This is a genomic window from Pseudomonas farris (genome assembly GCF_019145235.1).
Lineage (GTDB): Bacteria > Pseudomonadota > Gammaproteobacteria > Pseudomonadales > Pseudomonadaceae > Aquipseudomonas > Aquipseudomonas farris.
Window position 1 is genome coordinate 223,393 of the sequence record NZ_JAHSTV010000002.1, and the last position, 57,671, is coordinate 281,063.

50 protein-coding genes (1 of these 50 running past the window's edge) are annotated in these 57,671 nt (G+C 60.2%); 25 read left to right on the forward strand and 25 right to left on the reverse strand.

What is annotated here, in order from left to right; translation table 11 throughout:
- The 6 genes from KVG95_RS04330 to nahK form a co-directional block, all read left to right on the forward strand.
- On the forward strand, positions 1-265 hold the 3' portion of the coding sequence (locus KVG95_RS04330) for an ArsR/SmtB family transcription factor (RefSeq protein WP_032830345.1). It extends 71 nt beyond the left edge of the window; only the last 265 of its 336 coding nucleotides appear in the window; the start codon falls outside the window, past its left edge; the stop codon is at positions 263-265.
- Between the two features lie 189 nt (positions 266-454).
- A complete protein-coding gene (locus KVG95_RS04335; RefSeq protein ID WP_217854654.1) occupies positions 455-1,699 on the forward strand; it encodes an NAD(P)/FAD-dependent oxidoreductase in 1,245 nt (414 codons plus the stop codon).
- Positions 1,700-1,708: 9 nt separating this feature from the next.
- On the forward strand, positions 1,709-2,515 hold the full coding sequence (locus KVG95_RS04340) for a sulfite exporter TauE/SafE family protein (protein ID WP_217854655.1): 807 nt from the start codon (positions 1,709-1,711) through the stop codon (positions 2,513-2,515).
- Positions 2,516-2,724: 209 nt separating this feature from the next.
- Positions 2,725-3,909, forward strand: a complete 1,185-nt coding sequence (locus KVG95_RS04345; protein WP_217854656.1) for a porin — start codon at positions 2,725-2,727, stop codon at positions 3,907-3,909.
- A gap of 256 nt (positions 3,910-4,165) precedes the next feature.
- Positions 4,166-5,329, forward strand: coding sequence for a nitric oxide-sensing protein NosP (gene nosP, locus KVG95_RS04350; protein ID WP_217854657.1), 1,164 nt, complete (start codon positions 4,166-4,168; stop codon positions 5,327-5,329).
- Positions 5,259-7,892 carry a hybrid sensor histidine kinase/response regulator NahK/ErcS' gene (nahK, locus tag KVG95_RS04355; RefSeq protein ID WP_437180782.1) on the forward strand — a complete coding sequence of 878 codons (2,634 nt, stop codon included), beginning with the start codon at positions 5,259-5,261 and terminating at the stop codon, positions 7,890-7,892. Before nosP ends, nahK begins: the two co-directional genes overlap by 71 nt.
- 142 nt (positions 7,893-8,034) lie before the next feature.
- On the opposite strand, the gene KVG95_RS04360 is transcribed toward nahK, so the two are convergent.
- The 6 genes from KVG95_RS04360 to KVG95_RS04385 all read right to left on the reverse strand — a co-directional run bounded on the left by KVG95_RS04360 (position 8,035) and on the right by KVG95_RS04385 (position 13,285).
- Positions 8,035-8,700, reverse strand: a complete 666-nt coding sequence (locus KVG95_RS04360; protein WP_008005351.1) for a response regulator transcription factor — start codon at positions 8,698-8,700, stop codon at positions 8,035-8,037.
- Positions 8,701-8,759: 59 nt separating this feature from the next.
- Positions 8,760-9,317, reverse strand: a complete 558-nt coding sequence (locus KVG95_RS04365) for a PQQ-dependent catabolism-associated CXXCW motif protein (protein ID WP_217854658.1) — start codon at positions 9,315-9,317, stop codon at positions 8,760-8,762.
- A gap of 259 nt (positions 9,318-9,576) precedes the next feature.
- Positions 9,577-10,368: an ABC transporter permease gene (locus tag KVG95_RS04370; RefSeq protein WP_217854659.1), complete on the reverse strand. Its 792-nt coding sequence runs from the start codon at positions 10,366-10,368 to the stop codon at positions 9,577-9,579.
- On the reverse strand, positions 10,365-11,108 hold the full coding sequence (locus KVG95_RS04375) for an ATP-binding cassette domain-containing protein (RefSeq protein WP_217854660.1): 744 nt from the start codon (positions 11,106-11,108) through the stop codon (positions 10,365-10,367). Before KVG95_RS04375 ends, KVG95_RS04370 begins: the two co-directional genes overlap by 4 nt.
- Complete coding sequence (locus KVG95_RS04380; protein ID WP_217854661.1) at positions 11,105-12,064, reverse strand: YVTN family beta-propeller repeat protein; 960 nt, start codon at positions 12,062-12,064, stop codon at positions 11,105-11,107. The genes KVG95_RS04375 and KVG95_RS04380 overlap by 4 nt, the downstream gene beginning before the upstream one ends.
- 36 nt (positions 12,065-12,100) lie before the next feature.
- Positions 12,101-13,285 carry an ABC transporter substrate-binding protein gene (locus KVG95_RS04385; protein WP_217854662.1) on the reverse strand — a complete coding sequence of 395 codons (1,185 nt, stop codon included), beginning with the start codon at positions 13,283-13,285 and terminating at the stop codon, positions 12,101-12,103.
- A 159-nt stretch (positions 13,286-13,444) separates the two neighbouring features.
- Between KVG95_RS04385 and KVG95_RS30000 the strand changes: the two genes are divergently transcribed.
- The 13 genes from KVG95_RS30000 to KVG95_RS04445 all read left to right on the forward strand — a co-directional run bounded on the left by KVG95_RS30000 (position 13,445) and on the right by KVG95_RS04445 (position 27,184).
- Entirely contained in the window at positions 13,445-13,573 is a 129-nt protein-coding gene (locus KVG95_RS30000; protein WP_256585116.1) for a hypothetical protein, read from the forward strand.
- A 103-nt stretch (positions 13,574-13,676) separates the two neighbouring features.
- Positions 13,677-14,138: a cytochrome c-550 PedF gene (pedF, locus tag KVG95_RS04390; RefSeq protein WP_052963467.1), complete on the forward strand. Its 462-nt coding sequence runs from the start codon at positions 13,677-13,679 to the stop codon at positions 14,136-14,138.
- A 3-nt stretch (positions 14,139-14,141) separates the two neighbouring features.
- Positions 14,142-15,017 carry a substrate-binding periplasmic protein gene (locus KVG95_RS04395; RefSeq protein ID WP_217854663.1) on the forward strand — a complete coding sequence of 292 codons (876 nt, stop codon included), beginning with the start codon at positions 14,142-14,144 and terminating at the stop codon, positions 15,015-15,017.
- Positions 15,017-15,778: a quinoprotein dehydrogenase-associated SoxYZ-like carrier gene (locus KVG95_RS04400; RefSeq protein ID WP_217854664.1), complete on the forward strand. Its 762-nt coding sequence runs from the start codon at positions 15,017-15,019 to the stop codon at positions 15,776-15,778. Before KVG95_RS04395 ends, KVG95_RS04400 begins: the two co-directional genes overlap by 1 nt.
- Before the next feature lie 15 nt (positions 15,779-15,793).
- The gene (locus tag KVG95_RS04405; RefSeq protein ID WP_217854665.1) at positions 15,794-16,729 is read left to right on the forward strand and encodes a quinoprotein relay system zinc metallohydrolase 1; all 936 of its coding nucleotides are present in this window, start codon (positions 15,794-15,796) and stop codon (positions 16,727-16,729) included.
- Between the two features lie 479 nt (positions 16,730-17,208).
- Positions 17,209-18,984, forward strand: coding sequence for a PQQ-dependent methanol/ethanol family dehydrogenase (locus KVG95_RS04410; RefSeq protein WP_217854666.1), 1,776 nt, complete (start codon positions 17,209-17,211; stop codon positions 18,982-18,984).
- A 250-nt stretch (positions 18,985-19,234) separates the two neighbouring features.
- Entirely contained in the window at positions 19,235-20,755 is a 1,521-nt protein-coding gene (gene exaC / locus KVG95_RS04415) for an acetaldehyde dehydrogenase ExaC (RefSeq protein ID WP_038984180.1), read from the forward strand.
- 261 nt (positions 20,756-21,016) lie between these two features.
- Positions 21,017-21,088 (forward strand): pyrroloquinoline quinone precursor peptide PqqA, encoded by a 72-nt coding sequence (gene pqqA / locus KVG95_RS04420; RefSeq protein ID WP_010455123.1) that lies wholly within the window; start codon positions 21,017-21,019, stop codon positions 21,086-21,088.
- Positions 21,089-21,142: 54 nt separating this feature from the next.
- Entirely contained in the window at positions 21,143-22,057 is a 915-nt protein-coding gene (pqqB, locus tag KVG95_RS04425) for a pyrroloquinoline quinone biosynthesis protein PqqB (RefSeq protein ID WP_217854667.1), read from the forward strand.
- Between the two features lie 141 nt (positions 22,058-22,198).
- Entirely contained in the window at positions 22,199-22,951 is a 753-nt protein-coding gene (gene pqqC / locus KVG95_RS04430) for a pyrroloquinoline-quinone synthase PqqC (RefSeq protein ID WP_217854668.1), read from the forward strand.
- A complete protein-coding gene (pqqE, locus tag KVG95_RS04435; protein WP_217854669.1) occupies positions 22,948-24,081 on the forward strand; it encodes a pyrroloquinoline quinone biosynthesis protein PqqE in 1,134 nt (377 codons plus the stop codon). The genes pqqC and pqqE overlap by 4 nt, the downstream gene beginning before the upstream one ends.
- A 228-nt stretch (positions 24,082-24,309) precedes the next feature.
- Positions 24,310-25,473 carry an alcohol dehydrogenase-like regulatory protein ErcA gene (gene ercA, locus KVG95_RS04440; RefSeq protein WP_217854670.1) on the forward strand — a complete coding sequence of 388 codons (1,164 nt, stop codon included), beginning with the start codon at positions 24,310-24,312 and terminating at the stop codon, positions 25,471-25,473.
- The gene (locus KVG95_RS04445; protein WP_217854671.1) at positions 25,457-27,184 is read left to right on the forward strand and encodes a hybrid sensor histidine kinase/response regulator; all 1,728 of its coding nucleotides are present in this window, start codon (positions 25,457-25,459) and stop codon (positions 27,182-27,184) included. Before ercA ends, KVG95_RS04445 begins: the two co-directional genes overlap by 17 nt.
- Here the strand turns inward: KVG95_RS04445 and KVG95_RS04450 are convergent.
- The 9 genes from KVG95_RS04450 to copC form a co-directional block, all read right to left on the reverse strand.
- On the reverse strand, positions 27,169-28,044 hold the full coding sequence (locus tag KVG95_RS04450; protein WP_217854672.1) for an aldose 1-epimerase: 876 nt from the start codon (positions 28,042-28,044) through the stop codon (positions 27,169-27,171). The genes KVG95_RS04445 and KVG95_RS04450 overlap by 16 nt on opposite strands.
- 219 nt (positions 28,045-28,263) lie before the next feature.
- A complete protein-coding gene (locus KVG95_RS04455; protein ID WP_217854673.1) occupies positions 28,264-29,544 on the reverse strand; it encodes a TRAP transporter large permease in 1,281 nt (426 codons plus the stop codon).
- Entirely contained in the window at positions 29,545-30,072 is a 528-nt protein-coding gene (locus KVG95_RS04460) for a TRAP transporter small permease (RefSeq protein WP_038984172.1), read from the reverse strand.
- 76 nt (positions 30,073-30,148) lie between these two features.
- Positions 30,149-31,132, reverse strand: coding sequence for a TRAP transporter substrate-binding protein (locus KVG95_RS04465; protein ID WP_201060253.1), 984 nt, complete (start codon positions 31,130-31,132; stop codon positions 30,149-30,151).
- A gap of 60 nt (positions 31,133-31,192) precedes the next feature.
- Complete coding sequence (locus KVG95_RS04470; protein WP_217854674.1) at positions 31,193-32,086, reverse strand: SMP-30/gluconolactonase/LRE family protein; 894 nt, start codon at positions 32,084-32,086, stop codon at positions 31,193-31,195.
- 45 nt (positions 32,087-32,131) lie between these two features.
- A complete protein-coding gene (locus KVG95_RS04475; RefSeq protein ID WP_048394631.1) occupies positions 32,132-32,944 on the reverse strand; it encodes an NAD-dependent epimerase/dehydratase family protein in 813 nt (270 codons plus the stop codon).
- 278 nt (positions 32,945-33,222) lie between these two features.
- Positions 33,223-34,518: an OprD family porin gene (locus KVG95_RS04480; RefSeq protein ID WP_217854675.1), complete on the reverse strand. Its 1,296-nt coding sequence runs from the start codon at positions 34,516-34,518 to the stop codon at positions 33,223-33,225.
- A gap of 224 nt (positions 34,519-34,742) precedes the next feature.
- Positions 34,743-35,603 (reverse strand): copper homeostasis membrane protein CopD, encoded by an 861-nt coding sequence (gene copD / locus KVG95_RS04485; protein ID WP_217854676.1) that lies wholly within the window; start codon positions 35,601-35,603, stop codon positions 34,743-34,745.
- A 3-nt stretch (positions 35,604-35,606) separates the two neighbouring features.
- Positions 35,607-35,972, reverse strand: a complete 366-nt coding sequence (gene copC, locus KVG95_RS04490; protein ID WP_217854677.1) for a copper homeostasis periplasmic binding protein CopC — start codon at positions 35,970-35,972, stop codon at positions 35,607-35,609.
- 139 nt (positions 35,973-36,111) lie between these two features.
- On the opposite strand from copC, the gene KVG95_RS04495 reads away from it, so the two are divergent.
- The gene (locus tag KVG95_RS04495; RefSeq protein ID WP_007899508.1) at positions 36,112-36,732 is read left to right on the forward strand and encodes a TetR/AcrR family transcriptional regulator; all 621 of its coding nucleotides are present in this window, start codon (positions 36,112-36,114) and stop codon (positions 36,730-36,732) included.
- Between the two features lie 143 nt (positions 36,733-36,875).
- Here KVG95_RS04495 and preA read toward each other — a convergent pair whose 3' ends face one another.
- The 3 genes from preA to hydA form a co-directional block, all read right to left on the reverse strand.
- On the reverse strand, positions 36,876-38,150 hold the full coding sequence (gene preA, locus KVG95_RS04500; RefSeq protein WP_217854678.1) for an NAD-dependent dihydropyrimidine dehydrogenase subunit PreA: 1,275 nt from the start codon (positions 38,148-38,150) through the stop codon (positions 36,876-36,878).
- Entirely contained in the window at positions 38,151-39,518 is a 1,368-nt protein-coding gene (locus KVG95_RS04505) for an NAD(P)-dependent oxidoreductase (protein WP_217854679.1), read from the reverse strand.
- Positions 39,519-39,673: 155 nt separating this feature from the next.
- Positions 39,674-41,113, reverse strand: a complete 1,440-nt coding sequence (gene hydA, locus KVG95_RS04510) for a dihydropyrimidinase (protein ID WP_217854680.1) — start codon at positions 41,111-41,113, stop codon at positions 39,674-39,676.
- A gap of 621 nt (positions 41,114-41,734) precedes the next feature.
- On the opposite strand from hydA, the gene KVG95_RS04515 reads away from it, so the two are divergent.
- Both KVG95_RS04515 and KVG95_RS04520 read left to right on the forward strand, forming a co-directional pair.
- A complete protein-coding gene (locus KVG95_RS04515; RefSeq protein WP_217854681.1) occupies positions 41,735-43,219 on the forward strand; it encodes an NCS1 family nucleobase:cation symporter-1 in 1,485 nt (494 codons plus the stop codon).
- 151 nt (positions 43,220-43,370) lie between these two features.
- Positions 43,371-44,654 carry a Zn-dependent hydrolase gene (locus KVG95_RS04520; RefSeq protein ID WP_217854682.1) on the forward strand — a complete coding sequence of 428 codons (1,284 nt, stop codon included), beginning with the start codon at positions 43,371-43,373 and terminating at the stop codon, positions 44,652-44,654.
- 41 nt (positions 44,655-44,695) lie between these two features.
- On the opposite strand, the gene KVG95_RS04525 is transcribed toward KVG95_RS04520, so the two are convergent.
- On the reverse strand, positions 44,696-45,109 hold the full coding sequence (locus KVG95_RS04525; protein WP_052964169.1) for a DUF6691 family protein: 414 nt from the start codon (positions 45,107-45,109) through the stop codon (positions 44,696-44,698).
- Positions 45,110-45,111: 2 nt separating this feature from the next.
- A complete protein-coding gene (locus KVG95_RS04530; RefSeq protein ID WP_217854683.1) occupies positions 45,112-45,546 on the reverse strand; it encodes a YeeE/YedE family protein in 435 nt (144 codons plus the stop codon).
- Positions 45,547-45,875: 329 nt separating this feature from the next.
- Between KVG95_RS04530 and KVG95_RS04535 the strand changes: the two genes are divergently transcribed.
- Both KVG95_RS04535 and KVG95_RS04540 read left to right on the forward strand, forming a co-directional pair.
- A complete protein-coding gene (locus KVG95_RS04535) occupies positions 45,876-47,372 on the forward strand; it encodes a helix-turn-helix transcriptional regulator (protein WP_217854684.1) in 1,497 nt (498 codons plus the stop codon).
- A 193-nt stretch (positions 47,373-47,565) separates the two neighbouring features.
- Complete coding sequence (locus KVG95_RS04540; RefSeq protein WP_217854685.1) at positions 47,566-47,814, forward strand: DUF1652 domain-containing protein; 249 nt, start codon at positions 47,566-47,568, stop codon at positions 47,812-47,814.
- Positions 47,815-48,441: 627 nt separating this feature from the next.
- On the opposite strand, the gene KVG95_RS04545 is transcribed toward KVG95_RS04540, so the two are convergent.
- The 4 genes from KVG95_RS04545 to KVG95_RS04560 form a co-directional block, all read right to left on the reverse strand.
- Complete coding sequence (locus KVG95_RS04545; RefSeq protein WP_217854686.1) at positions 48,442-49,557, reverse strand: Gfo/Idh/MocA family protein; 1,116 nt, start codon at positions 49,555-49,557, stop codon at positions 48,442-48,444.
- Between the two features lie 211 nt (positions 49,558-49,768).
- Positions 49,769-50,536 (reverse strand): SDR family oxidoreductase, encoded by a 768-nt coding sequence (locus tag KVG95_RS04550; protein WP_052964181.1) that lies wholly within the window; start codon positions 50,534-50,536, stop codon positions 49,769-49,771.
- A gap of 38 nt (positions 50,537-50,574) precedes the next feature.
- Positions 50,575-51,642 carry a phosphotransferase family protein gene (locus KVG95_RS04555; RefSeq protein ID WP_192343638.1) on the reverse strand — a complete coding sequence of 356 codons (1,068 nt, stop codon included), beginning with the start codon at positions 51,640-51,642 and terminating at the stop codon, positions 50,575-50,577.
- A gap of 282 nt (positions 51,643-51,924) precedes the next feature.
- Positions 51,925-52,896, reverse strand: coding sequence for a 2-hydroxyacid dehydrogenase (locus KVG95_RS04560; protein WP_217854687.1), 972 nt, complete (start codon positions 52,894-52,896; stop codon positions 51,925-51,927).
- Positions 52,897-53,360: 464 nt separating this feature from the next.
- On the opposite strand from KVG95_RS04560, the gene KVG95_RS04565 reads away from it, so the two are divergent.
- Entirely contained in the window at positions 53,361-54,641 is a 1,281-nt protein-coding gene (locus KVG95_RS04565; RefSeq protein WP_217854688.1) for a serine/threonine transporter, read from the forward strand.
- 229 nt (positions 54,642-54,870) lie between these two features.
- Here KVG95_RS04565 and acnB read toward each other — a convergent pair whose 3' ends face one another.
- Complete coding sequence (acnB, locus tag KVG95_RS04570; protein WP_032835413.1) at positions 54,871-57,471, reverse strand: bifunctional aconitate hydratase 2/2-methylisocitrate dehydratase; 2,601 nt, start codon at positions 57,469-57,471, stop codon at positions 54,871-54,873.
- Positions 57,472-57,671 lie beyond the last annotated feature (200 nt).

The window sequence follows — 57,671 nt, forward strand, 5'->3', positions numbered from 1 at the left end:
CAAGGCTTTGGCCAACGAGGACCGCTTGCTGATTCTCTGCCAATTGACCCAGGGCGAGCGGAACGTCGGCGAACTGGAAAAAATGACCGGCGTGCGCCAGCCCACACTGTCCCAACAGCTGGGCATCCTGCGCGACGAGGGATTGGTAGTCACCCGTCGTGAAGGCAAGTACATATTCTATGGTTTAGCCAGTCACGAAGTGATTCAGGTGATGAAGACGCTGTCCGGCCTGTATTGCGGAGCGGTGCTGAAAAGCTGGGGCTGAACCTGATGCCGGTCAGTTAAGCGCAATCCATGTGGGAGCGGCGGTGCGACGATTCGACTTGCTCGCGAAGACGGCGGCACAGTCAATATTGATGTTGCCTGATACACCGCTTTCGCGAGCAAGCCCGCTCCCACAGGTTCCGTGACTTAATGAACCCGGCGCCATGCGTGCAATAACAAGGAATGAATGATGAACGATCAACACTGGGGCCCATCCATCAGTGCCGACATCGTGGTAATAGGCGGCGGGACCGCCGGCATTGGTTTGGTTGCCAGCCTGCTGAAACGCGATCCGGGTTTAAAAATTACCGTCATCGAACCCGACAGCCAGCATTACTACCAACCGGCGTGGACACTGGTGGGCGGCGGTGCTTACGCGGTGAAAAACACCGCGCGCCCGATGTCTTCGGTGATGCCGCGTCAGGCCACCTGGTTGCAGGCGTCCGTGACTGACATCGCCCCCGACAGCAACCAGCTGACCCTCGACGATGGCCGCACCGTTAGTTACCAGAACCTCGTTGTCTGCCCCGGTTTGCGCCTGGCCTGGGAGAAAATCGAAGGCTTGCAGGACACCCTCGGCCAGAACGGCGTGACCTCCAATTACAGCTATCGATACGCGGCCTACACTTGGGAACTGGTCCAGGGATTGCGCGGCGGCAAAGCGATCTTCACCCAGCCAGCGCTACCGATCAAATGCGCTGGTGCGCCGCAGAAAGCCTTGTACTTGTCCTGCGATCACTGGCGTAAAACTGGCGTTCTGAACAAATTCGACGTCGAGTTCAATCTGGCCGGCGCTGCGTTATTCGGCGTGGCGACATTCGTGCCGCCGCTCATGAAATACATCGAAAAGTACAACGCCCGGCTGGCCTTCAATTCCAATCTGGTCAAGGTTGACGGGCCGTCGAAAACCGCGTGGTTTGAGGTCAAGGACGCTGCAGGTGTCGTGACCGTAGAAGAAAAAACCTTCGACCTGCTGCACGTCGTGCCGCCTCAGGTCTCGCCTGATTTCATCCGCCAAAGCCCGTTGGCCGACGCCGCTGGCTGGTGCGAAGTGAACCCGCACAGCCTGCAACACGTACGCTATACCGACGTCTTTGCCTTGGGCGATGTCTGCTCCACCAGCAACGCGAAAACTGCCGCCGCCGCGCGCAAGCAGATCGTGGTGGTGGCGCAAAACCTGCTGGCCCTGCGCAAGCAACAGCCGTTGCCACTCAAGTACGACGGCTATGGTTCCTGCCCGCTAACGGTGGAGAAGGGCAAGGTGATCCTCGCCGAGTTCGGTTACGCCGGTAAATTGCTGCCGACCTTTCCCCTCGACCCGATCGTGCCGCGCCGTTCGGCCTGGTTTCTCAAGGCGACCTTGCTGCCGTGGTTCTACTGGAATGGCTTGCTCAAGGGCCGTGAATGGCTGACCCATCTGTCCAAGGTTGACTGAGAGAACCCTATGTTGCTGGCCAGTTTTTTCGGTGTGGTCATGGGCCTGGTGCTCGGTTTGACCGGCGCTGGTGGCGGAATTCTTGCGGTGCCGGCCCTGGTGCTGGGACTGGGTTTGACCATGACCCAAGCGGCGCCCGTCGCCTTGTTCGCGGTGGGCAGTGCGGCGGCGATCGGTGCAATTGACGGTTTGCGCCATGGCCTGGTGCGCTATCGCGCGGCGTTATTGATTGCACTGCTCGGCGTGGTGTTTTCGCCGGTAGGTATCTATTTCGCCCATCAGTTGCCGGAAAAGATCCTGATGGTCCTGTTCAGTCTGCTGATGGTCATGGTGGCCTGGCGGATGTTGCGCCGGGAAAAGCACGACGATGGTCCGAGCGATCACGGGCATGCCAACTGGGGCCAGAAGAATTGCATGCTCGATCAGCAGACCGGGCGTTTTTCCTGGACTGCCAAATGCACCGCGACCCTGGCGGCACTCGGCGCGGTGACCGGTGTGGTCTCGGGGCTGCTCGGTGTTGGCGGCGGCTTTCTGATAGTCCCTGCGTTCAAGCAACTGACCGATGTGCAGATGCGCGGCATCGTCGCTACGTCGTTGATGGTGATCAGCCTGATCTCGGTGATTGGCGTGGTCGGTGCGTTTCATGCCGGGGTGCGGATCAATGGTTTGGGCGTGTCGTTCATTGTCGCCAGCATCGTCGGGATGATTGTTGGTCGAAAACTCTGCGCCCGGGTGCCGGCCCGAGGGCTGCAGATCGGCTTCGCCAGCGTCTGCGTGGTAATCGCCGTTTACATGCTGTTTAGAGCGCTCGCCTAGCGGGCACCGGCTCCTGTGGACGCCAGTCGGGTCCACAGGCTTACACCCTAAGTTCCGGGCCTGTCCTGCGGGCGGTCTTACACCGAATTTGCCGCGCGCTACCCGCCAATCCAAAGCAGCTGACAACCGCACCCAAGGCAGCGTATGACGCCGCCGGTCCACTTTCGATAATCGCCTCCGACATTAAGTCCCCCGTTGCGGAGCGCGTCATGCACAACAATAAGAACTTCAAGCATCGTTTCTTGCCGGCCTTCATCGCCAGCCTGTCGTCCCTTGGCCTGAGCTCGATGGCCGAGGCCGAGATCATGCTGTACGACAAGGACCAGACCACGTTTTCCACGGATGGCTACATCAACGCTTTCTACGTGAACAGCGACGTGGACCGGGCCGGCGAGCAGTACGACCGGCGTCAGGCGCGGGTGAAGATGGGGTTTCTGCCCAACTACCTGGGCTTCAACATGGGCAAGCAGGTCGATGACCTCAAGCTCGGTGCCCGCGCCTCGTTCTGGGTGACCATCAACGACAGCGAAACCAACGGCACCGACACCGCCATCGACGTGCGGCAGTTCTACGGCACGGTGGCCAATCCGGAGTGGGGCGAGGTATTGATCGGAAAGGACTTCGGCCTGTTTGCCCGTTCCAACATCCTGCTCGACGAATTGCTCGCCGGTTATGGTCAGGTCAGCGATACGTTGGGCCTGGTGGACGGTGGCGGGGTGTCGTTCGGCAACATCGGCAGCGGTTATCCGTACCCGTTCCCGACGTCGCAGATCACCTATCGCACCCCGGTGATGGACGGTTTGCGGGTGGCGGTCGGGATCATGGACCCGGTCGACACCAACGACAGCAGCGAGACGGGCAAGGCGTACCAAGAGAACCCGCGCAGCGAGAGCGAGATCACCTATCAGTTCGACGTCGGCGGGGCGAAGATTTACAGCTGGCTCAACGGCAGCTACCAGACTTCGGACAACACCGACTCCAGTGTCGAGTCCGTCACCTCCAAAGGCGTCGGCTACGGCGTGCAGGCGAAGATGGGCGGGCTATCGCTGACCGGCTCCGGTTTCCAGGCCAAGGGCATCAACCCGTTCTTCACCAACAACGCTGGCGAACCGACCCTGCGCAATGTCGACAGCGACGGTTACCTGTTGCAGGGCTCCTACAAACTGGGCAAGAACCGCTTGGCACTGTCTTACGGCAAGACCGAGGATGACGGCAACGGCGTGGTCGGCAGCGGCGCCGATTACGAGACCCGCGGCATTGCGCTGTTCCATGACGTCAACGACAACCTCAAACTGGTGGCCGAGTACAACCAGTTTGAAATCAATGGCCACGACACCAGCGACCAGAATGAAGACACCGATACGTTTGCGGTGGGGGCGGTGTTGACCTGGTAACAAAGGAGTCGGCATCACGCAGATCCAATGTGGGAGCGGGCTTGCTCGCGAAAGCGGCCTTCCAGTCAACAATGATGTTGCCTGACACTGCGCTTTCGCGAGCAAGCCCGCTCCCACAGGGGATTTGTGGTGTTCTGTAGATATTGTCGTCCTCTCATCCCATCGACCCCCCCACCCACTACCCAAGTAGCATTCGCCGCCGCCCGCAGGCTTCGTACACTCGTGCCTCATACAGGCGCACCGGCGAGGGGCGAGGATGCAGCAGGTTCAGAACGACGGTGTGGTCAGTGGCATGTCCCAGGCCACCGATGCCCAGCAAGCGGCCCAGGATCTGGCGCGACAACTCTTGCATCCGCATTTGGGCTTCGTGCTGTTCTTCTGTTCCGCCGAGTACGACTTGCAGGCGCTGGGGCAGGCGTTACAACAGAGCTTCGGCGGCATTCGCCTGGTAGGCTGCACCAGTGCCGGAGAAATCACCCCCCAAGGTTATGGCCGCAGCTGCGTGACGGCGGTGGGCTTCGATCATCGGCACTTTTCCATCTCCACCGAACTGATCGATGAGATGGAGCATTTCAGCCTGATCGATGCCCAGCAAATGGTCGAGCGTCTGGTCAGTGGCTGTCGCAGCAACACCTTGGCGCCGATCAAGGGCAACAGCTTTGCCCTGACCCTGCTCGATGGCTTGTCCAGTCGTGAAGAGATGGTTCTTGCTGCCTTGAGTGCGGCGTTGGGCGACATTCCGCATTTCGGCGGTTCGGCCGGCGACGACAACTACCTGACCCACACCCATGTGTATTTCGGCGGCGAGTTTCACAGCGGCGCGGCAGTGGTAGTGCTGGTCAATACCTGGCTGGACTTCGAAGTCTTCACCACCCACCACATCCTGCCCAGGGCCGAAAAACTGGTGGTCACCGCTGCCGACAGCGCCTCGCGCCGGGTGTTCGAACTCAACGCCGAACCGGCCGCCGAAGAGTACGCCCGGCACATCGGTGTGGCGGTGGCCGATCTCGATTATCGGATCTTTGCCGCGCACCCGTTGGCGGTACGCATCAACGATCAGTATTACGTGCGGGCGATCCAGCAGGTTCATCCAGACCTGAGCCTGAGTTTCTACTGTGCGGTGGAAAACGGCATCGTCCTCACTGTCATGACCCCCGGCCCCATGCTGCCGAATCTGCAAAACCTGTTCGACGGTTTGCAGGAGCGTCTCGGGGATCTGTTGCTGACCATCGGCTGCGACTGTTTTCTCAGGCGCCTGGAACTGGAAGACGGCGGCAGTCTCGAGCAGATCGGCGCGTTTCTGCGGGACCAGCGGGTGATGGGTTTCAACACCTACGGAGAACAGTTCAATGGCATGCACATCAACCAGACCTTCACCGGGGTTGCCATTGCCCGAGGCCGCTCCCCTGGACAGCGCTGACCTTCAGGCGCAGATCGCCAGCCTGCGCCACGAAAACCACAAACTGCAGCGCATCAATGGCGCGCTGATCGAGCGCATCGAGTCCGGCATCACCCGCGGCAACGACCCGTATGCCGCGTTCCAGCATTCGGTGGTGCTGGCCGAGCAGGTGCGTGAGCGTACCGACGCCCTGAACCAGGCCATGGCCGAACTCAAGGCCGGCAATCATTTGCTCAGCGAGGCACGGCTGCGGGCCGAAACTGCCCATCAACACCTGATCGACGCCATCGAAAGCATTTCCGACGCTTTTGTATTGTTCGATGCCGAGCAGCGGATCGTGCTGTTCAACAGCCGTTTCAAGGCGTTTTGGGGCAACAGCCGGGTGCGGATCAACGCCGGCATGCGCTTGCGCGAGGTCAAACGGCTGATGACCGCGACCGGACTGTTCAGCGAAGAACCCCGCGGGCATGCCGACGAAAACCTGCTCTATCGCCTGCACAACGGGCGCTGGCTGCAAGTCAGCGAACGGCCGACTCAGGAAGGCGGGCGGGTGATCCTGTTTACTGACATTACCGACGTCAAACTCAGCGAAACCCTGCGCCGCGAGCAGGCCGTGGCGCAGAAATCGCACTTGTTGCAACGAGCGGTCGACAACCTGTCCCAAGGGGTGGCGATGGTCAACGCCGAGGGCATTCTGGAACTGTGGAACCGGCGCTTCCTGGAACTCAGCGGCCTGGCCCCGGTGGCGGCTCATCGACCGTTCGCCGAAGTGATCGCCGACAGCGAACTGAACCTGCTGACCCCGGCCAGTCGTGATCCGAACGGGCGTCATGTGCAGGAATGCGAGCAGCGCCTCTACGATGGCCGGGTGCTGGAAATCCGCACCCATCCGTTGCCCACCGGCGGCTTCGTCAACACCTTCACCGACATCACCGAACGCTACCAGCATGCCGAAGCGCTCAGCGAAAGCGAGCGCTGGATTCGCCTGATCACGGACCATGTGCCAGCGCTGATCGCCTACCTGAATGCCGATCTGGTCTATGAATTCACTAACAAAGTCTACGAAGAATGGTACTGCTGGCCCCGGGGCGTAATGCTTGGGCAGAGCCTGCGCGAAGTCCACAGCGAGCAGCATTATCAGCGCCTGGAAGCCTACGTGGCCCGGGCGCTGGCCGGTGAGAGCGTGACGTTCGAGTTTGCCGAAACCAACATCAATAATCAGGAGCGCTACATGCTGCGCTCCTACGTGCCCAATCGCCTGGCCACCGGGGAAGTGGTGGGGATTTTCGTGTTGATCCGCGACATTACCGAGCGCCGCCGTACCGCCGAGGCGCTGCATCAGGCCTATCAGAACCTTGAATTGCGGGTGCGTGAACGCACCACCGAACTGACCACCCTCAATGACCAATTACTGCGCGAAATCGATGAGCGCCGCCGGGTGGAGTCACGCTTGCGCGAGGCCAAGCTCGAGGCCGAGCAGGCCAACCTGTCGAAGACCAAATTTCTCGCGGCGGTCAGTCACGACCTGCTGCAACCGCTGAATGCCGCGCGGCTGTTTACCAGCGCCTTGCTGGAGCGCCGGGAGCCGGTGGCCAACGAAACGCTGGTGCGCAACGTCAGCAATTCCCTGGAAGACGTGGAAAACCTGCTGGGCACTTTGGTGGACATTTCCAAACTCGATGCCGGGGTGATCAAGGCGGATATTGCGCCATTTGCCCTGAGCGAATTGCTGGAAAACCTCGCGGCCGAATACACCCAAGTGGCCCGCAGCGAAGGCCTCGAGCTGCATTTCATTGCGTGTTCTGCATTGGTGCGCAGCGACATTCAGTTGCTCGCGCGGATCCTGCGTAATCTGCTGAGCAATGCCATTCGCTACACCTACAGCGGACGAGTGGTGCTCGGCTGCCGACGTCATCATCAGCGGCTGACCATCGAAGTCTGGGACAGCGGCATGGGCATTGCTGAACACCGTCTGGAGGAGATTTTTCAGGAGTTCAAACGCGGTGACGTGCAGCGCCCGGATCAGGATCGCGGCTTGGGGCTGGGCCTGGCCATTGTGGAGAAAATCGCCCGTATTCTCGGCCACCGGATTCACGTGCGTTCATGGCCGGGCAAAGGCTCGGTGTTTTCCGTCGAAGTGCCGTTGAGTGCCACGGCACCGAAGGCGTTGCCAAACTTGCTGATGAGCGAACCGATGCTCGAGCGCCTGCGCGGTGCACGGGTGTGGGTGCTGGACAACGACGCAGCCATTTGCGCCGGGATGCGCACCTTGCTCGAAGGTTGGGGCTGCCGGGTGATCACGGCGCTGTCGGAGGAGGACCTGGCGCGGCAAGTGGATAATTATCACGACGAAGCCGACCTGCTGATTGCCGACTATCACCTGGATGACGAGAAGAATGGTGTCGACGCCGTGGCCCGGATCAACGCTCGCCGCGCTTCAGCGATCCCGGCGATGATGATCACTGCCAACTACAGCAACGAACTCAAACAGCAGATCCGCGAACTGGGCCACACCCTGATGCACAAACCGGTGCGGCCGATGAAGCTCAAGACGGCGATGAGTCATTTGCTTGGTCGGCCTTGAGGTGGGCCTGAGAGAGTTGGGTGATTTTTAGGGCCCCTTCGCGAGCAAGCCCGCTCCCACATTGACCGAGTCGACTCAGATCTAATGTGGGAGCGGGCTTGCTCGCGAAGAGGACGACTCGGTCTTCTGGTTGCCTGCGAACTCAGCGCCGCAAATACGACCCGAAATCAATATCCCCAGCACTCAAAATCGCCTGCACCCGATTGTGCACATTGAGTTTGCGCAATATCGCCGAGACGTGGGCCTTGACCGTGGTTTCGGCGATTTCCAGGGTGTAGGCGATCTGTTTGTTCGATTCGCCTTTGGTCATGCGCTCAAGCACCAGCAACTGCTTGCGGGTCAGCGCCTGGAGCAATTCGGGTGGGAAGCTCGGGGTGTCATTCATCCGGCGATGAGTGCCGCTTTTCTGCGTGCGGATGATGTCCGGCGGCAGGTAGACGTTGCCATTGAGAATCTGCTGGATGGCCTCGGTCATCTGCACCCGTGGCGATGACTTGGTGATGAACCCCACCGCGCCATAGGTGATGGCTTGCAGCACGATTTGTTTGTCCTGCTCGGCCGAGACGATCACCACCGGAATGGTCGGCGCTTCGTTGCGCAGGTTGATCAGGCCATTGAGGCCGTGCATGCCGGGCATGTTCAGGTCGAGCAGGATCAGGTCCAGGTCGTCGTGTTCCTGAGTCAGGGCCAGGGCACTGTCGAGGTCGGCAGTCTCCATGACCTCACTGCCGGGGAAACCGTCGCTGATGACGTTATGAATGGCTTCGCGAAACAGCGGGTGATCGTCGGCAATCAGAATTTTGTACATGGCCTTTCACCTCATTATTTTTTTGATCAGGGTGTGGCAACAACTCGTAAGCGCTCAAGTCAGGGAAAGGGCTCGGGCCGGGCGGGGGACACGGGCAAGTTTGCCGCTTGCCACGCATCCAGCCCGTCGCGGTACCAATACAGTGTCTTATAGCCTATGGACGCGGCGCGTTTTACCGCGTTCCAGCTCAACCAGCAATCGGAGCGGCAGTAAAAGACCAGCGGTCGCGTCAGGTCGCCCGCCGTCAATTGTTGCAGGTGACGCGCGAAATAATCCTGCCACGGGGGCGTCAGGTCGCCGTCACCGGTATTGGCCAGCCAATGGCTGCCGGGCAGGTTTTGGTGGGCCTCGTCTTCGATGAAACGGCCTTGCAGCCATTGCCGGCGGTAGACATCGATCAGCAATGGTTGGGGCGTCTGCTTGAGCAGGTTTTGCAGGGCGGGCGTGTCGATGATACTCGCCCCCTGGAGCTGAGTCGGGGTCGGGCTGCGGTATAGACCGATGCGATAACCTTCGGCGGAGAACAGCACTGTTTCAGCCTGCGCGACGCCCAGCAACAGGCTCAGCGACAGCGCAGCGAGAGAAGGGCACAGCAGAACACGTCGTGCACGCGGCATGGGGGTTCAGTCCTTATAGTTATGAACCCATTACATGCCAGTAGCGGTGTGTTGTGAATGCGACGATAGACAGGTAAACCAGTACTAAAGTAGTAATTTGTCTTGTTTTATGGGACCTGCGTCGTACGCCAATGCTGTGTTCAATGAAGATCCAATGTGGGAGCGGGCTTGCTCGCGAAAGCGGTGTGTCAGTCGACAAAGTTGTTGAATGTACTGGCCTCTTCGCGAGCCAGCCCGCTCCCACAGGGGGAATGTGTTGTCAGTTGGTTTTGCGCAAGGCCGCATGCTGCGGGTTGAAGGTGAGTACCGCCAGCAGGGCAAACACCAGCGTCAGCCCCACGCACACCACCAGCGCGACCGGATTGAAGCGTTCATACAGCGCAAACCGCACCAGTTCCACCGCATGGGTGAACGGGTTCAAGGCGCACAGCCAATACAACCATTCGCTGGAGTCGCGCATTTTCCACAGCGGATACAGCGCCGACGACAGGAAAAACAGCGGGAAGATCACGAAGTTCATCACCCCGGCAAAGTTCTCCAGTTGGCGGATGGCATTGGACAGCAACAGACCCAGCGCACTGAGCATCAACGCGACCAGCAGCAATGCCGGCAACGCCAGCACCAGGCCCATGGCCGGCGGTTGCACGCCGTACAGCCAGGCAATCGCCAGAAAGGCATACACCTGCAACAGCGAAATCAGCGAGGTTGCCAGCAATTTGCTGCACAGCAGGAAGGTCCGGGGCAGGGGGCTGGTCAGCAGCACGCGCATGCTGCCCATCTCCCGGTCGTAGACCATCGACAGCGAACCTTGCATGCCGTTGAACAGCAGGATCATGCAGGCAAGGCCCGGGATGATGTAAACCTCATAGGGAATGTAGGTGTCGTAGGGCTCGATGATGGCGATACCGAGTGCCGCGCGAAAACCGGCGGCGAACACCAGCAGCCACAACAAGGGCCGCACCAGCGCGCTGAGAAACCGCGTGCGCTGCAACACAAAGCGCAGCCATTCACGCAGCACGATTCCGTTGAAACATTGCCAGTAAGCGTTCATTGGACGACTGCCCCTGAAGAGACCGAGGTGGTCAGGCGAGTGAAGGCCGAACCGAGGTCGCCGCCATGTTCCAGGCTCAGTGCGTCAGCCTGTCCGCTGGCCACCAAGCGGCCTTGATGCAGGATCAGCAAGTCATCGCTGGGCTGCACTTCATCCAGCAAATGAGTGGTCCAGAGCACGCTGATGGTGTGCTCGCGGCACAGGCTGCGGATGTGTTGGTTGAGCGCCAGACGGCTGGCCGGATCGAGGCCGACACTGGCCTCATCGAGCAGCAGCAGGCTTGGCTCATGCAGTAACGCGCGGGCGATTTCCACCCGTCGGCGATGGCCGCCATTGAGTTCGCGCACCCGTTCGCGACGACGTTCGGTCAGGCTCTGGCGCGCCAGTTCGGCGTCGACCCGAAGGCTCGTCTGGCGCCGAGACAAGCCATGCAGCGCGGCGTGGTAGCGCAGGTTTTGCTCGACGCTGAGGTCCAGATCCAAGGTGCTTTGTTGGAACACCACACCCAATTGCTTCAACGCAGGACGTGCCGAGGTGCGCAACGAACAGCCGCCGACCCGAATATCACCGCGCTGCACATCATACAGGCGAGTGAGCAGGGCGATCAGCGTCGACTTGCCCGCGCCGTTCGGTCCCAGCAGCGCTGCAAAACGTCCCGCTGCCAGGTTGAAACTCACCTGCCGCAAGGCCTCGCGCTGGCCGTAAGTGAAACTCAGGTCGCTGACTTCAAGGGCGTTCATGGCGTCACCACCACGCCCCACGGATAGCGCCCGACCTTCACCGATTTGCTGACCTTGAGGCTGTCGACATCGATCACCGACACATCGCCGCTGACGCCATTGGTAGCCAGTAATTGCCGTTGATCCGGGGTAAACGACATCTGCCAGACCCGTCGGCCCACCAGCAGGTAATCAACAATCTCGAAGGTCTTGGCGTCGATCACCGCCACATGGTTGGCCGGGCCGAGGGCGACGAAACCGTACTTGCCGTCGGCGCTGAGTTTGATCCCCACCGGCTGGACTTTGTCTGGGTGTACGCCCTTGATCTGAAAGGTCAGGGTCTTGAGGACCTTGCGGTTGGCGACGTCGAGAACCGTCACCGTGCCGCCGATTTCCGCCGAGGCCCAGAGCTGCGAGCCATCGGGATTGAACTCGACGAAACGCGGCCGCTGATCGACCAGGGTGTTGTCGGCCAGGGTTTGGGTGCTGGTGTCGATCCAGTGCAGCATGTTGGTGGTTTCACTGGTGTTCACCGCCCACTTGCCATCGGGGCTGACGGCCATGCCTTCAGGCTCGACACCGACGCTGATCTGCCCAAGCACTTTCGAAGTTTCGGTGTCGATCACCGTCACCAGCGCATCATCCTCGTTGGAGACGTACAGCCAGCGATTGTTGGGGTGCAGGGCGAATTGCTCGGGGTCTTTGCCCGAGGGCAGTTCCTTGATGATCTTGCGCGTGGCGACGTCCATCACCTGGACCCGATCCGAATCACTGGCGCAGATGTACAGCAGCTTATTGTCGTGGGACAGCAACAGGCCGCGCGGGCGCTGGCCGACGGGCAGGGTGTCGGTGACTTGCAGGGTCTGCATGTCGATCAGGCTCAGGCTGTTGTCCTTTTCGTTGGAGACCCAGGCGGTGCTGGCAGCGGCGTGCCCGGCGGCGAGTAGCAGGGCGCAGGAAAGCAGGGTGCGGCGCATGGCAGATTCCTTATTGTTGTTGTCGTGAAAAAAGGATCAGAGAAAGCGGCAGCTGACCTCGGCTTTGTCGTAACCCAGGCTGTCCATTTCGTTGACAGGGTGCAGGAAACCGTCTTGCGGCGAGGTGCTGACCAGCGCCCGGGGTTGCACGATGGGGATCGGCTGGCGCAACTGACCGTTCCACGGCCGATAACTGAGCTTGCGACCCTTGAAGCCGTCCAGCGGCAATTGATCGCTGATTTCAAGCGTGCGGATCGCCATGGCATCGGCCTGACGCAGTTTGCCCACCGCACTGGCGATGCTGCGTACGGCCATCCAGGCGGCGAAATCCCGGTCGTTCATCCAGCGACCGGTCTGGGCTTCAAAGCGTTTCTGCAACTGCGCGGCGCCGTAGGTTTCCACGGTCTTGTGCCAGCCCACCGGGGTCAGGCCCTGGGTGCCGGCGACCGGCCGTGGATACCAGGTCTGGTAGGGCACGTATTCGCCGAAGTCGCCGCGTTCATCGGCCACCAGCACCACGTCGTACTCGGCGGTCTGGGTGAACAGCGGCATGTCGGCCTGGGCGCTGCGGCGCTGGTCGTTATCGAAACGCCAGGCTTTTTCTGCCACCAATTGCAGGCCGAAGCGCTTGGCCGCGCGACGCAGGGCGGCGGCATAGGCTTGATCGTCCGCGGTCGGACCGACGATCAGCAGCGCCCGTTGCCATTTACGCAGCACCAGAAATTGCGCCAGCGCATCGGCCAGCATCGCGCGGCTTGGCAGGCTGTGCAGCACGTTCGGCAAGCAGTCGGTGCTGCGCAGGCTGTCATCGGGGCTGCCGGCATTGAACAGCAGGCTGTCGGGTAGCACGGCGCTGAGTCGGCGCAGGGTCTGCGCCGGTGCATTCACCACAAACAGGCGCAGGCCTTGTTCGTGTTGGGTTTTGGCCGCTTCGATCAACGCCTCCGGATTGTCGACGTTGGCGCTGACCAGGTTGTAGCTGTGATTGAGAAAACGCCCGGTACTGTTGCTGTCGGTGATCGCCAGTTCGGCGCCACGCAGGCCGGCATCGGTCGGTTCGGGAATAACGTTCGACAGCAACGGACCGGGGTCGGGGCGATAACCCAGGTAGCCGATCTGCACCTGCAACGGCGCATCTGCCGCCTGAACCTGGGTCGCCACCCCGGCGGCGCAGGCAATCGCCAGCAAGTAGATCAAGGCATAAGGGGCGAGCTGGCGCATAAAGGCACTCCATCACAGGTAGCGTCAGCATAGGAACCCTGGACGGGAGGGGAAATATGCAGAAAGTACCGATGGGCCAGTACCAAGGTAGTAACTCACCCCGGGCGGCGCGGTTTTAGCATGGGCTACAACGGCCATCACTCAAGGGGGAGATTGACCATGCGAATTCTCAAAGCATTGCTCCTGCCGTTTTTGCTGATCCTGACCCTGATCGGCGTCGACAAGCTTCACGGCACGCGACCCGTATTGGTTGGGCCTGCGCCACAAGCCCTACTACCAAGGGAGTAGGCCGCGGCCACCAAAGCAGCATGGGGTTGGCGCAAAGCCGTTCCTAAGATGGGTGCCATAGCCTCTTCAAAGAGGTTTTGCGTGCAATCTTGAGGGCAGAACAATGACAACAAAACGCAACGCCTTGCTCGTTGCCGGACTGCTGGCCGGTTTTATCAGCGCAGGTTCCGTCTGGGCCCACGGCAACGTGGTACCCCAAGCCGTCGAAACCCAGGGACTGACCCCGATCAAGGATGCCGGTGTGCAGGTCGATGCCGATGGTTGGGCAGCGGCGAACCCGTACCGTTCCTCCCCAGAGCGCGATAAAGCCGTGCAAATCGGCTCTTCGGCCTACAACCAGAACTGCGCGGCCTGTCATGGCCTGGAAGCCAAGTCCGGCGGCATCGCCCCCGACTTGCGCATGCTCGACGTCGGCGAGGCCGGTGATGAATGGTTCGTCGAACGTGTGCGCCATGGCGCCGTGCGTGACGGCCGGGTGTACATGCCGAAAATGGCCGACTACCTGAGCCAGGAAGCCTTGTGGGCGGTGCGCACCTACCTGGACAGCGTGCACGTCGAGGAGTGACCCATGCGTTTGCTCGCGGTGTTGATCAGCGCTGTGTGGCTGTGTTGCCAGACAGCGCAGGCGCAGGTCCGAACCTATGACGAAATGATCGCCGCCGCCGAGCTGAAAGTCGCGGTGTACAAGGACTTCGCGCCCTACAGCTTTGAAGACGCTGGCGAGGCTCGCGGGGTCGATGTCGAACTTGCCCAGGCCTTGGCCAAGGCCATGGGAGTACGTCTGAAACTGATCTGGGCACCCGCCGGGGAAAAGCTCGACGACGACCTGCGCGATTACATCTGGCGGGCCAGTCAGTTGCACAATCAGCAACTGGCCGACCTGATGATGCGCGTGCCCTACGATCGCGATTACTCACAGAAACGCAATGAACTGGGTGAGCTGGAAAACGGCCATGTGGTGATGTTCGGGCCGTACCAGACCGAACAATGGCAAGTCGCTTACGACCGTCGTCGGCTGGACTCGGTGGCGAGTGTCGCGGTGTTTCAGCAACACCCGATCGGCGTCGAAGTCGACAGCGTGCCGTCGTTTTACCTGACCTCGGTGTTCAACGGCATGCTCGCCGCCAAGACCCGCCATTACCCAGGCGTGCCCCAGGCGTTTGCCGCGATGAAGGCCGGTGAAGTCGACGCGGTGATGGCCATGCGCGGCGAGATCGACTGGCAAGTCCATCAGGCCGCCGACCCGCAAGTGGCGCTGGCGGCAAACGCCTACCCGAACATGGGCAAGCAGCTCTGGGACATCGGCATGGCGGTGCATGAAAGCAATCGTCAACTGGCCTACGCCGTGGAAGAGGCGCTGGAAGCGTTGATTCGCGAGGGTTCGGTGAAAGCCATTTATGCCCGTTACGGCCTGCGGTATGACGTGCCCGAGATGTATCAATAGTGAACTGGCGAGCGAGTTGTCTGTTGGCCTGCTGGTTGCCCCTGGCCGCGTATGCGGTGGACGTCGAGCCGGGTAAAGACCCGGTGCCGTCGGTGATGTGGGGGTTCTATCACAAGCAGATGCTGGGCGATGCACCGTTCGTGTTCGACGAGCGGGTCAAGTTGCTCGCGCCGCCGTTTGCCGAGGATGCCCGGCAAGTGCCGCTGGAAATCGACGCCCGGGCGTTCAAGGGTGAAGTGGTGCGAATCCTCGCCTGGGCCGAACTCAATCCGTTGCCGAAAATCGTCGATTTTGAACCCTTGACCGGTGTGCTGCCATGGCTGTCGATCCGTATCCGCGTTGAACAGGCCACGCCATTACGTGCGGCGGTGCTGACCCGCGATGGGCTGTGGCATGTCGGCTCGACCCTGATCGATGCGGCGGGCGGGGGTTGCACGGCGCCGAGTGTGGTGCGCACTCAGCCAGGTTGGGAAGAACACATTGGCGAGGTGCTAGGTGGCCGTTATCCCCGTGGTGAATACAGCCGCGTGCGTTTGCAGGTGGCGCATCCGATGGACAACGGCATGGTCAGCGGCATCCCGGAATTCTTCATCAATCACGCCGAGCTGCGTGATCAAAACGATCAACTGCTGGCGCGACTGGAGTTGTTCCCGGCGGTCAGCGAAAACCCCAATTTGGCCTTCGATATCGAAGGAGCAGGGCAGACGCGCCTGGTGTTGCGCGACAACAGCGGCAATCAATTCGATGCGGCCATTCCCTGACCCAAGGAGCGAGTGATGCGCTGGATGCTGCTGTTGTTCATCAGTCTGAGCCTGCCGGCCCTGGCCGATCCCGATTACGCACTCAAGCCCCGGCAGATCGCCGAAGACACCTGGTTGCTGGAAGGCAGCACCAACAATTTCTCCAAGAGCAACGGCGGCAACATCGTCAACACCGCGTTCATCGTCACCGAACAGGGCGTGGTAGTAATCGACACCGGGCCGTCGAAACGCTATGGCGAAGCCCTGCGCAAAGCGATTGCGGCGACCACCGATAAACCAGTGATCCAGGTGCTGCTGACCCATCACCATCCTGATCATGTGCTGGGCAATCAGGCTTTCACCGATGTGCCGATCGGCGCCTTGGCCGGTACCACCGAGCTGTTGCGTCAACAGGGTGATGCCATGGCCGAGAACATGTATCGACTGGTGGGTGACTGGATGCGCGGCACCGAGGTGGTGTTGCCGACGCAGACACTGACGCCTGGCGTGCAACGTTTTGGGAATCACGATTTGCGCCTACTGAGTCTGGGTGGGCACACCGGCGCGGATCTGGCTATTCTCGACCAGAAAACCGGCGTGTTGTTTGCCGGGGACCTGGTGTTTTATCAACGTGCCCTGACTACGCCCAACAGCCCGGGGCTGTCGGTGTGGCTGGCGGACATCGCGACCCTGCAGGGTTTGCCGTGGACGCTGATCGTCCCCGGCCATGGGCCGGTGGCCACGGACACAAAACCGTTCGAGCAGATGCGTGATTACCTGACCTGGCTGGACCAGCTGATGCGCGATGGCGCGGCTAATGGCAGCGACATGGCCGAGATGATCCGCAGCCCCATTCCCGAGCGTTTCGTCGGGATCAACCTGAGCCGCTATGAGCTGATCCGCAGCGTCAGCCATTTGTACCCGCGTTACGAACGGGGGCAGATGAGGCGGGTGGATTCCGGCCAGCACTGATATTGCCTGACACACCGCCTTCGCGAGCAAGCCCGCTCCCACACTTGAGCGGTGTGAACGCAGATGTTGTGTCCACCGAAGATCCCCTGTGGGAGCGGGCTTGCTCGCGAAGAGGCATTCACATTCAGTATTGATGCTGCCTGACACACCGCCTTCGCGAGCAAGCCCGCTCCCACATTTGAGCGGTGTGAACGCAGATGTTGTGTCCACCGAAGATCCCCTGTGGGAGCGGGCTTGCTCGCGAAGAGGCACTCACATTCAGTATTGATGCTGCCTGACACACTGCCTTCGCGAGCAAGCCCGCTCCCACAGGGGACTGGTGTCGATCACAAAACAGGTGTTCATCTCCTCCGACCCGGTACTAAGGAACTAGCAATCTCCGCACTGCGGGCAATTGTTGCAAGGGCGGCGGCGCCCAAGAATCTGCACCAGACCGGGAAAATTTCCCGGGTATAACAAAAACCGCAGAGGCAGCCGTCATGACCCAACCCGCACGTCGCCAACCCTTCGTTTTGAGCATGCTGCTCAGTGCCATGCTGTTGTCCGGCCAGGCATTGGCCGCAGTCTCCGATCAAGACATTCTCCAGGACCCGAAGAACCCGGAGCAGGTCGTCACCAACGGCCTGGGCGTCCAGGGTCAGCGCTACAGCCCGCTGGACACCCTCAATGTCGACAACGTGAAGGATCTGCGCCCGGTCTGGGCCTTTTCGTTCGGCGGGGAAAAGCAGCGCGGTCAGCAGGCACAGCCGATGATCAAGGACGGCGTGATGTACATGACCGGCTCCTACTCGCGGGTGTTCGCGGTGGATGCGCGCACCGGCAGGAAGCTCTGGCAATACGACGCGCGCCTGCCCGATGACATTCGCCCGTGCTGCGACGTGATCAACCGTGGTGTCGCGCTGTATGGCGATCTGGTGATTTTCGGCACCCTCGACGCCAAGCTTGTGGCGCTGAACAAGGACACCGGCAAAGTCGTCTGGAGCAAGAAAGTCGCCGACCACAAGGAAGGCTATTCCATCAGCGCCGCGCCGTTGGTCATCAACGGCAAGTTGATCACCGGCGTGGCCGGTGGCGAGTTCGGGGTGGTGGGCAAGATCGAAGCCTACGACCCGAAAAACGGCAGCCTGCTGTGGAGCCGACCAACCGTTGAAGGCCACATGGGTTATGTCTACAAGGACGGCAAGGCAGTAGAAAACGGCATCTCCGGCGGCGAAGCGGGCAAGACCTGGCCGGGCGATCTGTGGAAAACCGGCGGTGCCGCGCCTTGGCTGGGCGGCTACTACGACCCGGAAACCAACCTGCTGCTGTTCGGCACCGGTAACCCGGCGCCGTGGAATTCGCACCTGCGCCCTGGCGACAACCTCTACTCGTCCTCGCGCCTGGCGCTGAACCCGGATGACGGCACGATCAAATGGCACTTCCAGAGCACGCCCCACGACGGTTGGGACTATGACGGCGTAAACGAACTGGTGTCATTCAACTACAACGAAGGCGGCAAAGAAATCAAAGCCGCAGCCACGGCGGACCGTAACGGTTTCTTCTACGTGCTGGATCGCACCAACGGCAAATTCATTCGCGGCTTCCCGTTCGTGGACAAAATCACCTGGGCCAGCGGCCTGGATAAAAGCGGTCGGCCGATCTACAACGAAGCCAGCCGTCCAGGTGCGCCGGGCTCCGAAGCCAAAGGCAGTTCGGTGTTCGTCGCGCCAGCGTTCCTCGGGGCGAAAAACTGGATGCCGATGGCCTACAACCGCGATACCGGCCTGTTCTATGTGCCGTCCAACGAGTGGGGCATGGACATCTGGAACGAAGGCATCGCCTACAAGAAAGGCGCGGCGTTCCTCGGCGCCGGTTTCACCATCAAACCGTTGAATGAAGACTACATCGGCGTGCTGCGCGCCATCGACCCGAAAACCGGCAAGGAAGTCTGGCGCCACAAGAACTTCGCACCACTGTGGGGCGGGGTGCTGACCACCAAGGGCAACCTGGTGTTCACCGGTACGCCGGAAGGTTTCCTGCAAGCATTCAATGCCAAGACTGGCGAGAAAGTCTGGGAATTCCAGACCGGTTCCGGCGTGCTCGGCTCGCCCATCACCTGGGAAATGGACGGCGAACAGTACGTCTCGGTGCTATCCGGCTGGGGTGGCGCCGTACCGCTGTGGGGCGGCGAAGTGGCCAAGCGCGTCAAGGACTTCAACCAGGGTGGCATGCTCTGGACGTTCAAGCTGCCTAAAGATCTCGTTGCCAAACACTGATCAACCTGATTCCACCGCATAACCCTGTGGGAGCGGGCTTGCTCGCGAAGAGGGCCTTACATTCAGCATATGTATTGCCTGACACACCGCCTTCGCGAGCAAGCCCGCTCCCACATTTGATTTGCGCAAATCTACGACCAAATAACGAGAATCCCCCTGCCAACGGCGCATTCGTCTGGCAGGCGGGGCTCTCTACTATCGGTTCATCGCCTGTTGGCTCGACAGGCATCGACCCAGACAGAGGCCCACCATGATCTACGCACAACCCGGAACACCCGGCGCCGTCGTTTCCTTCAAACCGCGCTACGGCAATTTCATCGGCGGCGAGTTCGTTGCCCCAATCAACGGCGAGTACTTCACCAACACCTCACCGGTTACCGGTGAAGTGATCGCCGAGTTCCCGCGCTCCAGCGCCGCCGACATCGAAAAAGCCCTCGACGCCGCCCATGCCGCCGCCGATGCCTGGGGCAAAACCTCGGCGCAAGATCGCTCGCTGGTGCTGCTGAAAATCGCCGACCGCATTGAGCAGAACCTGGAAATCCTCGCCGTCACCGAAACCTGGGACAACGGCAAGGCCGTGCGCGAAACCCTCAACGCCGACGTGCCTTTGGCTGCCGACCACTTCCGTTATTTCGCCGGTTGCATCCGCGCTCAGGAAGGCGGCGCCGCCGAGATCAACGAACTGACCACCGCCTATCACTTCCACGAACCGCTGGGCGTGGTCGGGCAGATCATCCCGTGGAACTTCCCGCTGCTGATGGCCGCCTGGAAACTCGCCCCGGCCCTGGCTGCCGGCAACTGCATCGTGCTCAAACCCGCCGAACAAACGCCGCTGTCGATCATGGTGTTCGCCGAGCTGATCGCCGACTTGCTGCCGGCCGGCGTGCTGAACATCGTCCAGGGTTTCGGTCGCGAAGCTGGTGAGGCGCTGGCCACCAGCAAGCGCATCGCCAAAATCGCCTTCACCGGTTCCACCCCGGTGGGCGCGCACATCATGCATTGCGCCGCCGAGAACATTATTCCAAGCACCGTCGAGCTGGGCGGCAAATCGCCGAACATTTTCTTCGAAGACATCATGAACGCCGAGCCGCAGTTCATCGAGAAAGCCGCCGAAGGCCTGGTGCTCGCGTTCTTCAACCAGGGCGAAGTCTGCACCTGTCCGTCCCGGGCGCTGGTGCAGGAATCGATCTACGAGCCGTTCATGGCCGAGGTGATGAAGAAGATCGTCAAGATCAAGCGCGGCAATCCGCTGGACACCGAAACCATGGTCGGCGCCCAGGCATCCGAGCAGCAATACGACAAGATCCTCTCGTACCTGAAAATCGCTCAGGAGGAGGGCGCCGAACTGCTCACCGGCGGCGCGGCTGAGCGCCTTGAAGGCGATTTGTCGACCGGCTATTACATCCAGCCGACCCTGCTCAAGGGGCACAACAAAATGCGTGTGTTCCAGGAAGAAATCTTCGGCCCGGTGGTGGGTATCACCACCTTCAAGGACGAAGCCGAAGCCCTGGCGATTGCCAACGACAGCGAGTTCGGCCTCGGTGCTGGCCTGTGGACCCGCGACATCAACCGCGCCTACCGCATGGGCCGGGCGATCAAGGCCGGGCGCGTCTGGACCAACTGCTACCACCTGTACCCGGCCCATGCCGCGTTTGGTGGCTACAAGAAGTCCGGTGTCGGCCGTGAGAACCACAAGATGATGCTCGACCATTACCAACAGACCAAAAACCTGCTGGTGAGCTACGACATCAATCCGCTGGGGTTCTTCTAACCCGCAAGAACACCACAACCACAAAATGTGGGAGCGGGCTTGCTCGCGAAGGCGGCTTGATATTCAACAAATATGTTGACTGATAGTCCGCTTTCGCGAGCAAGCCCGCTCCCACATTGGTCTTGTGTGTATTTGAAGATCTACGCCACACCCCCTACCAACGCACCCCACAACCTCCTTCGAAAGTAGCATTCGGTCATCTCATCCCCCGTGCATTAATGGCTTTACCGGAATTGCCCGGAACAAGAAGAGGATTGACCCATGTGGAATAAACCCGCGTTTACCGATCTGCGCATTGGCTTCGAAGTGACGATGTATTTCGCCAACCGTTGATTGATTGCCCGGTCAGCCGTCGCGTTGGCCGGGCCTGCCTTCTGGAGCCATCCCATGCACATCCGCGTTCTCGGTTCCGCCGCTGGCGGCGGTTTTCCGCAATGGAACTGCAACTGCCGTCAATGCGCCGTTATGCGCAACGGCAACCTGCGCGCACAACGCCGCACGCAGTCGTCCATTGCCCTGAGCGACGACGGTGTGGAGTGGGTGCTCTGCAATGCATCACCGGATATTCGCGCGCAACTCGAAAGCTTCCCGGCGATGCAGCCAGCCCGACGCTTGCGTGACACGGCGATTGCCGGCGTCGTCCTGCTTGACAGTCAGATCGACCATTGCACCGGCCTGTTGAGCCTGCGCGAAGGCTGCCCGCATTCGGTCTGGTGCACTGAGCGGGTTCACGAAGACCTGAGCAGTGGCTTTCCCTTGTTCACCATGCTCAAACACTGGAACGGTGGCTTGCAGTGGCAACCCATCGAACTGGATCGCGAGCCATTCCGCATCGCTGCCTGCCCACACCTGCAATTTCGCGCGATTCCGTTGGTCAGCAATGCACCGCCGTACTCGCCCAATCGCGGCAATCCGCAGCCAGGCGACACCATCGGCCTGTTCATCGAAGACCTGCGCAGCGGTGCATCGGTTTTCTATGCGCCGGGGCTGGGGCAGGTCGATGCCGAGGTGTTGAGCTGGATGCAACGCGCCGATTGCCTGCTGCTGGATGGCACGCTGTGGCGCGACGATGAAATGCGTGTGTGCGAAGTCGGCCAGAGCCTCGGCAGCGAAATGGGCCACCTGCCGCAAAGCGGCTCCGGCGGCATGCTTGACGTGCTGGAGGGCTTCAATCGCCAGCGCAAGGTGCTGATCCACATCAACAACACCAACCCGATCCTCGATGAAGACTCGGCCGAGCGCGCCTTGCTGGAACGGCGCGGGATTGAAGTGGCTTATGACGGCATGAGTATTGAGCTGTAGCGGATGGCCTCTTCGCGAGCAAGCCCGCTCCCACATTGGATTGTTGGTGTACACAAAATCTATGTTCACACCGAACAACTGTGGGAGCGGGCTTGCTCGCGAAGGGGCCAGACCAGACACCGCAAAATCCGGAGAACCGCAATGACTGACACTCCCATGACCCCCGCCGAATTCGAAGCCGCCCTGCGCGCCAAGGGTGCCTATTACCACATCCACCACCCATTCCACCAAGCCATGTACGCCGGGCGCGCCACCCGCGAGCAGATTCAGGGCTGGGTCGCCAATCGCTTCTATTACCAGGTGAACATCCCGCTCAAGGATGCCGCCATCCTCGCCAATTGCCCGGATCGCGACGTGCGCCGGGAATGGCTGCAGCGGATCCTCGACCATGACGGCGTCCCCGGCAGTGAAGGCGGCATCGAAGCGTGGCTACGATTGGGCGAAGCCGTGGGGCTGGAGCGCGAACAAATCCTTTCGCAAGAGTTGGTGCTGCCGGGCGTACGTTTTGCCGTGGATGCCTACGTCAATTTCGCCCATCGCGCTTGCTGGCAAGAAGCGGCCAGCAGTTCCCTGACCGAATTGTTCGCGCCACAAATCCACCAGTCTCGGCTCGACGCCTGGCCCACCCATTACCCATGGATAGACCCGGCCGGCTACGACTATTTCCGTACGCGTCTGAGCCAGGCCCGGCGCGATGTCGAGCATGGTTTGCGCATCACCCTGGCGCACTACGTCACGGTCGAAGGCCAGCAACGCATGCTGGAGATTCTGCAGTTCAAGCTCGATGTGCTGTGGAGCATGCTCGACGCGATGAGCATGGCCTACGAGCTGGATCGCCCGCCGTATCACACCGTCACCACCGAGCAGGTCTGGCACCGGGGGATCACCCTGTGAGCCAGATTGAACAGCAACCCGGCCCACCGTTGTGGTTGCTGGCGGAGCTGACCTATCGCTGCCCGCTGCAATGCCCGTATTGCTCCAACCCGCTGGACTTCGCCCAACAGGGGGAGGAGTTGAGCACAGAAGAATGGATTCGGGTGTTCCGCGAGGCCCGGGAGATGGGCGCCGCGCAACTGGGTTTTTCCGGGGGCGAGCCGTTAGTGCGCCAGGACCTGGCCGAGCTGATCAAGGCCGCGCGGGACATGGGTTACTACACAAACTTGATCACCTCGGGTATCGGCCTGACCGAACAGAAGGTCCGCGACTTCAAGATCGCCGGGCTGGACCATATCCAGATCAGTTTTCAGGCCGCCGACGAACAGGTGAACAATCTGCTCGCCGGCTCGCGCAAGGCCTTCGCCCAGAAACTGGCCATGGCCCGGGCGGTGAAAGCCCAGGGCTACCCAATGGTGCTGAACTTCGTCACCCAACGGCACAACATCGACCAGATCGCGCAGATCATCGAACTGTGCCTGGAGCTGGAGGCGGATTTCGTCGAGTTGGCGACGTGCCAGTTCTACGGTTGGGCTGAACTCAACCGCGTCGGCCTGCTGCCGACCCGCGAACAGTTACAGCGCGCCGAGCGCATCACCAATGAATACCGCCAGCGGCTGGAGGCCGAGGGCCACCCGTGCAAGTTGATTTTCGTCACCCCGGATTACTACGAAGAACGTCCCAAGACCTGCATGAACGGCTGGGCCAACCTGTTTCTCGACATCACCCCGGACGGCACGGCGTTGCCTTGTCATAGCGCCCGCCAGTTGCCGGTGCAGTTTCCCAACGTGCGCGAGCACAGCATCGCGCACATCTGGAACGATTCCTTCGGTTTCAACCGTTTTCGCGGCGATGACTGGATGAAAGAGCCGTGCCGTTCCTGCGATGAAAAGCACAAGGACCTCGGCGGCTGCCGCTGCCAGGCGTTCATGCTTACGGGTGACGCGAGCAACGCCGATCCGGTGTGCAGCAAGTCGCCGCACCACGACGTTATCCTCAAGGCCCGGGACGAAGCCGACGCGCCGGGGCAGGGCATGGAGCACCTGACCTTGCGCAATGAAAAGGCTTCGCGGCTGATTTATCGCGGATGAGTTGTGAACACAAATCCCTTGTGGGAGCGGGCTTGCTCGCGAAAGCAGCCAACACTGATGTGTTGAATGTAATGCCGCTTTCGCGAGCAAGCCCGCTCCCACAGTTGATCTTCAGTGGATACAAAATCTGAGTACACCCCAGCTCGCTATCCATTGGTCTGATTGCATTCGCAGCCGGATGCTTTAGTGTGTTCTTTACCTTCAAAACAATAAAAAACAGGCTTTCCAATGAGCCAGAATCTCAGCCAGCTGCGTAAATTCGTTTCGCCTGAAATCATCTTCGGTGCCGGCTGTCGGCATAACGTCGGCAATTACGCCAAGACCTTCGGCGCCCGCAAGGTGATGGTGGTCAGCGACCCCGGTGTGATTGCCGCCGGTTGGGTCGCCGATGTCGAGGCCAGCCTGCAAGCCCAGGGCATCGATTACTTTTTATATAGCGACGTTTCGCCCAACCCGCGGATCGAAGAGGTCATGCTCGGCGCCGAGCTGTACCGGGAGAATCACTGCGATGTGATCGTGGCGATCGGCGGCGGCAGCCCGATGGACTGCGGCAAAGGCATCGGCATTGTCGTCGCCCACGGGCGCAACATCCTCGAATTCGAGGGCGTGGACATGTTGCGCATGCCCAGCCCGCCGCTGATCCTGATCCCGACCACCGCCGGCACGTCGGCCGACGTGTCGCAGTTCGTGATCATCTCCAATCAGCAAGAACGCATGAAATTCTCCATCGTCAGCAAGGCCGCGGTGCCGGACGTGTCGCTGATCGATCCGGAAACCACCCTGAGCATGGACCCGTTCCTGTCGGCCTGTACCGGCATCGACGCGTTGGTCCATGCCATCGAAGCCTTCGTCTCCACCGGTCACGGGCCGCTCACCGACCCTCATGCGCTGGAGGCGATGCGGCTGATCAACGGCAATCTGGTGCAAATGATCGCCAACCCCAGCGACATCGCCCTGCGGGAAAAAATCATGCTCGGCAGCATGCAGGCCGGGCTGGCGTTCTCCAACGCGATCCTTGGCGCGGTGCATGCGATGTCCCACAGCCTCGGCGGCTTCCTCGATCTGCCCCATGGCCTGTGCAACGCTGTGCTGGTGGAACACGTGGTGGCGTTCAACTACAGCTCGGCGCCGGAGCGCTTCAAGGTGATCGCCGAGACTTTTGGCATCGATTGCCGTGGCCTCAATCACCGGCAGATTTGCGGGCGGCTGGTCGAACACCTGATCGCCCTCAAACACGCCATCGGCTTCCACGAAACCCTGGGCCTGCATGGGGTGAGTACCGCGGACATTCCGTTCCTGTCGCAACACGCCATGCACGACCCGTGCATCCTTACCAACCCGCGCGAATCCAGTCAGCGCGACGTCGAGGTCGTCTATGGCGAAGCCCTCTGACGAGCAACAACGGGCGCTGGCCGGGTTACTCGGCTTAGGCAACCACTCGGCGCGCAAGAGTCATTACCCGGAACTGGCCGCGCGCCTGGATGAACTGGAAACCGAACGCAACCGCTACAAATGGCTGTTCGAAAACGCGGTGCACGGGATCTTCCAGGCCAGCCTGCTGGAGGGCATGCGCGCCGCCAACCCGGCGCTGGCGCGGATGCTCGGCTATCAAAACCCGCAGGAGGTGCTGTTTTCCCTGACGGACCTGGCGGGCACGTTGTTCGTTGGCGGGGCGCAAGAACTGGAAAGCATCGGCGAAATCCTCCAGCGCGAGCGCAGCCTGCTGGGTTACGAAACTCAGCTGCGGCGCAAGGACGGCAGCGTTCTCGACGTATTGATGAACCTGCTGCTCAAACCAGATCAGGAAGGCTTGGTGGAAGGTTTTGTCGCCGACATCACCGAACGAAAACTCGCTCAGCAGCGCCTGCAACAACTCAATGACGAACTGGAGCAACGGGTCACCGCGCGCACCAACGAGTTACTGGACGCCAACCGCAACCTGCAACAGCAGATCACCCAGCGCAAACAGATCGCAGAAGCCTTGCGCGATGCCCGTGATGCCGCTGAAGCCGCCAATCGCAGCAAGGACAAATACCTCGCCGCCGCCAGTCACGACTTGCTGCAACCGCTCAATGCCGCGCGTTTGCTGATCTCGACCTTGCGCGAACGCAAACTGCCCGACGTCGAGCAGGTGCTGGTGGAGCGCACGCATCAGGCGCTGGAGGGGGCCGAAGACTTGCTCACCGATCTGCTGGATATTTCCCGGCTCGATCAGGCCGCGGTGAAGCCGGACATTGCCCTGTACCGCCTCGACGAATTGTTCACGCCACTGGTCTCGGAGTTTCAGTCGGTGGCCGCGGCAGCCGGGTTGAACCTGCGGGTGCACATGGGCGATTACGCTATTCATACCGACTTGCGCCTGATGACCCGAATCCTGCGCAACTTCCTCAGCAATGCCTGCCGCTACACCGACGAGGGCTGCATTCTGCTGGGGGCAAGGCGTCGGGGCGATGCGCTGCGTATCGAAGTCTGGGACACCGGGCGCGGGATTGCGGCGGATCGTCTTGACTCGATCTTCCTCGAGTTCAACCAACTGGACGTCGGGCGCGCCGCCGATCGCAAGGGTGTAGGCCTGGGACTGGCGATTGTTGAACGCATCGCCAAGATCCTCGATTACAGAATTCAAGTGCATTCACGGCCGGGGCGCGGTTCGGTGTTCAGCATCGAAGTGCCGATTTCCCATGAGATTCCACTGCCGATCAGTCAGGTCGCACCGCAGCCGAGTACCGGCAACCCGTTGCCGGGACGGCGTCTGTTGGTGCTGGACAATGAAGTCAGCATCCTTGAAAGCATGAGTGCGCTGCTCGGGCAGTGGGGCTGCGAGGTGGTCACCGCCACCGACGAGGCCACCGCGCTGGTGGCTTTGCAGGGACAGGCGCCGGAACTGATTCTGGCGGACTATCACCTCGATCACGGGGTGGTGGGTTGTGAGGTGGTCCGGCATTTGCGCGAACACTTTAGCCAGGCGATTCCGGCGGTGATCATCACCGCCGACCGCACCGACCAGTGCCGGCGTTCATTGCAGCGCCTCGACGCGCCGCTGCTGAACAAACCCGTGAAGCCCGGCAAGTTGCGCGCGGTGCTGACTCAGCTGTTGGCGTAGCGATAGCGCAGGCTGAAACCGAGTTCGGCAGATTGGCCTTGCTCCAGCAAACGCAACCCTGGCCGACCCGGCAAGTGATGGGCATTGACCGGGTGGCTCACCGGCTCGATACAGAAAAATTCCAGACCCACGGGGCAGTAGAGCAAGTAGTAGTCGCTGCCGGTGGCCTGGCATTCCAGTTCATAACCTAAGTCGGGTTGCTGGATCAGGCAGTGGCCGTCCCATTCGCAAAAGCCGTTGTCCACCAGCGTTTCGGGTAATGCCCGGGGCTGGCTGAAGCCCCAATCCTTGGGTATCGAAGTGAGTTGTGTTGGCAGTTTTGCGCTGTCGCACAACCAGACCTGTCGCGCCTGCGCTTGCAACCGAGTGCCTGCAGTGCGCGGGAAATAAGGGTGTAAACCGACCCCATGCCAGGCGGCGTGTTCGGCCAGATGGGTGACCTGCAAATCGATGCTCAGCTTGCCCTCGCTCAGACGGAAACGTTGCCTTGCGCGATAAGCGAAGGGCGTGGAGCTGTCGAGTTGCAGGACGATTTCATCACGGGTGTGCGAGACGATCTGCCACGGCTGTTGCCAGGCACTGCCATGAATCGGCAGCGGGTCGGTGAGACTGTTGGGCGCCAGCGCGAGCCAGCCATCGGGGCAGTCGAAACCACCCTCCGAGATGCGGTTCGACCATGGCGCCAGGGGATAGCAGGCGAGTTTGCCGGGCAGGCCGGTGTTCAAGGCGTGTTGGTCACTGTGGCGCAACAGCGGTTGGCCGGTGCTGCGTACCGTCCAGTTGACGATGCTCGCCCCGAGTTCCGGGGCAAGGGTGAGGCGGGTGAGTTCGTCTTCGAGTTCCAGGAGTGTTGGCGTCATGGCGATCTTCATTGGCTCAATGAGAGGCTTCTGTGGCGAGGGGGCTTGCCCCCGTTGGGTCGCGCAGCGGCCCCAATAATCTTTCAGGCATACCGAGTTGTCTGGATTGCGACTGCTTCGCAGCCGAACGGGGCGATGCGGCGTTCCGACAAGCCCCCTCGCCACAAAAAGCCCGTGCCCGCAGGAATATTCCATTGAGCACGGTGCATTCTTGGTTTTTTACAACACCAAATGCGGCAACCACAGCGAAATGGCGGGAATGTAAGTCACGGCCATCAGCACCAGGAACAGCACGCCATAGAACGGCAGCAGCGCTTTCACGGTGCTTTCGATGCTGACCTTGCCCACCGCCGAGCCGACAAACAGCACCGCGCCTACCGGCGGTGTGATCAATCCGATCCCCAGGTTCACCAGCATGATCATGCCGAACTGCACCGGGTCCACGCCAATGCCCAGAATCACCGGCATCAGAATCGGCGTGAGGATCAGGATCAGCGGCGCCATGTCCATCACCGTGCCGAGCAACAGCAGCATTACGTTGATGCACATCAGGATCACGTAACGGTTATCCGACAGGGTCAGGAACATCGTGGTGATCTTCGCCGGGATCTGCATCAGCGTCATGATGTAGCCGAAGCTGGCGGCGAAGCCGATCAGGATCATCACGATCGAAATGGTGCGCACCGTGCGGTGCATCAACTTGGGCAGCTCACTCCATTTGTAGTCGCGGTAGATGAACATGGTGACGAAGAACGACCACAGCACCGCGATCGCCGCCGATTCGGTGGCGGTGAAGATGCCCGAGAGAATGCCGCCGAGAATGATGACCATCGCCATCATGCCCCACATCGCTTCACCGCAGATTTTCAGCGCCTGCTTGAGGGGAATGACTTCGCCCTTGGGGTAATTGCGCTTTCTGGCGAAGATCAGGCACAGCACCATCAGGCACGCGCTCATCAGCAGGCCCGGCACTACGCCGGCCATGAACAGCGAAGCAATCGAAACGGTACCGCCAGCGGCCAGCGAGTACAGCACTGAGTTATGGCTGGGCGGCGTCAGCAGGGCTTGCACCGAACCGCTGACCGTCACCGCGGTGGAGAAATCCCGGGGGTAGCCGCGACGCTCCATTTCCGGAATCAGCACCGAACCGACCGACGCCGTGTCCGCCACCGAAGAGCCGGAAATCGCGCCGAAGAAGGTCGAGGCCATGATGTTCACCAGCGACAGCCCGCCGCGCACGAACCCCACCAGCACCCCGGCAAACGCCACCAGTCGCCGGGACATGCCGCCTTCGGCCATGATCGCCCCGGCGAGCACGAAGAACGGAATCGCCAGTAACGAGAATTTGTTCACGCCACCGGCGACCTGAATCATCAGCGCCTGGAACGGGATGTCGATCCACCACGCACCGATCAGGGCAGAAAGCCCCAGGGCGTAGGCGACCGGCATGCCGATCAGGATCAAAGCGATAAAACTGCCGAGCAGAATCAGAGCGTCCATTTATGCGGCACCTTCGCTTTCTTCAACCAGGTCGAAACGCACGACCCGACGGTTGCTCTGGTCACCGAGCAAGAGTTTTTCCAGCACGAAAATCAGCGTCAGCACACCGCCCACGGGGATCGGCATATAGGTGATGCCCACGCGCAGAGTGGGCAGAGCGCTCATGAACTGGTTCCAGGTGGACAGACAGAGTTTGGTGCCCCAGATGGCCATGAACAGGCAAATGGTCGCCATCAGCAGCTGCGAAACGATGCTCATGGTCTTGCGCAGTTCGGGGGGCATGCGGTCGGTGAGCATGGCCACGGCCATGTGCGCACCGGCGCGATAACTGGCGGCGGCGCCGATGAAGGTGAAGACCATCATCAACAAAATCGCGGTGGGCTCCGGCCAACTGGAACCGGTGCCGAGGACGTAACGGGCGAAGACGCCCCAGGGAATGATCAGGGAAATAGTCAGGACCGACAGGCCGGCGACCCAGATGCAGGTCATGTAAATCCTGTCGTTGATGCGCAGCAGCAGATTCTTCATCGGGTTTCACCGTAACCGGGCGCCGCTGACGATCCACTCGTCAACGGTGCCGGGCCTTTCATGAATGCAGGGAGGGTTACTGAACGGCTTCGATGCGCTTGATCAGGTCGGCGTAAGGCGCGCCGTATTTTTCCCGGACCGAAGCCGTGGCTTCATAGAAAGGTTTTTTGTCGACGGTGATGAACTCGACGCCGGCAGCCTTGAGTTTTTCTTCACTGCTGGCCGACTTCGCATCCCACAGCGTGCGCTCCTGGGCCTGTGCGGCTTTGGCGGCTTTTTTTACCAGCACTTGCTGGTCGGGGCTGAGTTTTTCCCAAGTGATTTTCGACATCACGATTGGCTCGGGCAGGATCAGGTGCCCGGTCAGGCTGTAGAACTTGGCGTTCTGGTAGTGGTTGTGTTCGAGCAGGGTTGGCGGGTTGTTTTCCGCGCCGTCGATCACCCCGGTCTGCAACGCACTGAAGATCTCGCCGGTGTCCATGGCAATGCCGTTGCCACCCATGGCGTTGATGGTGTCGATGAACATCGGGTTGCCTTGCACGCGGATCTTCATGCCTTTGAGGTCGGCGAGGCTGCGTACCGGTTTTTTGGTGTAGATATTGCGCGTGCCGCCGTCCATCCAGGCCAGGGCGACCAGATTGAATTCGGAGTTGGTGATCTTGTCGAGGATCTCATCGCCGACTTCACCGTCGATGACTTTGCGCATGTGCGCCTGGTCGCGGAACACGAATGGCATGTTGAACACGTTCACGTCCGGTACCACCGGCCCGACGATGCCGAGGCTGACCCGAGCCATCTGAATAGCGCCGACCTGGGCCTGTTCGATGACTTCTTTTTCCGAACCGAGCACACCGCCGGCAAACATCTTGAAAGTCAGCTTGCCGTTGCTGTCGGTCACCAGGGTTTTACCCAGTTGTTCCTCGGCGACCACGGTCGGGTAACCGGCGGGGTGGATGTCGGCGAATTTGATTTCCAGCGCCTGGGCGGCGCTGCTGAGGGTGAAGGTGAGTGCTGCAGTGATGGGAAGTGCGGCGGCGAGCAAGGTGCGTTTGAAGTCCATGGGTTGTGTCTCCAGTCTTGTTGTTTTTTTTATTCAAGGCACAGCGATGCAGCAGAGGGGTTAAAGCAATTCGTTGAACACCGGTTCCGGCAAGCCTTTGACGCCGGGGTTGAGGGCGAACACGCCGCCGGCCAGCGACTGTTCGTCATGGTCATCAGCGGGGCGGATCGAGGTCACAAACAACGTGTCGAGCTGGCTGCCACCGAAGGCGCACATGGTCGGTTTCTTCACCGGCACGGGGAGCGAACGATCCAGTCGGCCATCGGGGGTGAAACGGTGAATCAACCCGGCGTCGTTGGCGCAGATCCAATAACAACCTTCGGCATCCACTGCCGCGCCATCGGGGCGGCCAAGGAAGTGATGCATGTCGACGAACAGTCGACGGTTGGATGGCGTGCCGCTGTCGATGTCGTAATCGAAGGCCCAGATCTGCTGCACGTTCGGGTGCGAATCCGAGAGGTACATCGTCTTGCCGTCCGGGCTGAAGCCCAGGCCGTTGGGCACGATGAAACCGCTGAGCCGGGCGTCGAGCGGCCCGGGTTGTCCGGCGCTGTAGCGATAGAGCGTGCCGTCGGCGGCGTTGGCGCCCATGTTCAGCACCATGCTGCCGGCCCAGAAACGGCCCTGACGATCACAGCGGCCATCGTTCAGGCGCATGTCGGGACGGGCGTGATCGACGTGGGCCAGCAGTTCGCTGTCGAGGCTGCCATCGTTGTGCGGGTGCAGGTGAAAGAATCCGCTTTCCATGCCGGCGACCCAGCCACCCGCGCTGTGACGAGCGATGCAGGCGAGCATTTGCGGGGCTTTCCAGGCGTGAACGTGCCCGCTGTCGGCATTCCAACGCTGTAATCCACCGGTCGGAATATCGACCCAGTACAGGGCGTTTTCCTCGGGGACCCACACCGGGCTTTCACCGACCGCATTGCGGGCATCGACAATCAATTCGACTTGCATGGCAACGCATTCCCTTGGCTTTGTTATGTGGGGATTGGCGAGGGTTCAGTCGCCGAACGGCCCGGCCGCGACAAAGGCACCACCCTGATAAATCCGGGCCGGATCATCTTCGGCGGGCATTGGTTGGGCTTCGACTTTTTCGCGGAAGACCTCGGACGTGTCCTGTGGCGCATAACCCAAGTGCGCCGCGAATCGGTTGTCCCACCAGATGCTCTTGTTGTCGGACATGCCGTACACCACGGTGTGGCCGACATTCGGGGTGTACAACGCTCGTTCGAGCAGTTGGGTCATGTCGTCGAAGCTCAGCCAGGTGCTCATCATTCGGCGGTTCTGTGGTTCCGGGAACGAGGAGCCAATGCGGATGCTGACGGTTTCGATGCCATAGCGATCGAAGTAGAAACTGGCCATGTCTTCGCCGTAGGACTTGGACAAACCGTAATAGCTGTCCGGGCGGCGAGGGGAGTGGGCGTCGAGGGTTTCGTCCTGCTTGTAGAAGCCGATGACGTGATTGGAACTGGCGAAGATCACTCGCTTCACGCCGTGGCGGCGGGCCGCTTCGTAGATATGGAATACGCCGCAGATGTTGGCGCCGAGAATCTCTTCGAACGGACGCTCCACCGACACGCCGCCGAAATGCAGGATTGCATCCACGCCTTCGACCAGTTGATGTACTGCTTGCTTGTCGGAGAGGTCGCACGGCACGACTTCTTCGCGATCATCAATGGGCGGTGCCATGTCGGCGATGTCCGACAGACGGAGTACGTTGGCGTAAGGTCGCAGGCGTTCGCGCAGGACTTTACCGAGGCCACCGGCGGCGCCGGTCAGGAGCAGGCGATTGAATGGGGATGTGGTCGTCATGTAAATCCCTGAACAGAAAATTGTAGTTATTGGGTTTGTTGTAGGTTGTCGTATGACTTGGTCGAAGTATTGTTAGGCTTTCTGGTGCTTGTCAACGCGACTTTGGTTGAAATTGACGGAGGGTCATGTTCATCCCCCGTGAGTGCGCTGAACCTGTGGGACCGGGCTTGCTCGCGAAGGCGGTGTGCCAGGCGATATCAATAATGACTGTGCCGCCGTCTTCGCGAGCAAGCCCGCTCCCACATGGGATTTATGCCAACCTGAAAAGGTGTCCTGCCTTACAACAACGAAATCGGGTAACTGATAAAGATCCTGTTCTCATCAAATTCGTTGGTGCTGAAATCGCGGCGGATGGTCGCATTGCGCCATTTGACGTTGAGGCTTTTCAGTACGCCGCTTTGCACGGTGTAGGCCAGTTCCGATTCGCGGCCCCATTCCTTGCCGTCGGTGATCGCTCCGGTGTGCACGTTATCGCCGCTGATGTAGCGGTTCATCAGCGTCAGGCCGGGGATGCCGAGGGCGACGAAGTTGTAGTCGTGACGCACCTGCCAGGAGCGTTCCTTGGCGTTGTCATAACTGGCGTTGTAACTGTCGTTGGCCAGCGTGCCGCCGCTGGTGCCGTTGACACGCATCCAGGCGTTGTCGCCGCTGAGTTTTTGCAGGCCGACATAGAAGGTGTTGCCGCCGTATTTGGCCGAGAGCAGGGCAAACGCGGTTTTGTTGTCGAGGTCGCCGGCCAGCGCGCTGCCGTCTTCCTTGCCGATGAAGTAACCGAGGTTGGCCCCCAGGGTCCAGTCGCCCATGGGCTGGCTGTGGCTCAGGTTGAAATACTGCTGCTGATAAATGTCGCTGAGTTCCGCGTACCAGACGCCGACCTGAGTGCGCTTTTCATTGAACGCATACTCGCCGCCGCCGAAGTTGAAGCGGTCGGAGGTAAACGCGCCTCTGCCGTTCATCGACATGTCTTCCATGCTCGCATCATTGCGCGGGCTGTTGCCGCGGAACTGGCCGCCGTAGAGCGTCAGGCCGCTGAGCTCGGTGGAGGTGACCTGGCCGCCGCGGAAGGTTTGCGGCAGCGAGCGACCATCATCGGAGCGCAGGATCGGCAGCACTGGCATCCATTCGCCGACCTTCAATTCGGTTTTCGAGACCTTGGCTTTCAGAGCCACACCCAGACGACCGAAATTGTCCGCGGGGCGACCGTCATCATGGATCGGCAGCAACTGCGTGCCGCCCGTGCCCTTACCGCCGTCGAGCTTCTGCGAGTACATACCGAGCACATCCACGCCGAAACCGATGGGGCCTTGGGTGAACCCGGATTTAGCGTCGAGGATGAAGTTTTGCGTCCACTCTTCAGCCTTGCCCTGGACATTGTTCGGGTTGGTGAAGTTGCGATTGATGTAGGCGTTACGCAGGTTCAGCGTGGCCTTGGCGTCATCGACGAAACCTTCGGCCTGGCTGGTCATGGGCAGGGCGAGAAACAGGCTGCTGCAACCGATCAGGCTGAGGGGATGGCGACGGGCGAAGGTGGGGCGAGGGGTGCTGATGAAGGAATTTCGGGCGAGTCTGCTCACAGTAACGCTCCCTGGTTTTTTGTTATTTTTATTTTTTGTTATACGTCGTCGTACAACATTGGCGGCGATTATTTGCGAGCTTTTCGAGGATTGTCAATCACAAGTTGTACGATCACATCGCCCCCCTTGTGGGAGCGGGCTTGCTCGCGAAGACGGACTGTCAGCCGACTGTTGAATGTCAGACCGCTTTCGCGAGCAAGCCCGCTCCCACATTGGAGATGTGTTCAGGCGGTAATCATTGGCGGCATTGTCCCCAGCAGCGAAACCGCTGCCACCGCGCCAATTCCCAGCAACCACTCCAGCATGACGCTGGTACGCAACTGTCCCAGGTGCTGCTGGCAATCCTTGATCCGCAGCCAATTGAACAGCGCCAACCCCAGCATCCCGATCACCAGCACAACCTTGATCAACAGGATCAGCGCAAACCCGGATAGCAACGGCGTCGGCCAGAACACGCCGGTCAATACCCGCACGTTGATCAGCCCGGTCATCACCAGTCCCGCCACCAAGGCGTAACCGATCCCGCTGAAGCGTTGCAATATCGCGCTCAAGGGATGATCGGCCGGTTGGCGCAAAATCATCACCAGCAACATCAACCCACCAAGCCAAGCGCCGACGCAGGCCAGATGAATGATCTGGTTGAGGATCAGCAACTGGCCTTGCAGACCATCGAGCATGGCGCCATGCCCGACCGGGGCCAGCGTCGCCAGCAGCAGGCTGGAAAGGCTGATGCGCCAAAGCGTACTGGAACGCCAGGGCGTCAGCAGCAGGGCCATGAGCAACAGATTGAGCAGCAGATGCCAGCGCCAGACCTGACCGAAAAAGGTATTGCGCAGCACCAGGCCTAGCGTCGCCGGATCGAATGCCGCATCCGCGGAGCCGGCCATGCTGGCGGTGATCAGCAGCAACCAGCCTATGCCACTGATTAACGCCACAGCGGTAAGCCAGCGGGTCACTCGCGCCAGAGACGGATCCAGCCACGCGGTTTCACGGCCCAACAGCAGAGGCCTGAACACCCAGGCTCCGAACAGCATCAGCACCACGGTGAAATGCAGAAAGCGGCACAGCACCAGCGCATCGGTCATGAATTACTGACCGACCTTGAAGCGATAGGCGCCTTCACTTTTATGGGTGTCGACCGACACGGCGTGCCATTCGACTTTGTAATCGCCAGCGGCCAACGGCGCGGCGGGGGTGACGATCAGGGTTTTCTTGTCGCTGCCTTCGGTGGCGAGGTTTTTTACCGGAACGTCGGCGCCGTTCTTGCTGATCGTCACTTTGGTGAATGTCGCTTCAACCCCTTCGGAAAACTTCAGGCGCAGTTCCGCAGGTGCGCTCACGGTGCTGTCGGCCGCCGGGGTCTGGCTTTTCAGGTGCGCGTGGGCAAACACCGAGGAGGCGGCGAGCAGCGAGCTGAGGAGGGCGGTGGTGGTCAGGGCGTTCTTGAGCAGCATCGTGAAGACCTCGGAGGCAGGTTCAAAGAGGCGGCCAGTTTACCTGCCGCAAGACCACCGTACGAAGTTTCGTTTTCCCCTGTCGCCCCGATCCAGAGCGGATGCTAGTCTTGACCAACGCTGTTGTCAGGGAGCCCTCATGGGCAATCACAAGATCGAGATTCGTCGCAGTAACGTCGAAAAAATTCTGCTGGGGGCCGAAAAAGTCTTCGCCGAAAAAGGTTTCGGCAGCACCGCCATGGCCGACATCGCCGCCGAAGTGCAACTGCCGCGCTCCAACCTGCATTACTACTTCAGTACCAAGAGTGAACTGTACAGCGCGGTGCTGCTGGGTTTGCTGGAGGTCTGGAAGCAGGATGCCCTGTGCTTCGAGATGTTCGACGACCCGCGAGTGGTGCTCAGCAGCTACATCCGCGCCAAGATGAACCATTCCCGCAGCCGGCCGTACGGTTCGAAAGTCTGGGCCAACGAAATCATCCACGGCGCGCCGACACTGGGTGAGAAACTGGACGCCAGCCTGTACGACTGGGCCAAGATGAAAGAAGCGAAAATTCGCCAGTGGGTGGAGGACAAACGCATCCTGCCGGTGGAGCCTTCCAGCCTGCTGTACATGATCTGGGCCTCGACCCAGCATTACGCTGACTTCGATCACCAGGTGAATATTCTTAACGATCACCAGCCACTGTCGGACATGCAGTTCGAGCGGGCGGTGCAGACGGTGACCAGTGTGATATTGCGCGGGATTGGGTTGGAGCCTTGAGGTTGGCGGCGCTGCAGCTGGCCTCTTCGCGAGCAAGCCCGCTCCCACATTAGATCTTTAGCGAACACAGTATTTGTGCACGAAGGTGATCCACTGTGGGAGCGGGCTTGCCCGCGAAGGCGTCAGTTCAGGCGCCGCTGAGTTCAGACCGCGACATGGTATGGATTCCTCGGATCATGGTTCCAATCCAGAAACGGCTTACCGGTATCCATCGGCACCATCTCGATGCAATCCTGCACCGGGCAGGTGATCTGGCACAGATTGCACCCCACGCACTCATCATCGATCACTTCATATTTATGCGTCCCGTCCGCCTGCTTAATGCTCGCAATCGCCTGGTGCGAGGTGTCTTCGCAAGCGATGTGGCAGCGACCGCAACCGATGCATGCCTCCTGATCAATCTTCGCAATCACCTGATAGTTGATGTCCAGGTACTTCCAGTCCGTGGTATTGCCCACCGCACGCCCGGAAAATTCCGAGACGCTGGCGTAGCCCTGTCTGTCCATCCAGCGTGATAAACCGTCCTTCATCTCCTCGACAATCCGGAAACCATGCAGCATCGCCGCCGTGCACACCTGCACAGCGCCGCTGCCCAGCGCAATGAATTCCGCCGCATCGCGCCAACTGCCAATCCCGCCAATGCCGCAGATCGGCAAGCTTTGGGTCTGCGGATCGCGGGCGATCTCGGCGACCATGTTCAGCGCAATCGGCTTCACCGCCGAACCGCAATAACCACCATGGGTGCTTTGGGTGCCGACGGCGGGATTGGCGACCATGCGCTCCAGGTTGACGCTGGTGATCGAGTTGATGGTGTTGATCAACGACACTGCATCAGCCCCGCCTCGGTAAGCGGCACGGGCGGCGACGCGGATGTCGGTGATGTTCGGCGTGAGCTTGACGATCACCGGCAGCGAGCAATAAGTCTTGCACCAGCGAGTGACCTGTTCGACGTATTCCGGCACCTGGCCGACCGCCGCGCCCATGCCCCGTTCCGGCATGCCGTGGGGGCAGCCGAAATTCAGTTCAATGCCGTCGGCCCCGGTGGCTTCCACCAGCGGCAGGATGTTTTTCCACGACTCTTCGACACAGGGCACCATCAGCGACACGATCAGCGCGCGGTCCGGCCAGTCCTTTTTGACCTGAGTGATTTCCCGCAGGTTGATTTCCAGCGAACGGTCGGTGATCAGCTCGATGTTGTTAAAACCAAGCACCTCCCGATTAGCCCCGAAGTGTGCCGAGTAACGCGACGATACGTTGACCGCCGCCGGGTCTTCACCCAGGGTTTTCCAGACCACGCCACCCCAGCCAGCCTCGAATGCGCGAACCACGTTGTAGGCTTTGTCGGTCGGTGGCGCGGAAGCGAGCCAGAACGGATTGGGGGCCTTGATGCCGGCGAAAACAATCGAGAGATCGGCCATTTACGCAGCCTCCACGTTGAGCATGAGTTGAGCGTTGATGGCCTCGGCGGCCAGCTTGCCGTGCTGCACGGCCTGCACGGTGAGGTCCTGATCGAGGCTGGTGCAGTCGCCACCGGCATACACGCCGGGAATGCTGGTACGCAGCTGTTCGTCGACGAGGATGCGGTCGCCCTGACGCTTGAGTTCACGGGCCAGCGGATCGGCGAGGGCGCTGCCGTCGAAAGCCTGGCCGATGGCTTTGAAGATCGCGTCGGCGGCCAGTTCGAAGGTTTCACCAGTGGTTTGCAGGCGACCTTCCTCCAACCGGGTGCGGGCGAAGCGCATGCCGCGCACCTTGCCCTTATCGTCGAGCAGCACTTCTTGCGGTTGCGCCCAGGTCAGCAGCCGCACCTGATTGGCCTTGGCGATGTCCTGTTCGTGGCCGGTGGCGCCCATGTCCTCTACGCCGCGGCGGTACACCAGATTCACGTCGCGAGCGCCGAGGCGAGCCATTTGCACGGCCATGTCGATGGCGGTATTGCCGGCACCGAGGACAATGCAGTGCTCGGCCAGTGGTAGTTGCGTCAGGTCATCGGCCTGGCGCAGTTCGCGGATGTAGTCGGTGGCGGCGAGCAGGCCGGGGGCATCCTCGTGGGCCAGCCCCAGCTGTTTACTGGCGGCCAGGCCGAGACCAAGGAACACCGCATCGAATTGCTGATGCAGTTCGCTGAGGGTCAGGTTGTCGCCAAGTTTCTGCCCGTGGCGAATCTCGATCCCGCCAATTCCCAACAAAAACTCAAGCTCCTTCTGCGCGTAATCGTCCACCAGTTTGTACTTGGCGATTCCGTATTCGTTGAGGCCACCAGCCTTTTCTCGCGCCTCGAAAATCACCACGTCATGGCCGTGCATGGCGCTACGGTGCGCGCAGGACAAACCGGCCGGGCCGGCACCCACCACGGCGATGCGCTTACCGGTTGCGGCGGCGCGTTGAAACGGGTGTTCGCTGAAGTGTGCGTTGTCCACGGCATAGCGTTGCAACAGGCCGATCAGCACCGGCGCGCATTCCTGGGCGTTGTTACGCACACAGGCTTGCTGGCAAAGAATCTCCGTCGGGCAGACCCGGGCGCAACTGCCGCCGAGGATATTCGCCGAGAGGATTTTCTGCGCGGCGCCCTGAACGTTTTCCTGATGGATATTGCGGATGAACGAGGGAATGTCGATGTCGCTCGGACAGGCATTCACGCATGGCGCGTCGTAGCAATACAGGCAGCGCGAGGCTTCCAGATGCGCCTGACGGTCGTTGAGTGGTGGCGCCAGATCGGTGAAATGGCCGGCGAGGGCGGCCGCGTCCTCATGGGGATGCGGGAGGTGGTTCAGGGTCTTGATCACGGTTTAAGGCCTCATGTTTTTTGAGGTGCTGCCTCTGGTGGGCATTGGTTTTTGTGTTCTCAGGACTGCCGCCTTCGCGAGCAAGCCCGCTCCCACATTTGGAATGCGTTCCCTTGTGGGAGCGGGCTTGCTCGCGAAGGCCGAAGGCCACGATTTCAACGGTTCACAGCAACCGGCCTGCACAACTCAGCCCGCTTGCTCAGCAAATCAAACACCGCCGGATACGCCGGCCGTTCGACATACCGACCGGCACCACGCTCGGCGCGCAAATCACCATCGGCCCATACCACTCGGCCCTGGCTGACGGTATGGCTCGGTACGCCGCGCACGGTCTTGCCTTCGAAGATGTTGAAGTCGACTTGCTGGTGATGGGTCTTGGCTGAAATCGTCCGCGTGCCTTCCGGATCCCACAGCACCAGATCGGCATCTGCACCCACACGGATCGCACCCTTGCGCGGATAGAGGTTGAAGATCTTCGCGGTGTTGGTAGAGGTGAGGGCAACGAAGTGCTGCATCGACAAGCGCCCGGTGTTCACCCCTTCATCCCAGAGCACTGCCATGCGGTCTTCGATACCGGCAGTGCCGTTGGGGATCTTGCTGAAGTCGTCACGCCCGGCGGCTTTTTGCTCGGCGCAGAAGCAGCAGTGGTCGGTGGCGGTGGTGTGCAGATTGCCCGATTGCAGGCCATGCCAAAGGGCTTCCTGATGGCCGCGAGGACGGAAAGGCGGGCTCATCACGTAACCGGCGGCGGTCTGCCAGTCCGGGTGTTGGTAAACGCTGTCGTCCAGCAGCAGATGCCCGGCCAGCACTTCGCCGTAGACCTGTTGGCCCTTGCTGCGGGCATAGGTGATTTCGTCGAGGGCTTCCTTGGTCGAGACGTGCACCAGATACAACGGCGTGCCCAACGTTTCAGCAATGCGGATCGCCCGGCTCGCAGCTTCACCTTCCACCTGCGAAGGCCGTGACAGCGGGTGCGCTTCCGGCCCGGTCATGCCCTGGGCCATTAACTTGCGTTGCAGGTGATAGACCAGCTCGCCGTTTTCCGCATGCACGGTTGGCACTGCGCCCAATTCCAGGCAACGTTCGAAACTTGCCACCAGCGTATCGTCGGCGGCCATGATCGCGTTCTTGTAGGCCATGAAATGCTTGAAGCTGTTGACGCCGTGATGGCTGACCAGCTCGGCCATTTCTTCGCGGACCTGCTCGCTCCACCAAGTGATGGCGACGTGGAAACCGTAGTCCGACGCCGACTTCTCGGCCCAGCCGCGCCATTGATGAAACGCCTCCATCAACGATTGCTGCGGGTTGGGAATCACGAAGTCGATGATCGAGGTGGTGCCGCCGGCAAGCCCCGCCGCGGTGCCGCTGAAGAAGTCTTCGCTGGCCACCGTGCCCATGAAGGGCAGCTGCATATGAGTGTGCGGGTCGATGCCGCCGGGCATCAGGTATTGGCCGCTGCCGTCGAGCACTTCGGCATCGGCGGGAACATCGAGGTTTTCACCGATGGCTTTGATCACGCCCTGGGCGCAATAGACGTCGGCGCGATAACTTTCATCATGGGTAATAACGGTGGCGCCACGGATCAACAGAGACATTCCGAGTTCCTCGCAGGCATTGACCGACTGATGCCGGTTCTAAATGTTTTATATGAAGCAGACGCCAATCGGTGTATTCCTGTCAGCGCTGTCAAGAATAGACGCTAGCTGCAGTTTGTCGATTGAGCAAGAATATTTTTTATAAGCTTATTACCGTTTTAACTGATTGATAAATAACGATTAAAACTGAAAATCACCAAAATGGTGAGGCCTCTCACCATTTTGACGCACTTGACAGGTTCCAAAAATAGACGAGATTTTCTATGTGAAATCAGCCGCTTGTGGATGGTCTATGGTTGAGGCGCAGTCTTTCAAAAAAGATCGACGCACCAGATTGAGTCCTGACTGTTCGGACAACTTGCCTGACATTCGGCCTGAGTGGCATGGCAACTCACCGCGGATTCAATAGTTGGATAAATAAAGCTGATTAACATCAATTGGTTAGCGAAATTTTATGGCACTGCCCGATGCGTAAGCGGGGCACCCGGCACGTTTATTGATGCCGCCGCTGACACCTTGGCCGGTCCGTAAAAGTTGTCAGTTTCTCCGGCCATCGTCCGGCTAGCGCACTCGCGCCAGCCCCTGATGAGCAAAAATAATCAAAAGAACAGTGGAGCGGCCATGCAACAGATCAGATCGCAAGTGACCGAGCGCGACGGCTTGTTTGAGCTAGAAGCCGGCAGCGATGTCCTCGACAGTCCCCGTTACAACCACGACATGGCACCGACCAAGGTGCACGAACGAACCTGGAACAAGTGGCATATCACCGCGCTGTGGGTCGGCATGGCGATCTGCGTGCCGACTTACACACTCGGCGGTGTGCTCACCGCTTATTTCGGCCTGACCGTCGGCGAAGCGCTGCTGGCGATTCTGTTCGCCAACATCATCGTGCTGATTCCACTGACCCTGAACGCCTTCCCCGGCACCAAGTACGGCATCCCATTCCCGGTGTTGCTGCGCTCGTCCTTCGGCATCCTCGGTTCCAACATTCCGTGCTTGATCCGTGCCTTGGTTGCGTGCGGTTGGTTCGGCATCCAGACCATGTTCGGCGGGCTGGCGATTCACCTGTTTCTCGGGTCGGTGTTCGATGGCTGGAAAGCCCTCGGCGGCACGGGTGAAGTGATCGGTTTCATGGTGTTCTGGGCCTTGAACCTGTGGGTGGTGATTCGCGGCGCGGACTCGATCAAATGGCTGGAAACCCTCTCGGCACCCTTGTTGGTGCTGGTGGGCGTGGGGCTGCTGATGTGGGCGATGCCGAACGTCTCGATGAGCGAATTGATGGCGATCCCGGCCAAGCGTCCAGAAGGGGCCAGCGTGGTCAGTTACTTTGCCGCCGGGCTGACTGCCATGGTCGGGTTCTGGGCGACGTTATCGCTGAACATTCCGGACTTCAGCCGCTACGCGAAAAGCCAGAAGGACCAGATCATCGGGCAGATTATCGGCTTGCCCCTGACCATGTTCCTGTTCGCCTCCCTCGGCGTGGTGATGACAGCCGCTTCGGTAAAACTGGTGGGCGTCACTGTCTCTGATCCAGTCACGTTGATCGGCCATATCCAGAGCCCGGTCTGGGTCGCTTTGGCCATGGCGCTGATCATCATCGCCACGTTGTCGACCAACACCGCTGCCAACATTGTTTCGCCGACCAACGACTTCCAGAACGTTGCGCCCAAGATCATCAACCGCACCAAAGCGGTAATCCTCACGGGGCTGGTCGGGTTGGCGCTGATGGCCCATGAACTGTTGAAGAAGCTGGGGCTGATCGTTTCGGATTTAAGCCTGGAGACGGTGTATTCCAACTGGTTGCTCGGCTATTCGAGCCTGCTGGGCCCGATCGCCGGGATCATGGTGGTGGACTATTTCCTGATCAAGAAACAGCAACTGGATCTGGCCGGACTTTACCGTGACGACGTTTACCCGGCGTGGAACTGGTTCGGTTTTATCGCGTTCGGCGTGCCGGTGGCATTGACGCTGCTGTCGCTGGGCAGCGATGCGTTCAGCTGGTTTTACAGCTACGGCTGGTTCACCGGCTCGGCCCTTGGTGGGCTGATTTATTACGGGTTGAGCGTGATGCGGCCGAGTCCTACTGCTGTGAAAACTGCGGTGTGAGGGATGGCCCCTTCGCGAGCAAGCCTGCTCCCACATGGGTTTTGTGAACACTGGAGATCCAGTGTGGGAGCGGGCTTGCTCGCGAAGGCGGCCTCAAAGACACCAAAAATTCGCCTGAAGAAACCTATAACAACTGCCAGAGGAGATCACCATGAACGCTGCCATAGACGTTCTGCAGTCCACCCATCAGCACATCAACCGCGACCGTCTGTGGCAGTCGCTCATGGATTTGGCCAAACTCGGTGCCACGGTCAAGGGCGGTGTCTGCCGGTTGGCCCTGACCGACCTCGATCGCCAGGCCCGGGACATTTTCGTGAACTGGTGCGAGGAAGCCGGCTGTACCGTCAGCATCGACGCCGTCGGCAACATCTTCGCCCGCCGTCCGGGGCGCAACCCGAACCTGCCGCCGGTGATGACCGGCAGCCACATCGACACCCAGCCCACCGGCGGCAAGTTCGACGGCTGCTTCGGCGTGCTGGCCGGGGTCGAAGTCTTGCGCACCCTCAATGACCTGGGCGTGGAAACCGAAGCGCCGCTGGAAGTGGTGGTCTGGACCAACGAAGAAGGCTCGCGCTTCGCCCCGTGCATGATGGGCTCTGGCGTGTTCGCGGAAAAATTCACCCTCGAAGAAACCCTGGCCAAAGTCGATGCCGAGGGCGTGACCGTCGGCGAAGCCCTGAACGCCATTGGCTATGCCGGGCCGCGCAAAGTCAGTGGCCACGCCGTGGGTGCGTATTTCGAGGCCCACATCGAGCAAGGCCCGATTCTTGAGGATGAGCGCAAAACCATCGGCGTGGTGATGGGCGCTCTCGGACAGAAATGGTTCGACCTGAAATTGCGCGGCGTCGAAGCCCACGCCGGCCCGACACCGATGCACCTGCGCAAGGATGCTCTGGTCGGCGCCTCGGTGATCGTCGGCGCGGTCAATCGCGCCGCCCTCGGCCATCAACCCCACGCCTGCGGCACCGTCGGCTGCCTGCAAGCCTACCCCGGCTCACGCAATGTGATTCCCGGCGAAGTGCGCATGACCCTGGATTTCCGTCATCTGGAACCGGCGCGACTCGATTCAATGATCGCCGAAGTTCGCGAAGTCATCGAAACCACCTGCGAGGAACACGGCCTGACCTTCGAACTGACGCCCACCGCCGACTTCCCGCCGCTGTACTTCGACAAGGGCTGTGTCGAAGCGGTACGTGGCGCCGCTCAAGGGTTGGGTTTGTCGCACATGGACATCGTCAGCGGGGCAGGGCACGACGCGATCTTCCTCGCCGAACTCGGCCCGGCGGGGATGATCTTCGTGCCTTGCGAAGGCGGCATCAGCCACAACGAAATCGAAAACGCCGCGCCGGATGACCTGGCCGCCGGGTGTGCGGTGTTGTTGCGGGCGATGCTGGCGGCTTCGGATGCGATTGCCCGTGGCAAGCAAGCGGCTTGAGGTATCGGTTGTTCGATAGCCTCATTGTGTTGGCGGGATGCTCAACGGCGGGTTTGCAACGCTTTGAACATCAGCATCCCCGCCAGCATGGCGATGACGAAAACCCAAGCCTGCCAGTGGCCCGTCGGCAGCAACACCAGCGCCGGGCCGGGGCAGATGCCGGCAATGCCCCAACCGACTCCGAACAGCAGGCTGCCACCGATCAGGCGCCGATCCAGTTCACGGCTGATCGGCAACTGCATAGGCGCCCCCAACAAGGACGTCGGTTGTTTCATGGCCCAATGAAACGGCCCCCAGGCCACGGCAATGGCCCCGATCATGACCAACGCCAGGGAGGGATCCCACACGCCGGTAATGTCCAGAAAACCCAGCACTTTGGCCGGGTTTGCCATGCCGGCCAGCAACAGGCCGATGCCGAACAGCAGGCCGGCGAGAAAGGCGGTCAGTTTGCGCATGTTCAATACCCCAGCAGATGGCGCAGGACGAACACCGTCACGAAGCCGGCGAACATGAAGCTCAAGGTGGCGGCAATGGAGCGCGGTGACAGGCGCGAGATACCGCACACGCCGTGGCCACTGGTGCATCCGGAGCCATAACGAGTGCCGACGCCGACGCACAATCCGGCGATGATCAGGCCCACGGCACCGGTTTTGAATTCGATGGCCGGCCACACATGAAACAACGCCCACAACAAAGGCGCCGCCAATAGTCCGAGCAGGAACAGAACTTTTTCGCCCCGCCCCGAATCATTACCCTCAAGCAGACTGCCTAACAGCCCGCTGATCCCGGCAACCCGTCCGTTGGCCACCACCATGACGCTGGCGGCCAGACCGATCAGTACACCTCCGGCCAAGGCGGACCATGGGGTGAAGTGAAGCGAATCAAGCATCATGGCAACTCCCGGACGGGCAAAGAACGGCACTAAACCACTCTTTTTTGTTTGAGCATAGGGCTGCTTTTGCATGGGGTTGCCGAAAAGATTGCAGCCTTCGCCAGCTCCTACATGATCGAGTACAGCCGCAATCACGCGGATACACGCAACCCCTGTAGGAGCTGTCGAAGCCTGCGATTTTTTGATCTTTTGATCTTTTGATCTTTTGATCTTTTGATCTTTTGATCTTTTGGTCCAGACAACCGCTTCATTCGCACTATCAGAGCCACCAACGGTCGTAATCTTCACAGGGCAGCGCGTAACGGCGCCGCCGCAATCGTGGAGATCCAATGCGCCAGGACGTCCTGACCACCGAAACCAATCGCCGCCAGTTGCAGCAGATCATCGCCGGCCTGTCCGATGGGGTGATTCTGCTGGAACTCGACCAGACGATCCTCTGGGCCAATGACGCCGCGCTGACGATGCACGGCGTCAGTCGGATCGGTGAGCTGGGCGCCAACGCCAAGGAGTACGCGAAGCGGTTTGCCTTGCGCTATCGCAACAATCACCCGGTAGCGCCGGAGCATTATCCAATCAGCCGCGTGGCCCGCGGTGAGATGTTCAGTGATGTGCTGGTTGAACTGACACCAGTCGAAAACAACGAGCGCACCTGGGTTCACAGCGTGCGCAGCATGGTGCTGGCCGACGGCGCGGGCGAGCCGGAGTCGTTGGTGCTGATCATGAACGACGTCACCGAATGGGCCAGCGCCGAGCAGCGTTTCGAAAAGACCTTCAACGCCAACCCGGCCCCGGCGGTGATCTGTCGCCTCAGCGATTTGCGTTTCATCAAAGTCAATCAGGGCTTCCTGGAAATGACCGGCTATGCCCGTGATCAGGTGATCGGCGCTTCGACCTATGAGCTGGATGTGCTGGAGCGCGCTGAAAACAAGGACCTGGCCAAGCAGCGTTTGCGTGACGGGGCAACCATTCCGCAGATGCAGGCCGAACTGCAATTACCCGACGGTGGCAGCAAACAGGTGATCGTCGCCGGGCAACCGCTTGAGCTCAACGACGAAGCTTGCATGCTGTTTTCCTTCGTCGACATGGAGCTGCGGCACAAGGCCGAAATTGCCCTGCGCCAGAGTGAGGAACGGTTCGCCAAAGCCTTTCGCCTCACCCCGGTGCCGATCCTGGTGTGCAGCGCCGAGGATCAAGTGGTGATGGACTTCAACGAAGCCTTTCTCGATACCCTCGCATGCCCCAGTGAAGAGGTGCTCGGCAAGACTGTGGCGCAACTCGGTTTCATCGAGGAGGCGGGCACTCGCACGCGACTGTTTGCGGCCTTGGAGAAAACCGGGAGTGTGGATCGGGTCGATGTCAGGGTGCGCCGCAAGGATGCCGGGCTGATCGATTGCGCCGTCTCGGCGGACACCGTGAACATTCAGGACGGTACTTGTTACCTGCTGGTGTTGATGGACATCACGGAGCGCAAACGCACCGAGCTGGAGTTGGTGTCGGCGATTGAAGAGGTGATGAAAGATGCCTCCTGGTTCAGCCGCACGTTGATCGAAAAACTCGCCAACGTGAAGAACGTCAATTCGCCGCAATTGCCCAGTGTGTCATTTACCGAACTGACCGCCCGGGAGCGCGATGTGCTCGGCCTGATTTGTGAAGGCCTGGCCGACAAGGAAATCGCCGCGCGCCTGAAACTGGCGCCCAATACGGTGCGCAATCATGTTTCGACGGTGTATTCCAAGCTCGACGTGCACAGCCGCAGTGAGGCGATTGTATGGGCTCGTGAACGGGGTCTGTTCTCCAGCGAGAGGCGGCCCAAGGGGCAACGTTAAGATGCAAATGCACTAGGTAGGGTAGTGCAATTTCGTGTTTTGCTCAGGGACTGGTTTTTCTAGGCTGTGAGGGTGCGATACGTGGCTTTGAGCCGGTATCGCGGTCTCTTCGATGCAGCTAAAGGAACAGCCACATGAGTGCGAACAAATCAGGAATGCGGTCGATTTTTTGCCCTCGCCAAGGTGAATCGGGATGATTTACCTGGCGCAATTGCGTACACAACTAGAGCGGAATTTTTCGCCGTTGGCCTGTGAGTGTGCGCTCACGGGGGATAATTCGTTGACGGTGAAGCTTTATCACCCGGTGACGGGGCAGGTGGATCTGGTGGTCAGTGGGTTGAGCATGGCGATGCTCAGGACGCCAGAGGCAATGGCGGCGTTGATTGAAGAGTTGCGATATGAGCTTGAGAGTATTGGCTTGCATCGGTCCAGCGCTTTATAGGTGCTGGCTTTTCTCCCGCAGATGTACCCCGATCCATTGTGGGAGCGGGCTTGCTCACGAAGACGACCTTATAGCCTATAAATTTCCCGCTGATGTACACCCTTCAAACTGTGGGAGCGAGCCTGCTCGCGATGGCTATTTGTCAGGCAACCGGGATTTTCGGTGGTGTACATATCCATTTCTGCGGTAATGGCTGCTTATGGTTCCGCCCGCTGTTTTTCTGGCATTGGCGGGTGGCTGGGCTATAAGGAATGCGAGGTATTTCTTTTCTGTGACGGGGCCGCGGGTGTGCGGTGTGGTTTTTTTGTCGCGGAAAATGTCGATTACTTACCGCGGGTCAGCCTATGAACAGTCTTGGGATACGTATTTTTTCGCCACTGTCGCTCGTACTCTGCGCGGCGATTCTGGGTGGTTGCGCCAGTCCGCCGCCTCCACCACCCGCTGCGCCGCCACCGCCACCGGTTCGTACCTGTCAGACCTCCGAAAACACTGATGTGCAAGGTGATATGAGGGCTGAAGGGCAGGTGACGCGGACCACGACCCTGACCCGTTGCGTCACTCAGTAAGCAATGGTGTGGACCGCCAGTTGCCTTCTGCGCGACTGGCGGGTGTGGCCTGAGTGGCGGGTCAGACTTCCTCGATCCTGACCCACCGCGACTCTTGTGCCGCCAAACGAATTGCCGTCGCCAGGCGTTCGACTTCCCATGCCTGCTCGAAATCTGTCCCGTCCTGACCGAGGCCGGCCAGCGCCATCACCAACTCGTGCACTTCAAGGGTCTTGAGCTCGTTGTAACCCAGCTGATGCCCCGGCGCTGGGCTAAAGGCGGCATAACCCGGTAAATCCGGCCCGGCCAGCAGCCGTTGGAAACCGCCTTGCCCAGCGCGATACATCCGCAGTTCATTCAAGCGTTCCTGATCGAACGCCAAGGTGCCTAGGGTGCCGCTGATTTCAAAACTCAGGTGATTCTTGTAACCGTGTTTGAGCCAGCTGCTGCTGAACGTCCCGCGCGCGCCATTGGCGAACCGCAGCAACGCGTGGACCTGATCGTCGACCGCGACCTCGCGCCGTTCCTGACCGCCCAACGTAACGGGACGTTGCGCATGCACGGTCTGGGTATCCGCGCACACCGCCTCGACGTCGCCCAGCAGATGACGAGCCATGGCCAGCAAATGACTGCCCAGATCCGCCAAGGCACCGCCGGCGTAATCGGCATCACAGCGCCAGGACCAAGGTGAAACGGGGTTGGCCATGAAGTCTTCGCTGAATTCGCCCTGGAAACTGATGATCTGCCCCAGTGCGCCGCTTTGAATCAGATCGCGAGCCAGGCCGATGATCGGGTTGTGTTGATAGTTGTAACCGACCCGCGTCACCACGCCCGCAGCTTTTGCAGCCAGGCGCATGGCACTGGCCTGTTCGAGGTTAACGGCCAGCGGCTTCTCGCAGTACACCGGTTTGCCGGCGGTGAGGGCGGCCATGGCCATGGGGTAGTGCAGATGGTTGGGGGTGGTGATGGCGATCAGGTTGACCTTGGGGTCATTGATCAGCTGTTGCCAGTCGCTGTGAGCCGCATCGAAGCCCCAGGCGTCGGCGCAATGTCGGGCACGCTGCGGATCGGCGTCGGCGAGGGCGGCGAGCTTGAGCTTCAGCGGCAATTCAAAAACGGCGCTGACGTTGCGAAAGGCCAAGGCGTGGGCGCGGCCCATGAAACCTGTGCCGATGAGTCCGATACCGAGTTCGCGCATAGCCGAGGTCCTTTGGATTGTTATTTTCAGGAGGGCTATTTATGGAATAAATATTCTCAATATGCAAATAGTGGAATAAATATTCTTATGCTAGATCCGATACGGCTGCGATCTGATCGTTCCCACGCAGAGCGAGGGAACGATCAGTGGTGAGTACTGAAAACTAAAAAGGCAGCCATGAGGCTGCCTTCGGTTTATTCGCAGTACCAACTCAGGACAAAAAACCACCATCCACATTCAACGAAACCCCAGTCGTGTAGCTCGACGCATCACTCGCCAAGTACAACACCGCACCGGCCATTTCACTCGGGTCCGCCACACGCTTGAGCGGAATCTGCTGCAGCGCGGTTTGCAATATGGCGTCGTTCTTGACCAGCGCCGAAGCAAACTTGGTGTCGGTCAGACCCGGCAGCAGGGCGTTGCAACGAATGCCGAATTGCGCGCATTCCTTGGCAAAGACTTTGGTCATGTTGATCACCGCTGCCTTGGTCACCGAGTAGATGCCCTGGAAGATCCCCGGCGAGATGCCGTTGATCGAGGCGACGTTGATGATGCTGCCACCACCGTGTTCGCGCATCAGCTTGCCGGCTTCCACTGACATGAAGAAGTAGCCACGAATGTTCACGTCGACGGTTTTCTGGAAGGCACTGAGGTCGGTGTCCAGTACGTTGCAGAACTGCGGGTTGGTCGCGGCGTTGTTGACCAGAATATCCAGGCGCCCGAACTGTTCGCGAATGGCGGCGAAGACTTGGGTGATCTGCTCCATCTCACCAATGTGGCAGGCGATGGCGGTAGCCTTGCCGCCGGCGGCGATGATTGCGTCGGCGACGTGCTGGCAGCCATCGAGTTTGCGGCTCGAAACGATCACGTGGGCGCCTTGCTGCGCCAGCAGTTTGGCGATGGCTTCACCGATGCCACGGCTGGCGCCGGAGACGAAAGCGATCTTGCCGTCGAGGTCGAACAACTGAGTCTTGGACATGATTTTTCCTTGTTTTTGGGCCCGATCAGCGGCCGTGATCAGAGGCTGGATTTCGAGATGACTTGCAGGCTCATCTGCTCCAGCAGTTTGTTCATGTGAATGAACTGCGCGAAGCGTTTGTCCTGGGTCTGACCATGGAAGAAGCGGTAGTAGATCTGCTGCACGATGCCGGCCAGACGAAACAGGCCGTAGGTGTAGTAGAAGTCGAAGTTGTCGATCTGGATGCCGGCACGCTCGGCGTAGTAATCAACGAACTCACGGCGGGTCAGCATGCCGGGAGCGTGGCTTGGCTGGCGGCGCATCAATTGCACCGGCGCCGGGTCGTCGGCTTCGATCCAGTAGGCGAGGGTGTTGCCCAGGTCCATCAGCGGGTCTCCGAGGGTGGTCAGCTCCCAATCCAGCACGCCGATGATCTGCATCGGGTTCTCGGGGTCGAGGATCACGTTGTCGAAGCGGTAATCGTTATGGACGATGCTCGACGTCGGGTGATCGGCCGGCATCTTGTCGTTGAGCCAGGCCTTGACCGCTTCCCACTTCGGCGCATCCGGGGTCAGGGCTTTTTCGTAGCGCTCGCTCCAGCCTTTGATTTGCCGTGCTACATAACCTTCGGGTTTGCCGAGGTCGCCCAGGCCATAGGCCTTGTAGTCGACCCGGTGCAGTTCCACGAACTTGTCGATGAAGCTTTTGCACAGGGTTTCGGTCTTCGCTGAATCAAGGCCTAGCTCTGGTGGCAGTTCGGAGCGCAGGATGATGCCCTTGACCCGTTCCATCACATAAAACTCGGCGCCGATTACTGACTCGTCGGTGCAGTGCACGTAGGCTTTGGGGCAATAGGGAAAGCCATCCCGCAGTTGATTGAGAATGCGGAATTCGCGGCCCATGTCGTGGGCAGACTTGGCCTTGTGACCGAATGGAGGCCGACGCAGGACGAATTCCTGTTCGGGGTATTCCAGCAGGTAAGTCAGGTTCGACGCACCGCCCGGAAACTGGCTGATTTTCGGCAAGCCGCTCAGGCCTGGAATGTGCGCCTTGAGGTACGGATCGATCAGGCTGGCATCGAGTTCTTCGCCGGAGCGGATACGGGTGGACTGGTCAGTAAGCGCCATGCTTATCCCTTCTGCTTATTTTGGAGGCCAGACATCATTGGCTAATCTAATGGTGCGCCGGGGTCGCCACAAGCGCGGCACGGTCTTATAGGTTAGCGTGTTGCCGGATAATCAGCGTTCCTGATGCGCGAGCGCGGGCTCGGCGGACGAATGTCGGCCAGCATCGATATTGAATGTGCCGACGTCATCGCGAGCAGGCTCGCTTGAGCGCGGAGATCCAAATGTGGGGGCAAGTCTGCTCGCGATGAGGCGATCTCATTCAATACTGCTATTGGGCGTCCTTCAGTGATTGAGTCGGGTGGCTGCCGTCGGCGGCGGTAAAGCAATCGGGGTCAGGACCGGTTGACCGGAAAAAAACGCCGTCAGGTTTTTGCCGACCAGTTCTACAGTGCCTTGGGTGGCCTCCGGGGACAATCCGGCGACATGCGGGGTCAGAATCACGTTGGCCAACCGCTTGAGAGCGTCCGGCACCTGGGGTTCGTTATCGAAGACATCCAGCGCGGCACCGGCGATCCGTCGCTGTTCCAGCGCGCTGATCAGATCTGCCGTGACGATCACACTGGCTCGCGCGATGTTGACGATAAATCCGTTGGGCCCCAAAGCGTCGAGTACCTGCCTGTTGATCAAGTGTTGGGTACCAAGCCCGCCGGGTGCGGCAATGATCAGAAAGTCCGAATGGCGTGCCAGTTCGGATGGGGTTGAGCAGAAGCTATAGGGAACGTCGCTGCGATGCTGGCGGTTGTGGTAACTCACGCTCATGTCGAAGCCGTTGGCGGCACGTTTGGCGATAGCGATGCCGACGGCCCCAAGGCCGAGGATGCCCAGGCGTTTGCCGGCCAGGGAAGGGCGCATGATTTTCGGCCACTCGCCCCGACGCACGGCAGCATCGGCCCGAGGAATATCCCGCACCAGTGCCAGCAGCAGCGCCATGGCGTGGTCGGCGACGGAAGAGGCATTGACGCCGGCCCCGTTGGTGACGGTGATGCCGCGGTCGGCGGCGGCTTGCAGGTCGACGTGCTCGTAGCCGGCGCCGATCACGCAGATGATTTTGAGATTGGGCAGGGCGGCAATTTCATTGGCGTGCAGGCCCAATGGGCCGCGCGTCAGCACCGCATCGATCTGACCGCCCTGTCGGGCAATGGCAGCGGCGCGCTCGGCCGGGGTCGGGGCCAGGATCAGATGAAACCCCTGATGTTCGAGAATCGGCAGGTATTCATTGATGGTTTCAACCAGTACCAGAACAGTTGCGGTCATGCTGGGCTCCTGCGGGCAGCGGAATGTTGGGGGCTCGAACGTCACTTCAGATTGCTGACTCCAGAGCGGTTTGGCAATGGCCAGGGGTTTTGACTCCCGGTGTCGGAGCTGGCGAAGCCTGCGATCCTTCTAATGACAACACTAGATCAGAGCGGGGCAGATGGTGGGAGTTTGTCCACGATCCGTAGGAGCGAGCGGTGCGGCGATCCGACTTGCTCGCGAAGAACGATAACGCGGTATTCCTGATGGACCGAGGCGACTGGTTCGCGGGCAAGCCTCGCTCTTACAGGAGAATGCAGGCGCCCGCTGCATCTGATCCGCATAACCATTCCTCAGCTAAGTCTTTGCTTCTGCTGATTAATCCCGGACAATCGCGCCCCTGTTTCGGCCAGGGCGCTGCCTGTCGGGTTTTCCGACTCGTCCTGACCGGGTGGCAAGTGACCGGAAAGCGGAGATCCGACCGGATGAATGATCAGGCCAATAGCGTCGACGAACGCTATGTAGCGGCAACACCAGCGAGCCTAGAAAGCTGGAATCGCCATGACACCACCTGGATGCTGGGCCTGTTTGGCACGGCAATCGGGGCCGGCACCCTGTTTTTGCCGATCAACGCGGGGCTGGGCGGCTTCTGGCCGCTGCTGATCCTGGCGGTGCTGGCGTTCCCCATGACGTTTTACGCACACCGTGGCCTGACCCGCTTTGTGTTGTCCGGCCGTGAAGGCGCCGACATCACCGAAGTGGTGGAAGAGCATTTCGGCATCAAGGCCGGCGCGTTGATCACGTTGCTGTATTTTTTTGCGATCTTCCCGATCCTGCTGATCTACAGCGTGGCCCTGACCAACACTGTGGGCAGTTTCCTCGAACATCAACTGCACATCATGCCGCCACCGCGCGCTGTGCTGTCGTTCGTATTGATCCTCGGCCTGCTGGCGGTAGTGCGTTGCGGTGAGCAGGTGATCGTCAAGGCCATGAGCCTGATGGTGTATCCGTTCATCGTCGCGCTGCTGTTCCTGGCGGTGTTCCTGGTGCCGCACTGGAATGGCGGCATTCTCAGCACCGCGACTACGCTGCCTGAGCCGTCGGCGCTGCTGCACACCCTGTGGCTGGCGATTCCGGTGATGGTGTTCTCGTTCAACCACTCGCCGATCATCTCGGCGTTCGCCGTGGACCAGAAGCGTCGCTACGGCGCGCATGCCGAAGAGCGCAGCTCGCAGATCCTGTCCCGCGCCCACATCCTGATGGTGGTGATGGTGCTGTTCTTCGTCTTCAGCTGCGTGCTGACCCTATCGCCGGCGCAACTGGCCCAAGCCAAGGCGCAGAACCTGTCGATCCTGTCGTACCTGGCCAACCATTTCAGCAACCCGACCATCGCCTTCGCGGCGCCGTTGATTGCTTTCGTGGCCATTTCCAAGTCGTTCCTGGGCCACTACATCGGCGCCAGCGAAGGCTTGAAGGGCCTGATCGTCAAGAGCGGCAAACGCCCGGCACCGAAGACGCTGGACCGCATGACCGCGGCGTTCATGCTGGTGGTCTGCTGGATCGTTGCCACGCTGAACCCGAGCATTCTCGGCATGATCGAAACCCTCGGTGGCCCGATCATCGCCGCGATCCTGTTCCTGATGCCGATGTACGCGATCCGCAAGGTTCCGGCCATGGCGCGCTTTCGTGGTCAAGCCTCTAACGTCTTCGTGACGGCGGTGGGCCTGGTGGCGATTTCGGCGTTGATCTACTCCCTGACTGCCTGAGGATAGATCTTCCAGACACGCTGAATACCCTGTGGGAGCGGGCTTGCTCGCGAATGCGGCCTTACAGTCAACGAAGATGTTGAATGGGATGGCCTCTTCGCGAGCAAGCCCGCTCCCACATTTGTTTTGTGTGATTCATGCAAATCCCTGTAGGACCGGTGTTTGGGGGCAGGCATAAAAAAACGCCGCTCATCTCACGATGGGCGGCGTTTTTTATGGCGTTGTAACGTTAGGCTTGAACGACCGGGATGTTGGCGTTCGCAGCAGCTTCACGGAACTCGGCGATCTGGTCGAAGGACAGGTAGCGGTAAACGTCGGCCGCCATGCTGTCGATCTTGCCAGCGTATTCCATGTACTCCTCGACGGTCGGCAGGCGACCCAGGATGGACGCAACGGACGCCAGCTCGGCCGAAGCCAGGTAGACGTTCGCGCCGTCACCCAGACGGTTCGGGAAGTTACGGGTCGACGTCGACACCACAGTCGAGTTCGGCTCTACACGTGCCTGGTTACCCATGCACAGCGAGCAGCCTGGCATTTCCATGCGTGCGCCAGCCTTGCCGTAGATGCCGTAGTAGCCTTCTTCGGTCAGCTGGTGAGCGTCCATTTTGGTCGGCGGCGACAGCCACAGACGGGTTGGCAGCTGACCTTTGACCTGTTCCAGCAACTTGCCGGCAGCGCGGAAGTGACCGATGTTGGTCATGCACGAACCGATGAACACTTCGTCGATCTTCTCGCCAGCAACGCTGGACAGCAGACGGGCGTCGTCCGGATCGTTTGGCGCGCAGAGCACAGGCTCTTTGATGTCGGCCAGGTCGATTTCGATGACTTCAGCGTATTCGGCGTCAGCATCGGCAACCATCAACTCAGGGTTGGCGATCCAGGCTTCCATCGCTTGAGCACGACGTTCCAGGGTCCGCACATCACCGTAGCCTTCACCGATCATCCAGCGCAGCAGGGTGATGTTCGATTGCAGGTATTCGGTGATCGACTCTTTCGACAGCTTGATGGTGCAACCGGCAGCCGAACGTTCGGCCGAGGCGTCGGACAGCTCGAAAGCCTGTTCGATGCTCAGGTTGTCCAGGCCTTCGATTTCCAGGATGCGGCCGGAGAAGGCGTTCTTCTTGCCTTTCTTCTCGACGGTCAGCAAGCCAGCCTGAATCGCGAAGTAAGGAATGGCGTGAACCAGGTCACGCAGGGTGACGCCCGGTTGCATCTCGCCTTTGAAACGCACCAGGATCGATTCCGGCATGTCCAGCGGCATCACGCCAGTGGCAGCGGCGAATGCGACCAGACCGGAACCGGCCGGGAACGAAATGCCCATCGGGAAACGGGTGTGGGAGTCACCACCGGTGCCGACGGTGTCCGGCAGCAGCATGCGGTTCAGCCAGCTGTGGATGATGCCGTCGCCCGGACGCAGGGAAACGCCGCCGCGGGTCATGATGAAGTCAGGCAGGGTGTGGTGGGTAGTCACGTCGATCGGCTTTGGATAAGCCGCGGTGTGGCAGAACGACTGCATCACCAGATCAGCGGAGAAGCCCAGGCACGCCAGGTCTTTCAGTTCGTCACGGGTCATTGGACCGGTGGTGTCCTGGGAACCGACGGTGGTCATCTTCGGTTCGCAGTAGGTGCCTGGACGCACACCGGCTACGCCGCACGCCTTGCCGACCATTTTCTGCGCCAGGGTGAAACCCTTGGTGCTTTCGATCGGGGCATCCGGTTTCTTGAACAGGTCGAACGCTGGCAGACCCAGTTCGGCGCGAGCCTTATCGGTCAGGCCACGGCCGATGATCAGCGGAATACGACCGCCGGCACGGACTTCGTCCAACAGCACAGGGGTCTTCATTTCGAAGGTGGTGATGACTTCGTCGGTACCGTGCTTGCAGACTTTGCCAGCGTGCGGGTACAGGTCGATCACGTCGCCCATGTTGATGTTGGTCACATCAAATTCGATTGGCAGTGCGCCGGCATCTTCCATGGTGTTGTAGAAGATCGGAGCGATCTTGCTGCCGAAGCAGAAGCCGCCAGCACGCTTGTTCGGGACGAAAGGAACGTCGTCACCGAAGAACCACAGCACCGAGTTGGTGGCCGATTTACGCGACGAACCGGTACCGACCACGTCACCGACGTAGGCGATCGGGAAGCCGCTGTTGCGCATTTCTTCGATCTGCTTCATCGGACCGATGGAGCCTTGCACGTCCGGCACGATGCCGTCGCGAGCCATTTTCAGCATGGCCAGGGCGTGCAGCGGGATGTCCGGGCGGGACCAGGCATCAGGAGCAGGGGACAGGTCGTCGGTGTTGGTTTCGCCAGTCACCTTGAACACGCGCAGGCTGATCTTGTCGGCCAGTACAGGGCGGTTCTTGAACCACTCGCCGTCGGCCCAGGATTGCAGAACGCCTTTGGCGTGAACGTTGCCGTTCTTGGCGCGTTCAGCGACGTCGTGGAAGGCGTCGAACATCAGCAGGGTGTGCTTGAGTTCTTCGGCGGCCACTGGTGCCAGTTCGGCGTCGTCCAGCAGATTGACCAGCGTCACGATGTTGTAGCCGCCCTGCATGGTGCCGAGCAGTTCAACAGCGCGTTTCTTGTCGATCAGAGGGGATTTGGCTTCGCCTTTGGCGAGGGCAGAGAGGAAACCGGCCTTTACATAGGCCGCTTCGTCCACTCCAGGTGGAACGCGATTGGTGATCAGGTCAACGAGGAAGGCTTCTTCGCCAGCCGGGGGATTCTTCAGCAGCTCGACCAGGCCTGCAGTTTGTTCGGCGTTAAGCGGCTGGGGAACGATACCCAGTGCTGCACGCTCTTCGATATGTTTGCGGTAGGCTTCAAGCACAGTTATTACCCTCATCAGTGGTCCCAAATGGGTGTCCGGGACGCTCATCCCGAAATTGCCGTACTCATGCGCTGCGTGGCGTTGTGGGCCGCTTAGCCAGAATTACCGGCAATTCCTTACAGAAGCTGCTTTCAAAGTTTTACGCCTGCAGAACGGGGAGCTGATGAGGGTTGGCGTCAGGTTTTTCACCGCTGAAAAAC

What these genes read in the sequence shown, in the direction of transcription:
- nahK (WP_437180782.1), top strand. Translation starts at nt 5,259, where the DNA reads ATGGCATGCACATCAACCAGACCTTCACCGGGGTTGCCATTGCCCGAG.
- KVG95_RS04550 (WP_052964181.1), bottom strand. Translation starts at nt 50,536, where the DNA reads ATGTCCAAGACTCAGTTGTTCGACCTCGACGGCAAGATCGCTTTCGTC.
- KVG95_RS04545 (WP_217854686.1), bottom strand. Translation starts at nt 49,557, where the DNA reads ATGCGCGAACTCGGTATCGGACTCATCGGCACAGGTTTCATGGGCCGC.
- KVG95_RS04445 (WP_217854671.1), top strand. Translation starts at nt 25,457, where the DNA reads ATGGCGAAGCCCTCTGACGAGCAACAACGGGCGCTGGCCGGGTTACTC.
- KVG95_RS04410 (WP_217854666.1), top strand. Translation starts at nt 17,209, where the DNA reads ATGACCCAACCCGCACGTCGCCAACCCTTCGTTTTGAGCATGCTGCTC.
- KVG95_RS04540 (WP_217854685.1), top strand. Translation starts at nt 47,566, where the DNA reads ATGATTTACCTGGCGCAATTGCGTACACAACTAGAGCGGAATTTTTCG.
- copC (WP_217854677.1), bottom strand. Translation starts at nt 35,972, where the DNA reads ATGCTGCTCAAGAACGCCCTGACCACCACCGCCCTCCTCAGCTCGCTG.
- pqqB (WP_217854667.1), top strand. Translation starts at nt 21,143, where the DNA reads ATGCACATCCGCGTTCTCGGTTCCGCCGCTGGCGGCGGTTTTCCGCAA.
- KVG95_RS04465 (WP_201060253.1), bottom strand. Translation starts at nt 31,132, where the DNA reads ATGGACTTCAAACGCACCTTGCTCGCCGCCGCACTTCCCATCACTGCA.
- nosP (WP_217854657.1), top strand. Translation starts at nt 4,166, where the DNA reads ATGCAGCAGGTTCAGAACGACGGTGTGGTCAGTGGCATGTCCCAGGCC.
- KVG95_RS04460 (WP_038984172.1), bottom strand. Translation starts at nt 30,072, where the DNA reads ATGAAGAATCTGCTGCTGCGCATCAACGACAGGATTTACATGACCTGC.
- KVG95_RS04455 (WP_217854673.1), bottom strand. Translation starts at nt 29,544, where the DNA reads ATGGACGCTCTGATTCTGCTCGGCAGTTTTATCGCTTTGATCCTGATC.
- KVG95_RS04380 (WP_217854661.1), bottom strand. Translation starts at nt 12,064, where the DNA reads ATGCGCCGCACCCTGCTTTCCTGCGCCCTGCTACTCGCCGCCGGGCAC.
- KVG95_RS04520 (WP_217854682.1), top strand. Translation starts at nt 43,371, where the DNA reads ATGAACGCTGCCATAGACGTTCTGCAGTCCACCCATCAGCACATCAAC.
- KVG95_RS04450 (WP_217854672.1), bottom strand. Translation starts at nt 28,044, where the DNA reads ATGACGCCAACACTCCTGGAACTCGAAGACGAACTCACCCGCCTCACC.
- KVG95_RS04370 (WP_217854659.1), bottom strand. Translation starts at nt 10,368, where the DNA reads ATGAACGCTTACTGGCAATGTTTCAACGGAATCGTGCTGCGTGAATGG.
- KVG95_RS30000 (WP_256585116.1), top strand. Translation starts at nt 13,445, where the DNA reads ATGCGAATTCTCAAAGCATTGCTCCTGCCGTTTTTGCTGATCCTGACC.
- KVG95_RS04405 (WP_217854665.1), top strand. Translation starts at nt 15,794, where the DNA reads ATGCGCTGGATGCTGCTGTTGTTCATCAGTCTGAGCCTGCCGGCCCTG.
- KVG95_RS04515 (WP_217854681.1), top strand. Translation starts at nt 41,735, where the DNA reads ATGCAACAGATCAGATCGCAAGTGACCGAGCGCGACGGCTTGTTTGAG.
- copD (WP_217854676.1), bottom strand. Translation starts at nt 35,603, where the DNA reads ATGACCGATGCGCTGGTGCTGTGCCGCTTTCTGCATTTCACCGTGGTG.
- KVG95_RS04385 (WP_217854662.1), bottom strand. Translation starts at nt 13,285, where the DNA reads ATGCGCCAGCTCGCCCCTTATGCCTTGATCTACTTGCTGGCGATTGCC.
- KVG95_RS04395 (WP_217854663.1), top strand. Translation starts at nt 14,142, where the DNA reads ATGCGTTTGCTCGCGGTGTTGATCAGCGCTGTGTGGCTGTGTTGCCAG.
- KVG95_RS04470 (WP_217854674.1), bottom strand. Translation starts at nt 32,086, where the DNA reads ATGCAAGTCGAATTGATTGTCGATGCCCGCAATGCGGTCGGTGAAAGC.
- KVG95_RS04345 (WP_217854656.1), top strand. Translation starts at nt 2,725, where the DNA reads ATGCACAACAATAAGAACTTCAAGCATCGTTTCTTGCCGGCCTTCATC.
- KVG95_RS04360 (WP_008005351.1), bottom strand. Translation starts at nt 8,700, where the DNA reads ATGTACAAAATTCTGATTGCCGACGATCACCCGCTGTTTCGCGAAGCC.
- KVG95_RS04530 (WP_217854683.1), bottom strand. Translation starts at nt 45,546, where the DNA reads ATGATGCTTGATTCGCTTCACTTCACCCCATGGTCCGCCTTGGCCGGA.
- ercA (WP_217854670.1), top strand. Translation starts at nt 24,310, where the DNA reads ATGAGCCAGAATCTCAGCCAGCTGCGTAAATTCGTTTCGCCTGAAATC.
- hydA (WP_217854680.1), bottom strand. Translation starts at nt 41,113, where the DNA reads ATGTCTCTGTTGATCCGTGGCGCCACCGTTATTACCCATGATGAAAGT.
- KVG95_RS04535 (WP_217854684.1), top strand. Translation starts at nt 45,876, where the DNA reads ATGCGCCAGGACGTCCTGACCACCGAAACCAATCGCCGCCAGTTGCAG.
- preA (WP_217854678.1), bottom strand. Translation starts at nt 38,150, where the DNA reads ATGGCCGATCTCTCGATTGTTTTCGCCGGCATCAAGGCCCCCAATCCG.
- exaC (WP_038984180.1), top strand. Translation starts at nt 19,235, where the DNA reads ATGATCTACGCACAACCCGGAACACCCGGCGCCGTCGTTTCCTTCAAA.
- KVG95_RS04475 (WP_048394631.1), bottom strand. Translation starts at nt 32,944, where the DNA reads ATGACGACCACATCCCCATTCAATCGCCTGCTCCTGACCGGCGCCGCC.
- KVG95_RS04565 (WP_217854688.1), top strand. Translation starts at nt 53,361, where the DNA reads ATGAATGATCAGGCCAATAGCGTCGACGAACGCTATGTAGCGGCAACA.
- pqqC (WP_217854668.1), top strand. Translation starts at nt 22,199, where the DNA reads ATGACTGACACTCCCATGACCCCCGCCGAATTCGAAGCCGCCCTGCGC.
- KVG95_RS04335 (WP_217854654.1), top strand. Translation starts at nt 455, where the DNA reads ATGAACGATCAACACTGGGGCCCATCCATCAGTGCCGACATCGTGGTA.
- KVG95_RS04375 (WP_217854660.1), bottom strand. Translation starts at nt 11,108, where the DNA reads ATGAACGCCCTTGAAGTCAGCGACCTGAGTTTCACTTACGGCCAGCGC.
- pedF (WP_052963467.1), top strand. Translation starts at nt 13,677, where the DNA reads ATGACAACAAAACGCAACGCCTTGCTCGTTGCCGGACTGCTGGCCGGT.
- KVG95_RS04365 (WP_217854658.1), bottom strand. Translation starts at nt 9,317, where the DNA reads ATGCCGCGTGCACGACGTGTTCTGCTGTGCCCTTCTCTCGCTGCGCTG.
- KVG95_RS04495 (WP_007899508.1), top strand. Translation starts at nt 36,112, where the DNA reads ATGGGCAATCACAAGATCGAGATTCGTCGCAGTAACGTCGAAAAAATT.
- KVG95_RS04340 (WP_217854655.1), top strand. Translation starts at nt 1,709, where the DNA reads ATGTTGCTGGCCAGTTTTTTCGGTGTGGTCATGGGCCTGGTGCTCGGT.
- KVG95_RS04525 (WP_052964169.1), bottom strand. Translation starts at nt 45,109, where the DNA reads ATGCGCAAACTGACCGCCTTTCTCGCCGGCCTGCTGTTCGGCATCGGC.
- KVG95_RS04560 (WP_217854687.1), bottom strand. Translation starts at nt 52,896, where the DNA reads ATGACCGCAACTGTTCTGGTACTGGTTGAAACCATCAATGAATACCTG.
- KVG95_RS04555 (WP_192343638.1), bottom strand. Translation starts at nt 51,642, where the DNA reads ATGGCGCTTACTGACCAGTCCACCCGTATCCGCTCCGGCGAAGAACTC.